50 protein-coding genes (1 of these 50 only partly in view) are annotated in these 57,671 nt (G+C 62.3%); 27 read left to right on the forward strand and 23 right to left on the reverse strand.

From position 1 onward, the window contains the following. From melA to TM49_RS22040, 6 genes are all read left to right on the forward strand, one after another. On the forward strand, positions 1-74 hold the 3' end of the coding sequence (gene melA, locus TM49_RS22015) for an alpha-glucosidase/alpha-galactosidase (protein WP_144409642.1). It extends 1,393 nt beyond the left edge of the window; 74 of the gene's 1,467 nt are visible here — the last part of the coding sequence; its start codon lies beyond the left edge, outside the window; its stop codon occupies positions 72-74. A 131-nt stretch (positions 75-205) separates the two neighbouring features. After that, entirely contained in the window at positions 206-2,317 is a 2,112-nt protein-coding gene (locus TM49_RS22020; protein ID WP_045684387.1) for an ABC transporter substrate-binding protein, read from the forward strand. A 102-nt stretch (positions 2,318-2,419) separates the two neighbouring features. Next, a complete protein-coding gene (locus TM49_RS22025; protein WP_045684389.1) occupies positions 2,420-3,433 on the forward strand; it encodes an ABC transporter permease in 1,014 nt (337 codons plus the stop codon). After that, entirely contained in the window at positions 3,430-4,551 is a 1,122-nt protein-coding gene (locus tag TM49_RS22030; RefSeq protein ID WP_045684391.1) for an ABC transporter permease, read from the forward strand. Before TM49_RS22025 ends, TM49_RS22030 begins: the two co-directional genes overlap by 4 nt. Before the next feature lie 13 nt (positions 4,552-4,564). Continuing rightward, a complete protein-coding gene (locus tag TM49_RS22035) occupies positions 4,565-6,229 on the forward strand; it encodes an ABC transporter ATP-binding protein (RefSeq protein ID WP_045684393.1) in 1,665 nt (554 codons plus the stop codon). A gap of 142 nt (positions 6,230-6,371) precedes the next feature. Further along, a complete protein-coding gene (locus TM49_RS22040; RefSeq protein WP_045684395.1) occupies positions 6,372-7,079 on the forward strand; it encodes an SH3 domain-containing protein in 708 nt (235 codons plus the stop codon). A 110-nt stretch (positions 7,080-7,189) separates the two neighbouring features. Here the strand turns inward: TM49_RS22040 and TM49_RS22045 are convergent, their stop codons facing one another. After that, positions 7,190-7,444, reverse strand: coding sequence for a cysteine rich repeat-containing protein (locus TM49_RS22045; protein WP_052699993.1), 255 nt, complete (start codon positions 7,442-7,444; stop codon positions 7,190-7,192). A gap of 152 nt (positions 7,445-7,596) precedes the next feature. On the opposite strand from TM49_RS22045, the gene TM49_RS22050 reads away from it, so the two are divergent. The 3 genes from TM49_RS22050 (at position 7,597) to TM49_RS22060 (ending at position 10,214) form a co-directional block, all read left to right on the forward strand. Further along, positions 7,597-8,325 carry a response regulator gene (locus tag TM49_RS22050; RefSeq protein ID WP_045685687.1) on the forward strand — a complete coding sequence of 243 codons (729 nt, stop codon included), beginning with the start codon at positions 7,597-7,599 and terminating at the stop codon, positions 8,323-8,325. Next, a complete protein-coding gene (locus TM49_RS22055) occupies positions 8,322-9,641 on the forward strand; it encodes an ATP-binding protein (protein ID WP_045684397.1) in 1,320 nt (439 codons plus the stop codon). Before TM49_RS22050 ends, TM49_RS22055 begins: the two co-directional genes overlap by 4 nt. A 90-nt stretch (positions 9,642-9,731) precedes the next feature. Further along, a complete protein-coding gene (locus TM49_RS22060; protein WP_045684399.1) occupies positions 9,732-10,214 on the forward strand; it encodes a Spy/CpxP family protein refolding chaperone in 483 nt (160 codons plus the stop codon). Between the two features lie 73 nt (positions 10,215-10,287). Here the strand turns inward: TM49_RS22060 and TM49_RS22065 are convergent, their stop codons facing one another. After that, positions 10,288-12,117 (reverse strand): ABC transporter ATP-binding protein, encoded by a 1,830-nt coding sequence (locus tag TM49_RS22065; protein WP_045684401.1) that lies wholly within the window; start codon positions 12,115-12,117, stop codon positions 10,288-10,290. A gap of 21 nt (positions 12,118-12,138) precedes the next feature. Then, positions 12,139-13,335, reverse strand: a complete 1,197-nt coding sequence (locus tag TM49_RS22070; RefSeq protein WP_045684403.1) for an aminotransferase class V-fold PLP-dependent enzyme — start codon at positions 13,333-13,335, stop codon at positions 12,139-12,141. 92 nt (positions 13,336-13,427) lie between these two features. On the opposite strand from TM49_RS22070, the gene TM49_RS22075 reads away from it, so the two are divergent. Then, complete coding sequence (locus TM49_RS22075; protein WP_045684404.1) at positions 13,428-14,228, forward strand: IclR family transcriptional regulator; 801 nt, start codon at positions 13,428-13,430, stop codon at positions 14,226-14,228. Positions 14,229-14,231: 3 nt separating this feature from the next. Here the strand turns inward: TM49_RS22075 and TM49_RS22080 are convergent, their stop codons facing one another. From TM49_RS22080 to TM49_RS22125, 10 genes are all read right to left on the reverse strand, one after another. Then, a complete protein-coding gene (locus tag TM49_RS22080; protein ID WP_082074851.1) occupies positions 14,232-14,789 on the reverse strand; it encodes a RidA family protein in 558 nt (185 codons plus the stop codon). Further along, positions 14,776-15,984, reverse strand: coding sequence for an amidohydrolase/deacetylase family metallohydrolase (locus TM49_RS22085; RefSeq protein ID WP_045684407.1), 1,209 nt, complete (start codon positions 15,982-15,984; stop codon positions 14,776-14,778). The genes TM49_RS22080 and TM49_RS22085 overlap by 14 nt, the downstream gene beginning before the upstream one ends. A gap of 4 nt (positions 15,985-15,988) precedes the next feature. Then, positions 15,989-16,861 (reverse strand): ABC transporter permease, encoded by an 873-nt coding sequence (locus TM49_RS22090; protein ID WP_045684409.1) that lies wholly within the window; start codon positions 16,859-16,861, stop codon positions 15,989-15,991. Further along, positions 16,861-17,802 (reverse strand): ABC transporter permease, encoded by a 942-nt coding sequence (locus tag TM49_RS22095; protein WP_045685689.1) that lies wholly within the window; start codon positions 17,800-17,802, stop codon positions 16,861-16,863. Before TM49_RS22095 ends, TM49_RS22090 begins: the two co-directional genes overlap by 1 nt. A 57-nt stretch (positions 17,803-17,859) precedes the next feature. Further along, positions 17,860-19,188: a GH1 family beta-glucosidase gene (locus TM49_RS22100; RefSeq protein WP_045684411.1), complete on the reverse strand. Its 1,329-nt coding sequence runs from the start codon at positions 19,186-19,188 to the stop codon at positions 17,860-17,862. A gap of 125 nt (positions 19,189-19,313) precedes the next feature. Then, positions 19,314-20,837, reverse strand: coding sequence for an ABC transporter substrate-binding protein (locus TM49_RS22105; RefSeq protein ID WP_045684413.1), 1,524 nt, complete (start codon positions 20,835-20,837; stop codon positions 19,314-19,316). A gap of 446 nt (positions 20,838-21,283) precedes the next feature. Beyond that, positions 21,284-22,186, reverse strand: a complete 903-nt coding sequence (locus TM49_RS22110; protein WP_045684415.1) for an SMP-30/gluconolactonase/LRE family protein — start codon at positions 22,184-22,186, stop codon at positions 21,284-21,286. Between the two features lie 192 nt (positions 22,187-22,378). After that, positions 22,379-23,311 (reverse strand): 4-hydroxyproline epimerase, encoded by a 933-nt coding sequence (locus TM49_RS22115; RefSeq protein WP_045684416.1) that lies wholly within the window; start codon positions 23,309-23,311, stop codon positions 22,379-22,381. A 41-nt stretch (positions 23,312-23,352) separates the two neighbouring features. Next, the gene (locus tag TM49_RS22120) at positions 23,353-24,285 is read right to left on the reverse strand and encodes a dihydrodipicolinate synthase family protein (protein ID WP_045684418.1); all 933 of its coding nucleotides are present in this window, start codon (positions 24,283-24,285) and stop codon (positions 23,353-23,355) included. A gap of 229 nt (positions 24,286-24,514) precedes the next feature. Next, positions 24,515-25,540, reverse strand: a complete 1,026-nt coding sequence (locus TM49_RS22125) for a LacI family DNA-binding transcriptional regulator (RefSeq protein WP_425283300.1) — start codon at positions 25,538-25,540, stop codon at positions 24,515-24,517. Positions 25,541-25,700: 160 nt separating this feature from the next. Here TM49_RS22125 and TM49_RS22130 point away from each other — a divergent pair, with 160 nt between their 5' ends. From TM49_RS22130 to TM49_RS22175, 10 genes are all read left to right on the forward strand, one after another. Continuing rightward, positions 25,701-26,945 (forward strand): ABC transporter substrate-binding protein, encoded by a 1,245-nt coding sequence (locus TM49_RS22130; protein ID WP_045684422.1) that lies wholly within the window; start codon positions 25,701-25,703, stop codon positions 26,943-26,945. Between the two features lie 120 nt (positions 26,946-27,065). Then, complete coding sequence (locus TM49_RS22135) at positions 27,066-27,986, forward strand: carbohydrate ABC transporter permease (protein ID WP_045684424.1); 921 nt, start codon at positions 27,066-27,068, stop codon at positions 27,984-27,986. Between the two features lie 74 nt (positions 27,987-28,060). Continuing rightward, a complete protein-coding gene (locus tag TM49_RS22140) occupies positions 28,061-28,855 on the forward strand; it encodes a carbohydrate ABC transporter permease (RefSeq protein ID WP_425283301.1) in 795 nt (264 codons plus the stop codon). A 23-nt stretch (positions 28,856-28,878) separates the two neighbouring features. Then, positions 28,879-30,822, forward strand: a complete 1,944-nt coding sequence (locus TM49_RS22145; protein WP_045684426.1) for a glycoside hydrolase family 127 protein — start codon at positions 28,879-28,881, stop codon at positions 30,820-30,822. A 9-nt stretch (positions 30,823-30,831) separates the two neighbouring features. Continuing rightward, complete coding sequence (locus tag TM49_RS22150) at positions 30,832-31,932, forward strand: ABC transporter ATP-binding protein (RefSeq protein ID WP_045684428.1); 1,101 nt, start codon at positions 30,832-30,834, stop codon at positions 31,930-31,932. Between the two features lie 344 nt (positions 31,933-32,276). Beyond that, positions 32,277-33,197: a metal ABC transporter substrate-binding protein gene (locus TM49_RS22155; RefSeq protein WP_045684429.1), complete on the forward strand. Its 921-nt coding sequence runs from the start codon at positions 32,277-32,279 to the stop codon at positions 33,195-33,197. Between the two features lie 118 nt (positions 33,198-33,315). Further along, complete coding sequence (locus tag TM49_RS22160) at positions 33,316-34,221, forward strand: manganese/iron ABC transporter ATP-binding protein (protein WP_045684431.1); 906 nt, start codon at positions 33,316-33,318, stop codon at positions 34,219-34,221. Beyond that, complete coding sequence (locus TM49_RS22165; RefSeq protein ID WP_045684433.1) at positions 34,221-35,078, forward strand: metal ABC transporter permease; 858 nt, start codon at positions 34,221-34,223, stop codon at positions 35,076-35,078. Before TM49_RS22160 ends, TM49_RS22165 begins: the two co-directional genes overlap by 1 nt. Further along, positions 35,075-35,923 (forward strand): metal ABC transporter permease, encoded by an 849-nt coding sequence (locus tag TM49_RS22170; RefSeq protein WP_045684434.1) that lies wholly within the window; start codon positions 35,075-35,077, stop codon positions 35,921-35,923. The genes TM49_RS22165 and TM49_RS22170 overlap by 4 nt, the downstream gene beginning before the upstream one ends. Before the next feature lie 109 nt (positions 35,924-36,032). After that, positions 36,033-36,434 (forward strand): Fur family transcriptional regulator, encoded by a 402-nt coding sequence (locus TM49_RS22175; RefSeq protein ID WP_045684436.1) that lies wholly within the window; start codon positions 36,033-36,035, stop codon positions 36,432-36,434. 165 nt (positions 36,435-36,599) lie between these two features. Here TM49_RS22175 and TM49_RS22180 read toward each other — a convergent pair whose 3' ends face one another. From TM49_RS22180 to bcoG, 8 genes are all read right to left on the reverse strand, one after another. Continuing rightward, positions 36,600-37,592 (reverse strand): NADPH:quinone reductase, encoded by a 993-nt coding sequence (locus TM49_RS22180; protein WP_045685692.1) that lies wholly within the window; start codon positions 37,590-37,592, stop codon positions 36,600-36,602. A 10-nt stretch (positions 37,593-37,602) separates the two neighbouring features. Beyond that, the gene (locus TM49_RS22185; protein WP_045684437.1) at positions 37,603-38,385 is read right to left on the reverse strand and encodes an SDR family oxidoreductase; all 783 of its coding nucleotides are present in this window, start codon (positions 38,383-38,385) and stop codon (positions 37,603-37,605) included. 11 nt (positions 38,386-38,396) lie between these two features. Continuing rightward, entirely contained in the window at positions 38,397-40,052 is a 1,656-nt protein-coding gene (locus TM49_RS22190; RefSeq protein WP_045684439.1) for an ABC transporter ATP-binding protein, read from the reverse strand. Then, positions 40,045-40,866, reverse strand: coding sequence for an ABC transporter permease (locus tag TM49_RS22195; RefSeq protein ID WP_201777019.1), 822 nt, complete (start codon positions 40,864-40,866; stop codon positions 40,045-40,047). Before TM49_RS22195 ends, TM49_RS22190 begins: the two co-directional genes overlap by 8 nt. 10 nt (positions 40,867-40,876) lie before the next feature. Continuing rightward, the gene (locus TM49_RS22200) at positions 40,877-41,836 is read right to left on the reverse strand and encodes an ABC transporter permease (protein ID WP_045684441.1); all 960 of its coding nucleotides are present in this window, start codon (positions 41,834-41,836) and stop codon (positions 40,877-40,879) included. Positions 41,837-41,843: 7 nt separating this feature from the next. Beyond that, positions 41,844-43,430 (reverse strand): ABC transporter substrate-binding protein, encoded by a 1,587-nt coding sequence (locus TM49_RS22205; RefSeq protein ID WP_045684448.1) that lies wholly within the window; start codon positions 43,428-43,430, stop codon positions 41,844-41,846. A 106-nt stretch (positions 43,431-43,536) separates the two neighbouring features. After that, a complete protein-coding gene (locus TM49_RS22210; protein ID WP_045684450.1) occupies positions 43,537-44,982 on the reverse strand; it encodes a carnitine 3-dehydrogenase in 1,446 nt (481 codons plus the stop codon). Next, a complete protein-coding gene (gene bcoG / locus TM49_RS22215) occupies positions 44,982-45,902 on the reverse strand; it encodes a 3-dehydrocarnitine:acetyl-CoA trimethylamine transferase BcoG (protein ID WP_045684452.1) in 921 nt (306 codons plus the stop codon). Before bcoG ends, TM49_RS22210 begins: the two co-directional genes overlap by 1 nt. A gap of 424 nt (positions 45,903-46,326) precedes the next feature. On the opposite strand from bcoG, the gene TM49_RS22220 reads away from it, so the two are divergent. After that, on the forward strand, positions 46,327-47,253 hold the full coding sequence (locus TM49_RS22220; protein ID WP_052699995.1) for a GlxA family transcriptional regulator: 927 nt from the start codon (positions 46,327-46,329) through the stop codon (positions 47,251-47,253). Positions 47,254-47,261: 8 nt separating this feature from the next. Here TM49_RS22220 and TM49_RS22225 read toward each other — a convergent pair whose 3' ends face one another. Together TM49_RS22225 and TM49_RS22230 are read right to left on the reverse strand one after the other, a co-directional pair. Continuing rightward, the gene (locus tag TM49_RS22225) at positions 47,262-48,146 is read right to left on the reverse strand and encodes an alpha/beta hydrolase (protein WP_052699996.1); all 885 of its coding nucleotides are present in this window, start codon (positions 48,144-48,146) and stop codon (positions 47,262-47,264) included. 145 nt (positions 48,147-48,291) lie between these two features. Continuing rightward, positions 48,292-49,281 carry a helix-turn-helix transcriptional regulator gene (locus TM49_RS22230; protein ID WP_045685697.1) on the reverse strand — a complete coding sequence of 330 codons (990 nt, stop codon included), beginning with the start codon at positions 49,279-49,281 and terminating at the stop codon, positions 48,292-48,294. A gap of 177 nt (positions 49,282-49,458) precedes the next feature. Here TM49_RS22230 and TM49_RS22235 point away from each other — a divergent pair, with 177 nt between their 5' ends. From TM49_RS22235 to adh, 6 genes are all read left to right on the forward strand, one after another. Then, entirely contained in the window at positions 49,459-51,633 is a 2,175-nt protein-coding gene (locus TM49_RS22235; RefSeq protein WP_045684456.1) for a TonB-dependent siderophore receptor, read from the forward strand. 150 nt (positions 51,634-51,783) lie between these two features. Next, on the forward strand, positions 51,784-52,806 hold the full coding sequence (locus TM49_RS22240; protein ID WP_158498675.1) for an ABC transporter substrate-binding protein: 1,023 nt from the start codon (positions 51,784-51,786) through the stop codon (positions 52,804-52,806). Positions 52,807-52,808: 2 nt separating this feature from the next. After that, complete coding sequence (locus tag TM49_RS22245) at positions 52,809-53,723, forward strand: alpha/beta hydrolase (RefSeq protein WP_158498676.1); 915 nt, start codon at positions 52,809-52,811, stop codon at positions 53,721-53,723. A gap of 169 nt (positions 53,724-53,892) precedes the next feature. Further along, positions 53,893-54,795, forward strand: coding sequence for a YghX family hydrolase (gene yghX, locus TM49_RS22250; RefSeq protein ID WP_045684459.1), 903 nt, complete (start codon positions 53,893-53,895; stop codon positions 54,793-54,795). Between the two features lie 218 nt (positions 54,796-55,013). Beyond that, the gene (locus TM49_RS22255) at positions 55,014-56,003 is read left to right on the forward strand and encodes a GAF domain-containing protein (RefSeq protein WP_045684460.1); all 990 of its coding nucleotides are present in this window, start codon (positions 55,014-55,016) and stop codon (positions 56,001-56,003) included. Between the two features lie 154 nt (positions 56,004-56,157). Continuing rightward, the gene (gene adh, locus TM49_RS22260; RefSeq protein WP_244464885.1) at positions 56,158-57,669 is read left to right on the forward strand and encodes an aldehyde dehydrogenase; all 1,512 of its coding nucleotides are present in this window, start codon (positions 56,158-56,160) and stop codon (positions 57,667-57,669) included. Positions 57,670-57,671: the final 2 nt, after the last annotated feature.

Consider the following 57,671-nt stretch of genomic DNA (forward strand, 5'->3'; position numbering starts at 1 on the left):
GTGCGGCGCGCCGTCCGGTGCGTTCGGTCGAGGAGATGCGCGCGGACAAGGAGCGCGCAACGGCCAACGCCTGAGCTTTTATGCGGGACCGGTCTCATCACCGGTCCCGGCTTCAGCACGTTCCGCCGGGAAGGGGTAGGAGCCTTTTGGGCGGGGCAGACGGGCCGGGGCAGACCGGCCGATCATCCTTGAGGGAGGAAGACAGATGACATCTCACCATGCCTCTTTATTTTCGGGCAGGTCCGAACGGATTGCCGGCCTTCTGGCGGCCGGCATATCGGCGCTGGCACTGACCGCAGGGGCGCATGCCTCTGAAATGACCGTCGTGCCCGAACAGCCGGACTTTCCGGCGCAAACCAAGATCACCTATGTCCCGCGCGATGCGATCGAGGAATTCAAATCGCTGCCATCCTATTCCGAGCCGGAATGGGTGACGGAGAAGTTCGTCGACACCGGCGAGCTGCCGCCGCTTGAAGAGCGCCTGCCGAAGGAGCCTCTGGTGTTCAAGACCGGCAACATGCCGGATGGCATCGGCGTCTATGGTGGCACGCTTCGGCATGTGATCGGCGGCCGTCCCGAGGGCTGGAACTATCCGGCCGGCCAGACCCAGGGCTGGGGCGGCATCGATATCGGCCTCTTCGAGTGCCTGACCCGCACGGCCCCGCTCTACCAGGTCGAGGCCGACGACATGGAGCCGCTGCCGAACCTTGCCAAAAGCTGGGAGTGGTCGGAGGATGGCCACACGCTGACCATGCACCTGATCGAGGGCGCCAAATGGTCCGATGGCGTGCCGTTTACATCCGAGGACGTGATGTTCATGTGGGAAGACAATATCGTCGATCCCAACATCACGCCGCTGAACGGCGCCAGCAAGGAGACCTTCGGTTCGGATACCTCCCTGAAGGCGATCGACGACTACACCGTCGAGTGGACCTTCGCGGAAGCCTTTCCGCGTCAGTACCTGTTCAACATGGCCTACGGCAATTTCTGCCCCGGCCCCGCGCATATCCTGAAGACCAAGCATCCGAAATATGCCGACACCACCTATGAGCAGTACAAGAACGCCTTCCCGCCGGAAATGATGAACTGGCCGGTGATGGGCGCCTGGGTGCCGGTCGAGTACCGGCCGGACGACATCATCGTCATGCGCCGCAACCCCTATTACTGGAAGGTCGACGAAGAAGGCCACCAGCTGCCCTATATCGACGAGCTGCAATACAAGCTTTCGACCTGGGCCGACCGCGACGTGCAGACGATTGCCGGCTCCGCCGACTTCTCCAACCTCGAACAGCCGGAAAACTTCGTCGTGGCGCTCCGGCGCTCCGCCGAGGAGACGGCCCCTGCCCGCCTTGCCTTCGGCCCACGCCTGATCGGTTACAACATGCGGCTGAACCTCTCCGGCAACGGCTGGGGCGATCCGGACGAACGCGCGCAGGCGGTCAGGGAACTCAACCGCAACCCGGACTTCCGCAAGGCCGTGACCATGGCGCTCGACCGGCAGGCGATCGGCGATTCCCTGGTGCGCGGCCCGTTCACCGCGATCTATCCCGGCGGCCTTGCCTCCGGCACCAGCTTCTATGATCGGGAATCGACCTACTACTATCCCTATGACCCGGACGGCGCCAAGGAACTGCTGAAGTCGATCGGGCTCGAGGACACCGACGGCAACGGCTTCGTCAACTGGCCGGCTGACACGCTCGGCGGCGAGGATGTCGACATCGTCCTGCTCGTCGGCTCCAACTACACGACCGACATGAACCTGTCGGAGGCCGTCATCGGCCAGCTGCAGCAGGTCGGCCTCCGGGTGATCCAGAATGCTGTCGAGAACAATCAGCACGATGCCATGCGCTATGCGGGCGATTTCGACTGGATGATCATGCGCAACCCGCCGGCGCTCGCCTCCGTCGTGCAGGGCACGACCAGCCTTGCGCCCGTCGGCCCGCGCACCAGCGATCATCACCGCGCCGGACCGGATGGCACGCTCGATCTGCTGCCCTATGAGGAGCAGATGATCGACATCGTCGACCAGTTCATCGCGACCGATGACAATGCCGAGCGCACCGAGCTGATGAAACAGTATCAGACGGTTGCAACCCAGAATGTCGACACGATCGGCCTTACCGAATATCCGGGCGCGCTGATCATCAACAAGCGCTTCGACAATGTTGCGGCGGGCGCCCCGATCTTCATGTTCAACTGGGCGGAAGACGCGGTGATCCGCGAGCGCATGTTCGTGCCGGCGGATGACCAGCAGAACCATGAGCTGCATCCCGAGACGCTTCCCGGCGAGCCGGGCGGCGACGGTCCCACCGGCTGATCGCCGGACACACTCAGGCGTCGCGACGGCCTTCGGGCCGCCGCCAACCAGTCAAAGCCGGAGCGGAGGCATCCTCCCGCTCCGGCACACAAGGGACGCAAGATGATACGGTTTCTCATTGCGCGGATAATGTCGGGTATCGTGCTGATCTTCCTGCTCAGCATTGTCACCTTCGCGATCATCCAGGCACCGCCGGGTGACTACAGCGACTATATCCGCTCGCAGGCCATCAACCAGGGCGGCGCATCCTACGAGCAGGCGGAAGCGCAGGCGCAGGCCTATCGCAAATCGCATGGCCTCGACGATCCGATGCCGGTCCAGTATTTCAACTGGGTCAGCGGCATCATCCTCCACGGTGATTTCGGCCAGAGCCTCTACTACAACAAGCCGGTCGGCACGGTGGTCGCGGAGAGGCTGCCGCGCACGCTGGCGCTGGCGCTTGTCTGCCACATCCTCGCCTCCATCCTCGGCATCAGTTTCGGCATCCTGGCGGCGACGCGGCAATATTCCTGGGTGGATACGCTGCTCTCCGGCGTGTCCTTCCTCGGGATGACCGTGCCGCGCTTCCTGATGGCGCTGATCATCGTCTACATCCTCGTCTTCCACTTCGAGGTTTCGGAGGTCGGCAGTTTCTTCTCGCCGCAATATGGCGGCGCGCCCTGGTCCTGGGCGAAGTTCGTCAATCTCATCCAGCATGTCTGGCCGGTGATCGCGATCGCCACCTTCGGCGGGCTCGCCTACAACATGCGGGTGATGCGCGGAAACCTGCTCGACACACTCAACATGCAATACGTCGAAACCGCCCGCGCCAAGGGGCTCAGCGAACGCCGGGTGATCATGCGCCATGCCGTGCCCAACGCGCTGCATCCGCTGATCATGTACCAGGGCGTGGTGCTTCCCTACATGCTGACCGGCGAAATCGAGACCGCGATCATCTTCGCGCTGCCGACCGTCGGCCCGGCCATCGTCGGCTCGATGCAGGTCGGCGACGTCTACGTGACGGCAACCTTCATGCTGCTGCTTTCGGCCATGCTGATCATCGGCAACATCATCGCCGACCTGCTTCTGGCCGCCCTTGATCCGCGCGTCCGGCAGGCGGGAGGGGCTGCAGTATGACCAACATTCTCGAAACCGTTGACACCGTCAAGGAACCCGAGGTCAGCAAGAACGAGACCTATCTGGCGCTCGTCTGGCGCCGGTTGAAGCGCTCGCTGAGTGGCATGATCGGCCTCTATTTGGTGATCTTCCTGCTGCTCGTCGCCGTCTTCGCCGATTTCCTGTCGCCCGCCGATCCGCGGGTGACCGGGCAGGCCTATCTGCCCCCACAGGCGATCTCGGTGACCGATCAGGACGGCAATTTCGTGTTTCCGCCGCGGGTCTATCCGCAGGGCGATACCGGCGAGCTCGACCCGATCACCTTCCAGCCGATCGTCGGCCTCGACTACGACAATCCGCAGATCATCGGCCTGTTCGTGAAGGGCTCGACCCACAAGCTTCTCGGGCTGATCCCGACCGACCGGCATCTGATCGGCGCGACGGACGGCACGGTGATCAACTTCCTCGGCACCGACAAGCTTGGCCGCGACGTGCTGTCGCGCATCCTTTACGGATCGCGCATATCGCTGATGATCGCCCTCGTCGTGGTCTCGATCATCACCGTTATCGGCACCTCGGTCGGCATGATCTCCGGCTATATGGGCGGCGCGATCGACACCTGGCTGCAACGCTTCGTCGAGCTGGTACTCGCCTTCCCGCAATTGCCGCTCTACCTGGCGCTTGCGACCCTCATTCCCGTCACCGCCTCGACCAAGCTGTTCCTCGGCTTCGTCATCATCGTCATGTCGGCGCTCGGCTGGGCGCAGATGTCGCGCGAGGTGCGCGGCAAGACGCTGGGTCTCGTGAAGATGGACTATGTGCGCGCGGCCGTTGCCGTCGGTGCCACCGACAAGCGCATCATCTTCCGCCATATCCTGCCCAACGTGATGAGCCACGTGATCGTTGCCGTCACGCTGGCGATCCCGACCGTCGTGCTGCTCGAGGCCTTTCTCGGCTTCCTCGGCTTTGCGGTGAAGCCGCCGATGATCTCCTGGGGGCTGATGCTGCGCGACACCTCCAACTATTCCGTCATCGGCGAATATCCCTGGCTGATGTCGCCCGTTGCCTTCGTGCTGCTCACCGTCTTCGCCTTCAACGCTTTCGGCGACGGCCTGCGCGACGCTATAGACCCCTATTGAGGAGACGCACTCCATGTCCGAGGACATCGAACTGAGAACCGCGCCCCCGGAGCGTCGCGATGCTAAAACCGGCGATCCGATCATCGACGCCCGCAATGTCGCGGTCGACATCGCCGTCGAGGATGGCGTGGTGAATGCCGTCCGCGATGTGTCCTTCCAGCTCTATCGCGGCGAGACCATCGCCATCGTCGGGGAAAGCGGCTCCGGCAAATCCGTCACCGCGCGCACCGTAATGGGACTGTTGCCGAAGCGGGCGACGGTCGGCAAGGATGCGACCATCACCTATGACGGCGAGGATGTGCTGAAATTCTCCGACAAAAGGCGTCGGATGATGCGCGGCGCGCGCATCTCGATGATTTTCCAGGAGCCGATGAGCTCGCTGAACCCGGTCTACACCATCGGCACCCAGATCATCGAGGCGATCCAGACCCACCGGCGGATGAGCCGCAGACAGGCCGAGAAGGAGACGATCGAACTGCTGCGGCAGGTCCATATCCCCGAACCCGAGGCACGGCTCCGGCAGTATCCGCACCAGCTCTCCGGCGGCCAGCGCCAGCGCGTGATGATCGCCATGGCGCTCGCCAACAAGCCGGACGTGCTGATCGCCGACGAACCGACCACCGCGCTCGACGTGACGGTGCAGGCGCAGATCCTGTCGCTGATCCGCGAGCTTCAGACCGAGCTCGGCATGGCAGTGATCCTGATCACCCACGACCTGACCGTGGTGCGCCACTTCTCCGACTATGTTTACGTGATGAGCGAGGGCGTGGTGCGCGAGCACAACGCCACCGAGGCGCTGTTCGAAAACCCGGAACACGCCTACACCCAGAAGCTTCTCGCCTCCGAACCCTCCGGCCACGCCAATCCGATGCCGGAAGGTTCGGCGCCGATCCTGGAAGGCAAGGACGTGAAGGTTGCCTTCACGCTCCGCTCCGGTGGCTTCATGAAGGCCACCTACAGCGAGCTCGTCGCCGTCGACAGCCTCTCGATCCGTCTGCACAAGCAGGAAACGCTCGGCATCGTCGGCGAGAGCGGCTCCGGCAAGACCACCTTTGGCCAGGCGCTGATCCGGCTGATCGACGCCGATGGCGGTGCGGTGCTGTTCGATGACAGAAACATCGAGGAAATGAGCCGCGAGCAGCTCCGGCCGCTGAGATCGCGCATGCAGGTGGTGTTCCAGGACCCGTTCTCGTCGCTGAACCCGCGCATGACCGTCGGCCAGATCATCGAGGAAGGGCTGATCGTCAACGGCATCGGGAAGACAGCGAAGGAGCGGGATGAACGGGTGCGCGACGCCCTCGTCAGTTCGGGCCTACCCGGCAGCATCACCGCCCGCTTCCCGCACGAATTCTCCGGCGGCCAGCGCCAACGGATCGCGATTGCCCGCGCCATCGCGCTGGAGCCGGAGTTCATCCTGCTCGATGAACCGACCTCTGCGCTCGACCTGTCGGTGCAGGCGCAGATCATCGATCTGTTGCGCCGGCTGCAGAGCGAGCGCGGCCTCAGCTACCTGTTCATCTCTCACGACCTGAAGGTGGTGCGCGCGCTCTGCCATCGCGTCTGCGTGATGCAGAGGGGAAAGATCGTGGAACAGGGGCCGGTGGAAGACGTGCTCGAAAACCCGCAGACCGAATATACCCAACGCCTGGTCAAGGCCGCATTCGAGGTTGCAGCCTGAGACCGGTCGCGGGGCGGCCGGTTCCACAATCTGTTACACACTGAAAACTTTCCGCAATAGCAGCATCAACAAGTGCCTCTAGCCTCACAACGGAAAGGCCCGACGATTGTCGGGCCCGAGGTCAGAAGGAGAACACCTGGACATGCTGAAGCGATTGATGACACCTCTTGCCGTTGCGGCGGCCCTGAACGGAATGCAGCCGGCCGCCGCCGACGCGGCGACGATCGTGAACGCTGTGGCGACAGCGAACGTGAACCTGCGCGCCGGCCCCTCGACGGCCTATCCTGTCGTTACGGTCGTGCCGGCGGGCGGCAGCGTGGTCAACCATGGCTGCAATGCCTCCTACAGCTGGTGCGATGTCACATTCGCATCCTATCGGGGCTGGATGTCGGCGCACTACATGCAGGTATTCTACCAGGGCAGCACCGTGGTGCTGACGCCCGCGGTGGCAGCAGCGGCCAGCGTTGCCGTGGTCACGTTCTCGCGCGCCTATTGGGACAGCTACTATCATGCCTATCCCTGGTATGGCCGATGGTCCTACTACGCCCCGCCACCACCGGCCTACGCCCCGCCACCACCCGGCCGCGTGACCTCGCACAGCGTTTACGGCGGATGCAACGGCGAAAGCTGCACCGTCAACCGTTCTACGACCGGGATCTATGGCGGCTCGACGGCGCAGACCCGAACCTGCGCCGATGGGACATGCTCCTCGACCCGCAACACGACCGGCGCCTATGGCGGGACGGCGACGCGGACCCGAAGCTGCACCAATGTCGGCGATCCCGGCTGCACCACCACCCGGACCGGTCCCGCCGGCGGAACGCGCACACGGCATGTGGAGCGCTACTGAGGTTCGCGCTGAAACCAGACCCGGCAGGATCGTCCTGCCGGGTCTGTCGCATCAAGGTATCACAAGGCCGATGCCGGACAGGGCCTGCCCGGCATCGATCGTTGCCGTCGTTACGGATTGCGCTCGGCGCGCGCGGCAAGGATTGCATCCTGGCATGGCTTGCTGAAGTTTTCGAAGTTCTCCTGCACGCATTGCTGCATCGAGCCATCGCCGGGGCTGACCTTGCCGCATGTGGCCTGTATGTCGGCCTTGCAGGCGTTCTTCAGCGCCCTCAGCATCTGCCGGTCGGGCTGCTGGGCCGAAACAATCCCGGCGGTGAGAAGGACAAAGGAAACGCCGAAAGCAAATGTTTTTGCGAAAGTCATCGTAAGATACTCCTTGGGTGTTTTCGAAACGAAGCCACTCTTACCCTCCGCCTTTGCCCGCATGTTGCGATCGGGCTGCGGTGTGTAACAGTTTGTAACAGCTGCCGGAGTTCGCTTGCGCGACAAGGAGACAGGCGGCAATGGTCGAGGCCATGGACAAGACAAGACTGCTGATCGTCGAGGACGACAACGATATCCGCGCACTGCTCGTCGAATTCCTGACGGCGGAAGACTACGCCGTCAGCACCCTGGCCAGCGGCCGGAATATCGATGATGCGCTGAGAACCGAAGCCCCCGATCTCGTCATCCTCGACATCATGCTGCCGGGAGAGGACGGCTTCTCGATCTGCCGCCGCCTGCGCACGAAGAGCGATGTTCCCGTGCTGATGCTGACAGCCAAGCGCGACGACGTCGACCGTATCGTCGGGCTGGAAATCGGTGCGGACGACTATCTGGTGAAGCCGTTCAACCCGCGCGAACTGCTGGCGCGTATCCGCGCCATATTGCGCCGTACCGCCGACCACGTGCCGGATGGCGCTCCCGGCGAGCGCCATATCCTCAGTTTCAGCAATATTCTCATCGATCTCGATGCCCGCTCCGTGCGGGACGCCGATGGCATGCAGATCGAATTGACCACAGCGGAATTCGATCTTCTGGCCTGCTTTGCGGAGCGGCCCCGACGGGTGCTGTCGCGCGATCAGCTGCTTGACTGGACCCGTGGCCGCACGCATGCCGATCCCTTTGATCGGACCATCGACGTGACCGTCTCGAGACTGCGCGCACGGCTCGCCCCTTACCTCCCCGAGGGGCTTGAACCGATCACGACCGTGCGCAACGCCGGCTATCTCTTCGCCCTCGATGTCCGGAAAAGCACGGCATGATGCGGCTCGGAATCCTTGCCCGCGTCGTGCTGATCCTCGGCCTCGCCTTCTTCGTCATCCAGTCGATCGCCTTCGGTGTCTACTACCTGACACGCGACAGTCGGCCGGGCGAACTGATGACGCGGGCGCCAGATCGAATTGTCGCCCTGGTCGAGCTGTTCGACAACGCTCCACCCGATATGCGCGCGCCGGCACTGAACGCGATCAATGCGCCGGACCTGTCGGCACGGATCGTCTCCGGACTGGAGGAACGCGACGCCGAAGGGCGGCCAATGCCCCGCGCCGAAAATCTGATTGCCAGCCGGTTTGAAGCAGCCGGACTTGATGACCGCGCCCTTCAGGTGTTCCTGGTTCCAACCGGCCTGCTCGGAAGCCGAGGCGCCGTGCAGGTCTATGCCGAGCTCGCCTCCGGCGAATTCCTGTCGCTGACGCTGAGCGACCGGATCACCGTGAGGCTGCTCGGCGTACCCGTCGGGTTTCTTTTCGGCCTGGCCGGCCTCATCGTCGCCGGAGCGGCGCTGTTCGCGATCGCCAAGCAGGTTCGTCCGCTGATCGACCTTGCCAACACGGTCGACGAAGTCGGCAGGCGCCAGACCGTCATTCCCCTGAAGGAAAGGGGAGCACGGGAAATCCGGCAACTCATTGCGGCGGTTAATGCCATGCAGCACCGGATCGACCAGTTGATCCGCGGCCGCACGCAGATGCTCGCGGCAATCTCGCACGACCTTGGTACCTATCTGACACGCCTTCGGCTGCGCGTCGAAATGCTACCGGCCGGTCCGGCGCGCGAAAGCGTCGTCGCCGACGTCGAGTCGATGCGGCTCCTGCTCGATGAGACGCTCGATTTTGCGCTGGCGGCAACATCGGTGATTGACGATGCGGGCTGCGACCTCGCCACCGTGCTCGAAGGCTGGCAGAATGCCCCCGACAGTGCCGGCCGCCTGACGATCCGGCAGCCGAAGGCTACGGTGCATGTGGCCCTGTCGCAAACGGCGATGGCGCGCGTCATCGGCAATCTCATCGCCAATGCGCTGCGCTATGCGGACAGCGCCGAAGTGACCATCGAACGCGCCGGCGCGGAAGCGGTGATCCACGTGCGCGACAATGGCCCGGGCATTCCGGCCGATGCGCGGGAACGCGTTTTCGAGCCTTTCTACAGGCTGGAGAACTCGCGCAATCGCGAATCCGGCGGCACAGGGCTGGGTCTCACCATCGTCAAGCAAATTATCGAAGCCGGCAATGGCACGATCGCGCTCGATGACGCCGCCGGCGGCGGGCTATGGGTTACGGTCACCGTTCCTGCGCTGAAACGATGAAAACATCGCTTACAAACTGAAACACAAGGCGCACACCGTCGCAACAAGGTTCGGGCAGTCTTTCGGCAGTTGAAACGAAGGAGTATTTCCATGAAGACTGCCCGCAGATCCGTGCTTTTCGCCGGCGCCGTCATGCTGACCCTGCCCGCCCCTTTCGCGATTGCCGCACCCTATGAACTGGACCCGCACGGTATGACGGTGATGCCGGAGGTGGCACCCCTCTATCCGGATACGCACCGCATGCGCCTGATTGCCGGCGCATTCTTTGCCTCCCAGGCGGCGGCGATCGGCATACGCTCCGACCAGCAGGCCGCCTGGACCGATTTCACCACGGCAGCGATAAAGATGCTTCCGACCGATGAGGACATGGAAAGGCTACGCGCTCTGCAAAAGGGCAATCCGACAAGCTTCGATGTCGCGGAAAAGGTTGCCGAAGCCGTGATCGCCCGGAGCGCGGCTGCGAAGCAGTTGAAGGCGGCGACAGAGGCCTTGCTCGATATCCTGACACCCGAGCAGATCGACCGGGCCGAACTCCCCGAGGGCCGTTTCATGATGGGCTCGGCCTGGGAGTAACGCGCCGGCCCGCGAAAAAGCCAAGGCCACGAAAGCCATGCCGCCTCAGGAAAGGGACGGCATGGTTGCGTCTTCAGTTCAGGCAGAAATGTCCGGGTGAGATCTCGCTGTAGCTCTGGGCGTTCGTGGCATAGTCGAGCGGGCGGATCGGGCTTTTGAGTTCGTCGGCCTGGCCGCCGCGCTTCATGCCGAGCCGCGCCGGATCGGGGATCGGCACGGCCTGCATCAGCTTGCGGGTATAGGGGTGCTGCGGGTTGGAGAACACCGCATCGCGCGGACCGATCTCGACGATTTCGCCGAGATACATCACCGCCACCTGATGGCTGACACGCTCGACCACGGCCATGTCGTGGGAGATGAACAGAAAGGCGATGTTCATCGTTTCCTGCAGGTCCAGCATAAGGTTGATCACCTGCGCCTTGATCGATACGTCAAGCGCGGAGACGCTCTCATCGGCGATGATCACCTTGGGATCGAGTGCGAGCGCCCGTGCAATACAGATGCGCTGGCGCTGACCGCCGGAAAATTCGTGCGGATAGCGCTTCGCCATATCCGGCGTCAGCCCGACCTTTTCGAGAATGTCGGCAACCATGTCGCGCGCCTCGCGCCGGGTGCCGAGCTTGTGCTCGAGATAGGGTTCGGCGATCGCCTCACCGACGCTCATGCGCGGATTGAGGCTGGCGAACGGATCCTGGAAGATCATCTGAACGGACTGGCGCAGCTTGCGCATCGAGCGCCCGTCATAGCCGAGCACGTTTTCGCCATCGATCAGCACCTCGCCGCTATCCGGCTCGATCAGCCGCATCACGGCGCGGCCGGTGGTCGACTTGCCGCAGCCGGATTCCCCGACCAGCGACAGCGTTTCGCCCGCATGCAGCTTGAACGAGACGTTCTCGACGGCATGGACGCGGCCGGTAAGCCGCGACAGCAGGCCGGAATGGACATCAAAGCGCTTGGTAAGGTTTCTGGCTTCCAGCACCGGCTTGTCTGCCCGCGCCACGGTATCTTTCGTCTCTGCGGCGGGCGTGACATCTCCGGTCTGGATATCGGTGATCGGAAAGCGCGCCGGCAGCCCGGTTCCGGACATCGAGCCCAGCACCGGCACGGCCGAAAGCAGGGCGCGCGTATAGGGCTCGCGGCTGTTGGAAAAGATATCGCTGGTCTTGCCGCTTTCCACCTGCTCGCCGCGAAACATCACCACCGTGCGGTCGGCGATCTCTGCGACTACGCCCATGTCGTGGGTGATGAACAGGACGGAGGTGCCCTCCTCCTCCTGCAGCGTCTTGATCAGATCGAGGATCTGCCCCTGAATGGTGACGTCGAGCGCCGTCGTCGGCTCGTCGGCGATGAGAAGCTTCGGCCGGGCCGCAAGCGCCATGGCGATCATCACGCGCTGGCGCATGCCGCCGGAGAAGCGATGCGGATATTCATCGAAGCGGGAGGCGGCGGAGGGAATGCGCACCTTTTCCAGAAGCCTGATGGTTTCGGCCCGCGCTTCCTTCTTGCTGACATCGCCATGGCAGCGGATTGCCTCGGAAATCTGGTCGCCGATGGTGAAGAGCGGGTTGAGGCTCGTCATCGGCTCCTGGAAGATCATCGAGACGTCGGCGCCGCGGATCGCCCGCATTTCCCGGTCGGAGGCCGCAAGCAGGTCGCGGCCATTGAGCAGAACCTGACCTTCGACGCGCGACGTATCGCGCGGCAAAAGCCCCATGATGGACAGCGAAGTGACGCTCTTGCCCGAACCGCTTTCGCCGACGATGGCGAGCGTCTCGCCCGGCATCACGTCGAAGGAGACGTCGCGCACGACACTTCGCCAGTCACCGTCCGCATGAAAGGCGGTGGTCAGGTTCCGAACTGACAGAACCGGCGCGATGTCGTTGTTGATGGGCTGATTGGTCATTTGCTGTCCCTTCGCGATGTCTCAGTCCGGCCACTTCAGCAGGCCGTCGAAACGGTGGCGGCTCAGATCCTCGATCGGCGTGGCGATGATCTCGTTGGAACGACGGGCCTTGTCGAGTTCCTCGCCGAGACGGCGTGCCACAATATGCTCCTGCCCTGGGTGCAGGTTGCAGGGATCGAGGTAGAAATACTGATGCTCGGCCTCATGGTCGCGCACGATGATCGGCGGGTCACCGGCCGCAAGGGCTGCCGAAAGATCCCATGCCGTGATCCGGGCCTCGGCAGGATCAATCATCACCTTGAGACGGTCGAGCGGATTGTTGGTCGGGTCCGGGTCGATGACGGCGGTAATGCCGGGTCGGCCATCCAGCGTCGCCTTCCAGAGATCGAGATAGCTCTGTTCCCTGGCGCGGATGCCTTCATGATCGCGGGTCTCCCAGGCTTCGAGCGCGGCCATGACGCCGAAGATGCTCTCCTTGCCGACCTTCATGCCGCGGCCGATGCCGTAGTTTTGGATATAGGCATTGCGGACCATATCCTTGGCCCCGGCCACGATGCCCGAGGTCGGGCCGCCGAGGAACTTGTGGCCCGAGTAGAGAACCACATCGGCGCCGGTCGCGAGAAAGCCACGGAGGTCATATTCGGACGCCGCATCGACGATCACCGGAACGCCGCGCGCATGCGCGATCTCGACGAATTCGGAAAGATGCAGCAGCCCGTAATCGACGACATGGTGGGAAACGACATAGACGGCAGCCGCCGTGTTCTCGGTAATCGCATTCTCCAGATGGAAGCGATGGGTCGACGTCGCCTGGCCGATGGAAACGACCGTGCCGCCGGCGATGCGGATCGCCTGATCGACCGGGGCGCCGTAATTGACGATGTGGCCGGCCTGAACGATGACTTCCTTCTTCGCGGTCCGTGTCTCCGGCAATTGTTCGACAGCGAGAAGATCAGGACCGGTGATGGCGCCGGCAACGGCAAGGCTGATGCCGGACGCGCAGGAGGCGGTCACAAAACCGGCTTCGGCGCCCGTCAGTCGCGCGATGATCTTGCTTGCCTGGCGCTGCAGGTCATTCATCTCGACGAACTGCGTCATGATCTTCGGCACTGCCGCAACCGCCTCGGGAACGGCAATGGACGCACCAAGGCTCGTCATCGTGCCCGAAACATTGATGACGGGTCGCAGGCCAAGCGACTGCCGGATATCTTCACTCATTGATAGTCTCCGTGGAATTGCCGGGCGCGCCGCGGCGCAACTCGACACATGTAGCATAATAATGTAATAGGGCCCCAGACTGAGGAACAATCATGACCGATACGAACGACGTCGCGACCAAGCCCGAAAAAAAGAAGAGAACGCGTGTCAGCGGTATAGATCGCGTTCTTCAGATCATTGATTATCTTTACGAAACCGGCGAGCCGGCGGGTGGATATGCGATTGCCAAGGCGATCGGCGCACCGCTGTCGACGATCTACACGATCACCGAGGACCTGGTCGAAAAGACCGTTCTGACGCGCGCCCATGACGGTACGCTCTGGCTCGGTCCCCGCCTCTACAACTACGGCATCGCCTATGCCCGTTCCGTCGATTTCATGCGGGTCGCGACGCAGGAGATGCACGATCTCTGCCGCCGTGCCGGAGAGACCGTTCAGGTCTGCGGCCGCGACGGTCATCACATGCTGGTCATGGCGATGGCCGACGGGCCGAGCCATTTCCAGGTCATGTCGCGCGTCGGTTCGCGCATTCCGCTGAACTGGACCGCTTCCGGCCGGCTTCTTGTCGGCCATATGCCCGAAAAGGACCGGATCGAGCTGTTCAAGCGTGGTGCTCGCGCTTCGCCGACCGGACGGGCGACCATCGACCCCAAGGAACTCTCCAAGGCTGCGGCCGAAGCGTTCAAGGACCGGCTCTCGGTGCAGGTCGGCGAATCCGACTATTCGGTCGCCTGTATCGCTTCGCCCATCCGCAACGCCGAAGGCGAGTGCACCGCGACCATATCCATCGTGCTGCCCGAGCAGAAGGCGACCGCGGGCGATGTGCCCTACGGCGACTATGTCCGCAATTCGGCGGAGCATATCGAGCGGTTGATGGGATGGCGCGAACACTAGTCTTCAGTCCTTCAGTGCGACGATCGCTTCGATTTCTACGGTGATGTTGTTCGGCAGCGAGCCGAAGCCAACGGCGGAGCGGGCATGCACGCCGGCTTCGCCGAAGACTTCAATGAACAGGTCCGAACAACCGTTGATGACACTCGGATGCTGGGTGAAGTCGGGCGTGGCATTCACCATGCCAAGGATCTTGATCACATGCTTGACGCGATCGAGATCGCCGAGCGCCTCCTGCAGCACCGCCAGCAGATTGAGGCCGGTCAGTCGTGCGTGGCTGTAGGCGTCCTCGACGCTGACATCGCCGCCAACCTTGCCGTAATGCTGCGACCCGTCCTTCTCGCTCGGGCCCTGACCGGAAAGATAGAGAATATTGCCCTCCTGCTTGTAGGCGGCAAAATTCGCGATCGGCGGCTGAGCGGGCGGGATCTCGATGCCGAGCGCCGCAAGGCGCTCCGCCACCGACTGAGGTCCGTCCTTCTTGATCGCATATGTCTGGGACACGGAAACTCCTATACTTTCGAAATGGGAGGGCTGACCGGCCTTGCGGTCAGCGAAATGCATAGTTCTGGCCGTTGTAGCCGGCCCGCCATGTGCCGGGCACGTGACGCGACGCCTTGACGGCGTTCGTTCCGATGACCGCATAGACGGGATCGAAAAGCCGGGTCATGTGCGCCTTGTCGCCGTTGGAATCGACGACCTCGATCTCTTCGTCGATCAGGTTGAACACGGTGAATTCCGCCCGCGCGCCGGGGGCGAGAAGGTTGTCCATCGGCAGGCCGATGACGGCGGCCGGCGCATGGGTCACGGCGGCGATCACCTTTTCGAACGGCATACCGACCGACAGCAGCTTCGACATGGTGGTCGCCATGTCCCAGACTGCGCCGTTCAGCGAATGGCCGTGAAGGTCGGTGGAGATCGAGAAGGGCATCAGGCCGCGTTCGATCGCCGCTTCGGCGACCTTGAACGAGAAGGAGGCACCGCCATGGCCGATATCGAGCCGCACGCCTTCGCCGGCGCAGCGTTCTGCGAGGTTGAAGAGGTCTTCATCCTCCATGATCGACGAACCGAGCTTGCCGTTGAAGCAATGGGTGATGATGTCGCCGGGGCCGAGAACCTCGAGAACCTCCTCGTAGAGCGAGGGCGGCTCGCCAACATGGACCATCATCGGAACCTTCAGGATCTTGGCGATCTTCTTGCCGAGCTTGACCGGCGTGACGCCCCAGGAGCCGGTGATGACGTGGCTGGCGCGGACCTTGATGCCGACGATGTGCTCGCGGTTCTCCTCATAGCACTGCAGGATACGGTCGAAATCGATGTCCTTGATGTCACGCAGTTCCGGCACCCGGTTGCAGGCTACAAGGCCAATCGAGCCGAGATTGAGGAAGGCTTTCACCCGTTCGATCGAGGGCTCGATGATGTACTCGCGGAAGCCATGGAAATTGGCTTCACCCGCCGATCCGGCATCCACCAGCGTCGTCACGCCACGCTCTGCGCCGCATTGCGACGGGCGGATCGAGATGTCCGTGCCGCCATGCCAGATGTGGACATGCAGATCGGTCCATCCCGGCGAGATCCAGGCACCGGCAGCATCGATGACCTGAACGCCCTCGCCTGCCGGCAACCCCTTGCCGGTAGCTGCAACCTTGCCATCGGCGCCGACGGCAATATCGATGAGGCCATCCGGCGTGCCGGGGCCGAATTCGATCGGCCTGACATTGCGGATCAGCAGGGGTGAACCATTCTGTTCGACGGGCATTTTCTTATAGGTCCTTTTTCAGGCGGGGATCCAGCATGTCGCGCAAACCGTCGCCGACAATCTGGAGAGATAGAACGGCAAGGATGATTGCCAGGCCAGGGAAAAGTGTCATCCAGTCGGCCGAACCGAGATACTGACGGCCCGCGGCAATCATCGTGCCCCAGGTCGGCACTTCGGGGCTGACGCCAAGGCCGAGAAAGGAGAGGCCGGCTTCGGCCAGGATGGCGTTGGCGAACAGGAAGGTCGCCTGCACCAGGATCGGCGAGACCAGATTGCGCAACACATGCCGGGTCATGATGTGCCCGGTGGAAATGCCCATGGACTGCGCCGCCTCGACGAACGGCAGCTCGCGGATGACCAGCGTGGAGGCGCGGACAATACGGGCGAGCCGCGGCGCATAGACGATCGACAGTGCAACGATCACCGTCATCAGTGACGGCCCGAGAGCTGCCACCAGCGCAATCGCCAACAGGATGTCGGGAAACGCCATCATCGCATCGATCAGCCGCGCGATGATCGTATCGAGACTTTTGAAGAAGCCGGCAAGAAGGCCGAGCACGATGCCGATGACGGCTGAAAGCACCACGACCGACGCGCCGACGAGAAGCGACAGGCGCCCGGCAAAAAGCGTGCGGGCGAAGACATCCCGACCGAACTCGTCCGTGCCGAACCAGTATTCGGCACCCGGCGGAGTCAGGCGGTGGGCGATCGAAAGCTTGTAGGCCGAATGCGGCGTGATCCAAGGCGCGAAAGCAGCGAGCAGGACGAAGACCACCAGCACGAAAAGGCCGAAGGCAACGCTCTTGCGCTTCAGAAGCTGCCGGATGAATTTTGCTCCTTCACGCCCGGAGCTGTCGGCGGTTTGCGTATCAGCCATCAGTAGCGGACCCTCGGGTCGACAAGCAGGTAAAGCATGTCGATTGCAAAGTTGATGAGAACATAAAGACCGGCGATCACCAGCAGCGCGCCCTGAATGACCGGATAGTCACGCCGCAGAACGGCCGAGACGACCAGGCTGCCGACGCCGGGAAGCGCGAACACGGTTTCCGTCACCACCGCGCCGGCGACCAGCACGGCGGCGGTCAGGCCAAGAACGGTCAGGATCGGGATCAACGCGTTCTTCAGCGCGTGCTTCAGGACGACGCGTCCCTCCGCCAGCCCCTTGGCGCGGGCGGTGCGGATATAATCGTCATTGAAGACATCCAGCATGGCAGCGCGGGTGAACCGCAGGATGAGCGCGGAGGACACGACACCGAGCGACACCGCCGGCAGCACGAGATGCTGCAGCCGGACCCAGAAGCTCGCGCCGGGCCCGCCATAGCCAGACACCGGAAAGATGCCGAAACGGACGGCAAAGACCTGAATAAGGATGAGGCCAAGCCAGAAACTCGGCACGCTCGCCGCCGTCATGGCCACCACGGTGGAGGCCTGGTCGATGAAGGAGCCGCGCCGATAGGCCGCATAAATGCCGACCGGAAGGGCGATGACGGCCGCCAGAATCAACGAAAACATCGTCAGGAAGAAGGTCGGCTCGGCCCGCTGGGCAAGCGCCGTCGTCACCGGAATGTTCAGGAAGATGGACTGCCCGAGATTGCCCTGCAGCATCTGCCCGATATAGAGCACATATTGCTGGAGGATCGACTGGTCGAGGCCAAGCCTGGACCTCAGATCGGCGATGTCCTGCGGCGTCGCATCCGGTCCGAGCATCACCGCGGCCGGATCGCCAGGGGTCACGCGGACGATCACGAAGACGATCGTGACCACCAGAAACATCACGATGATCATTCCAAACAGGCGTTTGAGAATATACCGGATCATGAATTCGTTTTCCTGTTTCGGCGGCCCGGACATGCCGGGCCAGCGCTCTTGGCAAGCTCAGAGGGCATTCTTGGCGATCACGCCCTTCAGCCAGTGATAGGAGGCCTTCGGAATGCGCTGCAGCGTCGGATAATCGACATAAACGAGGCCGAAGCGCTTGGAATAGCCGCGCCCCCACTCGAAATTGTCCATCAGCGACCAGGCGAAATAGCCGCGGATGTCGTGGCCTTCATCGATCGCGTCGAGGAGCGCGCCGAGATACTGGTTGAAATAGCTGATGCGCTGGGGATCGACGACCGTGCGGTCCGGTCGCAACATGTCGGGATAGGAGGCGCCGTTTTCGGTGATGTAGATGACGGGCTTGCCGTAGCGGTCGCTTGTGTCGCGGATCTGTTCCAGGAAGGCGCCCGGATCGACAAGCCAGTTGACATCCGTGAGCGGCCCCATGCCGGACGGCGGCATGACTTCGGAATAGCCAAGCGTGGCGTTCGGATTGGGCGCGACGAAGACCGGGTTGTAGTGATTGAGACCGAAGAAATCGAGCTTCTGGCTGATCTCCTCCATATCGCCGGGTTGGATCAGCGGTTCGATCTTCTCGGCAATCGGCTCGGGATATTTGCCGAGCCAGAGCGGATCGACCATGACACGCCGCCACATGCAGTCGCCGAAGATGCGCGCCTCTTCATGCGCAGCGTCGTCATAGTGCGGGCGCACAGGTCCGAGCGAAACGATGTTGCCGATCTCGGCATCCGGCGCCTCGGCGCGAACGGCGGTGACCGTCTTGCCATGGGCGAGATTGAGATTGTGGATGGCCTGAAGGCAGGCGTCGTAGCTCTGCTTGCCCGGCGCATGACGGCCGAGATTATAGGCGACCCACGGTATCACGTTTGGCTCGTTGATCGGGGCAAAGCGCTTCACCCGGTCGCCGAAGCGGCGGATGACCTCGGCGACATAATCACCGAAGATCTTGGCGGTTTCGCGCGAACGCCAGCCGCCGGCCTCCTCGATCGGCACGGGCATGTCCCAGTGATGCAGGCAGATCCAGGGCTCAATCCCCTCGTGCAGCATCAGATCGATCAGCCGGTCGTAGAAGTCGACACCGAGCTGGTTCACCTGCCCCTTGCCCTCGGGGAAGATGCGCGGCCAGGCCGTCGACAGCCGGAAGGCCTTGACGCCAAGCCCGCGCATCAGCGCGATGTCTTCGGGATAGCGGTGATAGTGGTCACAGGAGACGTCGGCGGTATCGCCGTTCACGATATTGCCCGGCACCTTCGCATAGGCATCCCAGACGCTCGGACCGCGACCGTCGGTTTCGGTCGCCCCTTCGGTCTGGTAGGCGGAGGCAGCAGCCCCCCAAAGAAAATCGGGTGGAAAGTTACGAGCCATCGATGCGCTTTCAGAAAATGGTACAAGCCGTTTGCGGACGAGATCGCGCGCCAGCTCAGGGCGAGAACTGGGCGAGGTGTTCCCGGCAGCGCTGCCGCCGGAAACACTGTCTTTTCAGCGAAGGATTACTTGCCGTTTTCCGTGCTGACGTTCCAGAAATAAGGCCACGGCGACGGCTGGAAGTCTTCCAGCGTCTTGGCTTCGGCGCTCAGCGAGTTGAAATCGCCGACCTTGAACACCGGAGCCTCTTCATAGAAGGCGGCCTGCACGTCACCGAACAGTTCCTTGCGCTTTTCCGGATCCGCTTCGGCGAGGAAGGGGTCGGTCACGGCATGCTTTTCAGCCGAAGCCCACCAGCCCGGATAGTCATCGGACATCCAGCCATTCAGAGCCGGTTCGGCCGGGAATGGACCGTGGGTGATGAAGATGTCCCAGAGGCCAGGATCCGCACGGCGCTGGGTCAGCGTTGCCCAGTCGTAGACTTCAAGCTCGACCGGGAAGCCCGCCATCTTCAGATATTCGGCGGCGACCTGCGCCATCTTGTAGTGGAACTCATACTGGCGGCTCGTGAGGATGCGCAGCGGGCTGCCGTCATATCCGGCTTCCTCAAGCATCTTCTTGGCCGCTTCCGGATCACCATCGCCGTAGCGCTCGACGCCCTGATCGGTGTGCCAGACATAGCCTTCGGGGTAGAGAGAACCGTCGACGGCAAAGAAGCGCGGATCGCCAAAGGCTGCAAGCAGCATGTCTTCGGGGTTCAGCGCTTCCTGAACGGCGTGGCGGATACCCTTGTTGGTCATCATGCCTTCCTTCGTGTTCATCACGAAGACCGGCGCGCCATAGGGCTCGAGGATCACCGGAAGCGCATTGTCCGAGCTCTCGAGCCGATCATAGCTCTCGGTCGGCAGACTGTCGGCATAATCGAACTGGCCCGAGGCAATGCCTTCGAGGCGGGTATTGGCATCAGCAACCGGAACGAAGCGGATCTCGTCCAGGACCGCTTCGCGCTTACCGCCGAAACCGCTGGCCGCTTCGCTGCGGGCGGCATAATCGTCGAAGCGGACAAGCTGAATATACTGATCGGGCTTATGGTCCTTCAGCATATAGGGACCCGTGCCGATGAACTTGGTCAGAGGCTCGGCCAGGTTTTCCTTCGGCATGACGACGGCGGCTGAATTGTTGAAGGCGAGAAGCGAGAGCAGCGGCGCATAGGGCTTCTCGAGTTCGATGCGGATCGTGTCGTCGCCGGTCGCGGTCACGCTCTTGATGTAGGGCGCGGCCTGCTTGCCGCGCGAGGCGATTTCCATCCAGCGGTCGATGCAGGCAACGACGTCGCTCGAATCCATGATCGAACCATCATGGAACGGCACGTTGTCCCTGAGCTTGATGTCATAGACCGTTCCGTCCTCGGACACGTCCGGCATGGTCTCGGCCAGAAGCGGCACGACGTTCCATTCGTTGTCATAGGTGAACAGCGTTTCGAAAATGTGCTGGGTGGTCATGCCGACGACATCGGCCGTGGACGCCATCGGATCGAGCGTCGGCGGCTCGCCGATGGTGGCGACATCAATGATGCCGTCAGCCAGGGCGGCGACAGGCGCAAGCGGCAGAACAGCACAGGTGGCAGCGAGCAGCATTCGTCTCAACATACGGAAGTTCCCTTCGTTTATTCCGTTATAATATAATAACAGCTATTATTATGATATTAATGGCCAGTTCCGCGAGCCTGTCAAGTGGCGGGTGCGGCTTTCCGCCGGCAATGCCGCCCCGCACCGTGGTGGCTGCGACAAAAAGCCCGACAGAGAAAGCCCTTGAGGGAGCCGGAGACAGCCCGAAGTAGGTCCCTGGCGGATCGAACCGGGAGCCGGTTCTGCGTTGTTTTCGCTCTTAACCTGACGTGCTTCATCCGGCCCGCGCGACAAAGCCGCGGTGGCGATGGAGACAGAATCGTCAATGGGAGCCACTGGAACGGGTTCCAACTGAAGTCAGAAAAAGGGGAGCCGAGGCGGGCTTCACCACGCAGTAATCGTGATCTCGGCTGCACGGCCGGCCAGCGCGAGCCGTGGCCGTGGCGCCGCTGCCGACACTCGCTTGCTCAGCGCCCCGGCAATCCGCTGGTCAGCACGTCGATTGCGTAGAGCGATGTCGATGCTGTGATGAACAGCCTGTTTCGCTGCGGCCCACCGAAGGTGCAGTTCGCGACGATCTCCGGCACCAGTATCCTGCCCAGCCGTTCGCCCTCCGGCGTGTAGACCTGGATGCCGTCATGAGCCGAGGTGAAGATGTGTCCGTGAACATCGAGCCGGAACCCATCCGGCGCGCCGGGCAGAACTTCGGCGAAGATGCGGCCATTTCTGAGGTGCCGTCCGTCCGCCACCTCGAAGACGCGAATATGCGGCGGCCCGTCGGGCGCATCGGATCGCCCGGTATCGGAAATATAGAGAAGGCTCTCGTCCACCGAGAAGGCGAGCCCGTTCGGCCTGTCGAAATCGTCGGCGACGACGGTGAGCTCGCCGGTTTCCGGATCGAAGCGATAGACATAGCAGGCACCGATCTCGCTGTCCGCCTTGACGCCCTCGTGATCGGAGAGGATGCCATAGGGCGGATCCGTGAACCAGATCGTGCCATCGGATTTCACCACCACGTCGTTCGGTGAATTCAGGCGCTTGCCATCGTAGCGGTCGACCAGCGTGACCACCGCGCCATCGGCCTCCGTGCGGCTCACCGCGCGGCCGGAGTGCTCGCAGGAGACGAGCCGCCCCTCGCGGTCGCGCGTGTGGCCATTGGTGTGTCTGGATGGCTGGCGGAACACCGAGCCGCCTTCTTCGGGATGCCAGCGCAGCATCCGGTTGTTGGGAATATCGCTCCAGGTGACGCTGCCGTCCTCCCACCAGACCGGCCCCTCGCTCCAGATCGCCCCGGTCCAGAGTTTCTCGAGCTTCGCATCCGGCGCCACCAGTGCGGCCATACGCGGATCCTCGACAATCACATCACCCATAACAATCTCCTCCCGGTCGCTGCGGATCCAAGCGCCCGCGCGCCTCGCCGGCGCGCAAATCTGAACCCGCGGCATGGTAGGCGGTGTCGCGGGCCACTGTACAGAGAGGAATTGACGGGCGCCTGCCCGGCTGCCGCAATGTCGCGAACTGTCTCGGATTGAAAGCCCGCCCCGCGGACGCCGGCCGATAGATCAGATAACGATGCCGTTGCGGAAGGGGTCGGCGGGATTGAAGATCAGTTCGGCGACCGCCATGACATAGGCTTGTCCCGTGATCGACGGGATCACGCCGCCGGTCGGCCCCGCCTTGTAGGATAATGTGTAGGTGGAGCCGATGATGCTCTCCTGCACGATCTGCTTGCCCTCCCCCATTCGCCCGGAGGCCGCAAGGCAGGCCAGTCGGGCCGAGGAGCCGGTGCCGCAGGGGGAGCGGTCATAGGCATCGTCCGGGCAGAGCACGAAGTTGCGGCTGTGCGCCGCCTCGTCATCGGCAGGGCCGTAGAAGATGACGTGGTCGACCGGCTCGCCATTCTCGCCGCCGATCTTTTCTTCGTTGAGCGCGGTTCGAGTCGCAATGGCGAGATCGGTCAGCGCGCGGATATTGCTCGCCACCACCGGGATCGGGCTCGGATCGACCAGGAAGAACCAGTTGCCGCCATAGGCGACGTCGCCGGTCACGATACCAAAACCCGGCACATCGACCGAGGCGCCAGCCGCGACCCGACGGCTCTCGATATTGGTGACGGTGATCGTGTTTGCGTCCTTGACATCGACGGTGACGACGCCGGCGGGCGTCTCGATGCGGTGCTGCCCGGTGCCGATCAGGCCCATGTGATAGAGCGTGACGGCAAGCCCGATGGTGCCGTGGCCACACATGCCCAGCACGGCGCCGACATCGAAGTAGATGACACCGGTGACGCAGGTCGGATCCACCGGCGGCACCAGCAGCGCGCCGACCATGGCGACCTGGCCGCGCGGCTCGAGCACTACGGCGCGGTAGTCGTCGTAGTGACGGGTCGCAAGCCGTGCCGCGCGCTCAGAAAGCGGGCCGGAACCGAGATCGGGAAAGCCGTCGAGAATGACCCGCGTCGGCTCGCCTGCGGTGTGGCTATCAATCACATGCATCCGCTACTCCCCGGTCTGGCTCGGTTTCGGGTGGCCCGTGTTCAGGCCGCCCAGCTGGCGTACCAGGTCTTGAACTGGTTGTAATGCTCTTCGACGAAGGCCTTCTGCGGCGCCGTCAGGGCGTCGGTTTCGTTGAAGTGCAGGGTATATTCCGTGTCGCCGTTCAGCACCATCAGATATTTGTAGAACAGCACGAGATCGACCCCCTCGTCGAATTTCGACAGCACCATCAGCGCCTCTTCGAGCGCGCGCGCCTTGACGCGGGCTTCGCTGTCGCCACGGGCGGCGGCCTCGCAGAGCGAAACGAGATGCAGCACCTCCTTGGGCAGCGCGTTGCCGATGCCGGTGATCGCCCCGGTGGCGCCGCATTTGACGAAGCCATGGAAGACCTGGGTATCGACGCCGACCATCAGGGTCAGTTCGTCATCGCCGGAAGTGATGTGTTCGGCGGCATAGGAAAGCGAGGCGGCGCCGCCGAATTCCTTGAAGCCGATCAGATTGGGGTGCTCGGCGCGCAGCGCGAAGAACAGGTCGGCGCGGGTCTCGAAGCCGTAATAGGGGCTGTTGTAAATGACCGCGGGCAGGCCGTTCGCAGCCGCGAGAATGGCCGAGAAATGCGCCTTCTGCGCTGAGGCCGACGAGCCGCGCGACAGAACCCGCGGAATGACCATCAGCCCGGCGGCACCGACGCGGGCGGCATGGGCAGTGATCGCCACTGCGGATTTGGTGTTGATCGCACCGGTTCCGACGATCACCGGAACACCAGCCTCGACCAGCGCCTCGACGCCCTTCATCCGCTCCTCGTCGGTGAGAAGCGGCCAGTCCCCCATCGACCCGCAATAGACGACGGCCGACATGCCCGCGTCGACGAGTTCCCGACCCTTGCGCGCAAGTGCTGAAAAGTCCGGCGTGCGGTCGGGCTTGCAGGGTGTCATCAGCGCCGGAATGCAGCCGGTGAAAATCGTGTCGCTCATCTGGGGACCTCTTCTTGGGCAGATGGAAGTGGAGCCGATGCGGAAGACTGCGAGCAGCCCTCGGCCCGCAGATCAAGGCCGCAGCCGACCAAGTTGAAAACTCAGTAACACTCAGAATACAGTTTGTCGACAAATAAAACGATAACCGATCGGACGGGCGGTCCGGCGCGGCCGAACCTGCTCTGCCGACAAAGTGCGCGTCCGAAGACCGGCCGGCTCCTGCCCGAAATCATCGCCGCTGTTCCGCGCCTGGTCGCTTCGCGACGCTCTCGCGGCGAACGAGCGAACATGGCAGGCGGGTTATACCCTTGTCGACCGGCTCGTTCCGGGTCAGCCGCAGCATCGCCAGGCCGGCGCGGTGGCCGATTTCCTTGAGCTCCATATCGATGGTCGTCAGCGGCGGACGGGTCTGGCGCGAGACGACTTCCCAGTTGTCGAAGCCGATCACCGAGATGTCATCCGGCACCGAGATGCCATGATCGCGCAATCCGTCGAGGACCCCGCGCGCAATCTCATCGCTGCCGCAAAAGATGCCGTCGGGCAGCTTTTCGCGCGCGGCCAGCACCTGCTCGATCGCCGCGTGGCCCCACTCTTCCGACCATTCACCGAACATTACCGGAGATGCCGGCCGACATCTGTCGCGATAGGCCGCGGCGCGATTTCGGGCCGCAAGCCAGCCTTCCGGTCCGGTGATGTGGAGAATCTCGCGGCAGCCGGCCGCTTCAAGGCAGGCGATTGCCAGCATCGCACCGTGGGCGTCGTCGGGGACAAAACTGGTGCTGTGCGACGGTCCGGCGGCGAAGGCGTAAACGACGGGAATGTTGAGGGCGGTCAGATCGATGGGCGGGTCGACATCAAGGCGGGTCGCCGTGAAGATGATGCCGTCGACCTGCTTGTCGAGCAGCGCCTGGAGATGGAGCTCGGCGAGCCGCTTGTCGCCGCTCGTGGCGCAAAGAAACGCCGAGACGCCGTGATCGACCAGAACCTCCGAGACGCCGGAGCTGATCGGCAGGGTCAATCGGCCATAGGTGTCGTCGGTAATGATGCCGATGGTGAGGCTTCTGCGGCTCAAAAGGCTTCGGGCCAGCGCGTTCGGCCGGAAGCCGATTTCCTGCGCGATCCGGAGCACGCGTTCGCGGGTTTCCGCGTTCACCCGGCCGACACCGTTCAGTGCATTCGATGCAGTCGACAGGCTGACATCGGCCGCCTTTGCGACATCCCTGAGGGTGCATCGGCGATGCAGAATGGGTTTCACCATGAAGCTCTAATCCTCGTTGATAAAACCTTTTATCAAACAAAACAAAGCTGCAAAAAGGTTTTTGCACATTTGTGAACACAACTTGTCGACAACGATTTTTTTCTCCCATACCGTTATCAAACGTCAAGAAGAAAGACGAAACGAGAAGGGGAATGACATGCTGAAAAACAAACTCATGCTTGCTGCATTGACGCTGGCAGCATCCACCTCATGGGCCCAGGCCGAGGAGGTGAACCTCTGGGTTCGCACCTCATCCGCAGCCGTGCTGCAGGCATTGGCCGAGAAATACAATGCCGCCCACGACGACACCGTGAACGTCACCGCGGTCATCGCCGAACAGATGGTGCCGAAGCTTGGCGCGGCGATCGCCGGCGGCGCCCCGCCAGAGGGTGCAGTGCTCGACCTGATCTACCTTCCGACATTCGCCGCCAACGACACGCTGGAAGACATCACCGATTTCGTCGAGGGCCTGCCCTATGCCGACGCGTTGAGCCCATCCCATATCCGTCTGGCCACCTATGACGACCGGATCTATGGCGTTCCCGCCCTGCCTGACGCCTCGATCATCGCCTACAATACCGATCTTTTCAAAGAAGCCGGACTTGACCCGGACAAGGCCCCGGCCTCGCTCGACGAGATCGTCGACGACGCCGAGAAGATCAGCGCGCTCGGTGACGACACCTACGGCTTCTACTTCGTTGCCAATTCCGGTAGCTGGCTGATCTACGACTTCCTGCCGCATATCTGGGCGGCCGACGCCGATCTCCTGACCGATGACGGTCGCGAAGCCACGATCGACACACCGGCCATGCGTGAAACGCTTGAAGATTACCGCACGATGTGGCAGGCGGGCGCCATTCATCCGACGTCGCGTTCCGGCAATGGCAACAATGCCGTCGAGGCCTTTGCCTCGGGCAAAGTCGGCATCTTGATGACCGGTTCCTACATCGTCAATCTGCTGACCAGCACCTACCCCGACGTCAATTTCGAGGTTGCGCCCATTCCCGGCCCGACCGGCGGCCAGTCGAGCTTTGCCGGCGGCGACACGCTTGCCATGATCAAGGGCATCACGCCTGAAAAGAAGGCCGTGATCGAGGACTTCGTGACCTTCTACATGGAGCCCGAGCAACAGGTATTCATCACCCAGGAATCCGGCATGCCGTCGCGCACCGATCTCGCGGAGGAAGCCTATTCCAATTTCGATCCGCGCAACCTCATCGCCTACGACATCCTGGCAAAGGCGCGCACGCCCTACACCTATGCCTCGGATGAGCTCTTCGTCAGCCGTACCGGACCGTTCCTGAACCTGATCCAGAGCGCGATCTTCGGCGATGATGTGGACGGCGCGATCGAAACCGCGCAGGAGGATTTCACCAAGATCCTCGACCGCACCAATCCGTGACGCTCGGCCGCGGGCGGCCCGCGCCGCCCGCGTCTCTCCCCCGCCGCAAGGGGATAGCAGAGCCTCGGAGAAGCCGCTGCGCGGCCCCGCAGACCTCACCAAACGCAGGGATTTGACGTCTTGTTTTTCAAGCGCGCGCTACAGAAACGCCGACAGGCGAGCGGCGATGAGCCACATGGTTGGCTGGGCCTCGCCTTCATTGCGCCGAGCATGGTGTTCATCATCGGCCTGTTCATCATTCCGCTCATCATGACGGTGTGGATGAGCTTCTTCCGCTGGCCGCTACTCGGCCGCCGCAAGTTCATCGGCATCGACAATTATGCTGAGCTTCTCGGCGATAGCCAGCTCTGGCAGTCTTTCGGTTTCACCCTGCTCTATACGGTGCTGGTCACCACTGCGATCATGGCCGTTGCCCTGCCGCTGGCGCTGCTGGTCGACCGGCCGCTGCGCAGCGTCGGCTTCTTCCGCACGGTGTTCTTCATGCCGGTGGTCATCGGCTTCGGCGCGGCCTCGACGCTGTGGCTCTGGCTGCTCAATCCCGACAGCGGCGTATTCGCGCGACTTCTGACCGGGCTTGGGCTTTTCGATCACGCGCCGCGACCGCTCGAAAGCTTCTGGCCTGCGCTTGCCGTCATCATCCTGATGGTGGTCTGGAAAACCGCCGGTTTCACCATGGTCATTCTGCTCACCGGCCTGCAGAGCATCCCCAATGATGTGATCGAGGCCGCCCGGATCGATGGCGCGAGCCCCTTCAGCCGCTTCCGCCGCATCACCCTGCCGCTGATGCGCAATTCCGTACTCCTGGCGCTGATCCTCAACGTCACCTCCTCCATGCTCGCCTTCGACCAATTCTTCATCATCACCCAGGGCGGACCAAACAACAGCACGATCTCGGCCGTGTTCACCATCTATCTCGCCTCATTCTCGTCCTATCGGTTGGGCTACGGCTCCGCCCTTTCCTTCGCCCTCCTGGTCGTGCTCGTTGCCATCAGCTCGATCCAGCTTTCCTTCATGCGCCAGCGACCGGAGGACGGACGATGAAAGTCAGAGACCTGTTCATGGAAGCCGACGAAGGCTACGGCGCCGTTGCCGGCCGTCTCCTCCTGCTCCTGGCAATGATCATTCTGGCTGTGTTCTTCCTGATGCCGATCGTCTGGTCGTTCGCCAATTCGTTCAAGCCGGCGGCCGAGGCACTGGCCCATCCGGTGGCACTGTTTTCGAAGGCGTTTTCGCTGGAAAACTACCGCCGTCTCGAAAATGTCGGCGCCGGCTGGTATGTCTATGCCACCAATTCCGTGCTGATCGCGCTCGGCACCATCGCCTTCACCGTCGCGGTCGCGGTGCCTGCCGGTTACGGCTTCTCCAAGTTCCGCTTTCCCGGCCAGACCGCGATCTTCGTCCTCGTCATGGCGACGATGATGATCCCGTTCCAGTCGATCCTGACGCCGCTGTTCCTGATCCTGAAATTCCTGCACCTGCAGAACAGCCTTCTGGGGCTGGTGCTGATCTACACCACGTTTCAGCTCCCCTTCTCGATCTTCATGATGCGCAATGCCTTCGATGCGATCCCGAAGGCGCTGGTGGAGGCGGCGCGCATCGATGGCGCGTCACAATGGACGCTGGTGCGGCGCATCCTGATGCCACTGGCGCTGCCCGGCGTCGCCACCGTCGTGATGTTCGCCTTCCTCAATTCCTGGAACGAGTTCCTGGCGGCGCTGATCTTCCTGTCGGACCAGAACAAGTTCACCCTGCCGATCATGCTGGTGAACGTCTCATCCGGCATTTACGGCATCATCGACTGGGGCGCGCTCCAGGCCGGCATTTCGCTCACCATGATCCCCTGCATCGTGATGTTCCTGGCGCTGCAGCGCTACTATGTGCGCGGACTGACCGCCGGGGCCGTCAAATGAATAATGCTTCCCAAGGAGTTTCCATGTCATCGTCCGCGTCGGAAAAGGCGGTTCCCGCGTCTGCGCACAGTTTTGAACGTTATGTGCCTGTCGATCACACCCGGGTCGCCTTTGATGGCGGCTTCTGGAAGAGCTGGCAGCAGACCGTCCGCGACGTCACCATTCCCACCCAGCACCAGCGGTTGGAAGAAGAAGGCTTTCTCGAGGTTCTGGATTTCGACAGCCCGCCCGGCCCGCTAGCCAGGCCGATCCAGCCGAGCGGATTGTCGATGCAGCATTTCTTCGATTCCGATTTCGGCAAGTGGATCGAGGCGGCAAGCTATACGCTGAAGAACCATCCGAACCCGGATATCGAGGCGAAGATCGACGCCATCGTCGAAAAGCTCGAACACGGTCAGATGGAAGACGGCTATCTAAACAGCTGGTTCATCCGCCGCGAGCCGGAAAAGCGCTGGACCAACCTGCGCGATCTCCACGAGATGTATTCGATGGGCCACCTCCTTGAAGGGGCCGTCGCCTATTTCGAGGCGACCGGCAAGCGCCGCTTTCTCGACGTGATGATCCGCGCCGTCGACCACATCATCGAAACCTTCGGCACCGAGCCCGGCAAGCTTCGCGGCTATGACGCGCATGAGGAAATCGAGCTGGCGCTGGTCAAGCTCTATCGAGTGACCGGCGATCCGCGCCACCTGAAGCTCGCGACATTCTTCGTCAATGAGCGCGGACAGATGCCCTCTTATTTCGATGAAGAAGCCCGCCGCCGCGGCGAGGACCCGGCCGACTACGTATTCGAGACCTATGCCTACAGCCAGGCCCACAAGCCCGTGCGCGAGCAGAACGAGGTCGTCGGCCATGCGGTTCGCGCCATGTATCTGCTCTCGGCGATGACCGATCTCGCATTTGAAAACGACGATCCGAGCCTGAAGGACGCCGCCGACCGGCTGTTTGCCGACCTCACCGGCCGCCAGCTCTATGTCACCGGCGGGCTCGGTCCGTCGGGCGCAAACGAAGGCTTCACCCGCGCCTTCGACCTGCCGAACGAGACCGCCTACGCCGAGACCTGCGCGGCGGTTGCGCTCGGCTTCTGGTGTTCGCGCATGGCCGAGATCGACCTCGACGGCAAATATACCGATCAGCTGGAAACCGTTCTGTTCAACGGCGCGCTGTCCGGCATTGCCCGCGACGGCGAGCATTATTTCTATGAGAACGTATTGGAGAGCCACGGCGAGAACCGGCGGTGGAAATGGCACTACTGCCCCTGCTGCCCGACCAATATCGCCCGGTTCATCACCTCGCTCGGCCGGTATTTTTACACCACGAAGGGCAAGGAGATCGCGGTGCATCTCTACGGCGCCAACAGCGCCGAACTCGACGTCGACGGGACGTTCGTACGCCTGCGTCAGGAGACGGCCTATCCGTGGGACGGCGATATCCGCATTACGCTCGGCCTGTTTCAGCCGACCGACCTCACGCTGAAACTGCGCATTCCCGGATGGTGCAGGAACGCGCGGGCAACGCTCGATGGCCGCGATATTCCGCTCGCTCCGGTGAACGGCTATGCCGAGATCAGCGGCAGGTTTGAAGACGGCGTCGAACTGCGCCTGCACTTCGACATGCCGGTGGAGCGGCTCTATGCCCATCCGGCCGTCGGCGAAGATGCCGGGCGGGTGGCGCTGCGCCGCGGCCCGGTGGTCTACTGCGTCGAGGAAGCCGATATCGGCATCGAGCCGCAACGCCTGCGCATTGCGCCCGATGCCCGCCTAGAACCACGCTATGATGCCGATCTCCTTGGCGGCGCGGTGGTGCTGGAGGGCGAAGGCTTCGAGGCGGCAACGGACGGTTTTGAAGGCGGGCTTTACCGCACCGCGCCCCCTCCCCTCAAACCGCGGCCGTTCCGAGCCATTCCCTATCACCTCTGGGCCAATCGGGACGCAGGCGCCATGCAGGTCTGGCTGGCGGAAAAATAGGAGAAGGACATGGCAAGGCTGACACTGAAGAATGTGGTCAAGTCCTACGGCATCTACGAGGCCGTCAGGGGCATCAACCTCGACATCGAGGACCAGGAATTCGTGGTCTTCGTCGGCCCCTCGGGCTGCGGAAAATCGACGACGTTGAGGATGATCGCCGGTCTCGAGCATATTTCCGGCGGCCAGATCATCATCGGCGACCAGGTCGTCAACCGCCTCGGCCCCGGCAAGCGCGATATCGCCATGGTGTTCCAGAACTACGCGCTCTATCCGCATATGAGCGTGCGCGAGAACATCGCCTTCTGCCTCGAGCAGCAGCGGCTGCCGAAGGCCGAGATCGAAAAGCGCATCACCGAGGCGACCAATACGCTGCGGATCTCGGAACTGCTGGAACGCCGCCCCGGCGCGCTTTCCGGCGGCCAGCGCCAGCGCGTTGCCATGGGACGCGCCATCGTGCGCGATCCGAAGGTCTTCCTGTTCGACGAGCCTTTGTCGAACCTCGACGCCAAGCTCAGGGTCAGCATGCGCACGGAAATCAAGCGCCTGCACCAGTTGCTGCCGACGACGACCGTCTACGTCACCCACGATCAGGTGGAGGCCATGACCATGGCTGACCGCGTGGTGGTGATGAACCAGGGGCTGGTCGAGCAGATGGGCGCGCCGCAGGAGCTCTATTCGCGGCCGGCCAGCAAGTTCGTCGCCGGTTTCATCGGCTCGCCGTCGATGAACTTCCTGCCGGTGACGCTCGAGGAGACGGAGGGCAGGCTTTACCTGGTCTTCCAGGACGGCAACCGCATGCCCGTACCAGCCGAGAAGGCCGCACAATTCAGTGCCCATGCCGGCCGCGGCGCCACCTTCGGCATCCGCCCCGAAGCTATCACGCTGAGGCAGGAGCGCAGCGGCTTCGCCCCCTTCGACGCCGAAATCGACCTGGTCGAACCGCTCGGAGCCACCACCATGGCCTATTTCAGCATCGCCGGCGAGGAAATCTGCGCCAGCGTCGAGCCCGACGACAGCCTGCGTGCGGGCACGACCGTGCCGCTTTCATTCGACTTGAACCGCATGCATCTGTTCGATCTCGAAACCGAACAGACGCTCGCCACCCACTGAAGCGGACGGCCCGCCAACAGGAACCGGGCCGCCGGCAGGCGTGCGGCGCTGTCGGCCACGCGGGAGCCGACCTGGCCTTCGTCGGAAAGGCTGAAGGCGCCCTCATTGCCGGTCTCGGGGCATATACCCGAATCCAGTTCCAGCCCGGCGCTCACCGGCATGAGACATGTGGCCTGGTCAAACGGTGCTTCGGCATCGTCAGCAAGCCCCGCCGACACAAGTCAGTCGAGAAAACAGCCAGCACGAAAATTCTGGACCATCCTTATTGCAAGTCATTCTCATTTACATTAGCTTCAAGCGAATAGATCAGCGCTTCCAAGACGCATCTGCAGCAGGAGAGAGGAATGCTTGATACAACGCGGCGGTCATTGCTGACGGCCATGACAGCTTTCGCGGTCACCGCTGCAACAGTCGTGCTGCCGGCGGCAGCGGCCGAGGACGGCAAGTTCAAGGCTGTGACGACCTTTACCGTGATCGCCGATATCGCACAGAACGTTGCCGGCGATGCCGCTATCGTGGAGTCGATCACCAAGCCAGGCGCCGAGATTCACAATTACGCGCCGACGCCGCGCGATATCATCGGCGCACAGGGGGCCGACCTTATACTGTGGAACGGGCTCAATCTGGAGCTCTGGTTCGAAAAGTTCTTCCAGAATCTCGATGATGTGCCGAGCGTCGTGGTTTCGGACGGGATTGAGCCAATGAGTATTGCTGACGGCCCCTATGAAGGAAAACCCAACCCTCATGCCTGGATGTCGCCGACCTCTGCCCTGATCTATGTCGACAATATCCGCGATGCCTTCATGGAATATGATCCGGACAATGCCGAGGCCTATGCCGCCAATGCCGAGGCCTACAAGGAAAAGATCCGAGCGGTCGTCGATCCGATCCAGGCGGAGATCGACACCGTGCCGGAAGAAAAACGCTGGCTGGTCTCCAGCGAGGGTGCTTTCTCCTATCTCGCTCGCGATTTCGGCCTGAAGGAGCTTTATCTGTGGCCGATCAACGCCGACCAGCAGGGCACGCCGCAGCAGGTGCGCCATGTCATCGATGCCGTGCGCGAGAACGATATCCCGGTGGTCTTTTCCGAAAGCACGATCTCGCCGGCGCCGGCACAGCAGGTCGCCCGCGAGACCGGCGCCGAATATGGCGGCGTGCTCTATGTCGATTCCCTGAGCGACCCGGATGGCGAAGTGCCGACCTATATCGATCTTCTGAAAGTGACGTCGGACCGGATCGCAAAGGGGCTTTCGAGCAATTCGTAATCGATGGGGCAATCGGGCCGCGCGATGGCTTTCTACAAGCTCCTGCCCCAGCCTTGATACCAATCGCAGTCCCGCGCCCGGGCTGCCGAGAATTTCAACCCCGAAGGTGTTGCCGGACATGAAACAATATGCGGACAGGCGCCCTGATCAGGCAGAGCAGAGTGCCGGAACCGGCATCGCCGTCCGCGATGCGACCGTGACCTATCGAAACGGGCTGACGGCGCTTCGGGATGCCAGTTTCACCATCCCCGCGGGCTCCATTGCCGCCCTTGTCGGCGTCAATGGCGCGGGCAAGTCCACCATCTTCAAGGCGATCATGGGCTTCGTTCGGCTGGCGAGGGGCGATATTTCCGTGCTCGGCATGCCGGTCAACGCGGCGCTGAAGAAAAACCTCGTTGCCTATGTGCCGCAGGCCGAAGAGGTCGACTGGAACTTTCCGGTTCTGGTCGAGGACGTGGTGATGATGGGACGGTATGGCCATATGGGCCCGCTCCGTCGGGCCAAGAAGGCCGATCACGAGGCCGTCGACAAGGCCCTTGCCCGCGTCAACATGAGCGAATACCGCCACCGCCAGATCGGCGAACTTTCCGGCGGCCAGAAGAAGCGCGTGTTTCTGGCGCGCGCGCTGGCGCAGGATGGCTGGGTCATTCTGCTCGACGAACCCTTCACCGGCGTCGATGTGAAGACCGAAGACCAGATCATCGCGCTCTTGCGAGACCTGCGCGATGAAGGTCGGGTCATGCTGGTTTCGACCCACAATCTCGGCTCCGTGCCGGAATTCTGCGACCAGACGGTGCTGGTCAAGGGCACGGTGCTGGCCTATGGCCCGACGGAAGAGACCTTCACCGAGGCCAATCTCACTCAGGCGTTCGGCGGCGTGCTCCGACACTTCATGCTGAACGGCGCACGGCAGGACCACCCCAACCCTGTCGGCATCTTCTCCGATGACGAGCGCCCGCTGATCTTTCGCGACGGCGTGGCCCAGAAGCGGGACGAGGACGAGACGGCGGAGGGCGAGCGCTGATGGCGATCCTCTTCGAGCCCTTCAGCTACGCCTATATGACCAATGCCATGTGGGTTTCGGCCCTTGTCGGCGGGGTCTGCGCCTTTCTCTCCTGTTTCCTGATGCTGAAAGGCTGGTCGCTGATCGGCGATGCGCTTTCGCATTCGATCGTGCCGGGTGTTGCAGGCGCCTTCATGCTCGGACTGCCCTTTTCCATCGGCGCGTTCTTCTCCGGCGGGTTGGCGGCGGCGGCGATGCTGTTCCTCAACCAGCGCACCAAGCTGAAGGAAGACGCGATCATCGGACTGATCTTCTCCTCCTTCTTCGGTCTCGGCCTGTTCATGGCGTCGATCTCGCCGACATCGGTCAATATCCAGACCATCGTGCTCGGCAATATTCTGGCGATCACGCCGGAAGACACGTTGCAGCTCGCCATTATCGGCTTCGTGTCGCTGGCAATCCTTCTCGTCAAATGGAAGGACATGATGGTCACCTTCTTTGACGAGAACCATGCCCGCTCCATTGGTCTCAGACCGGGGCTGCTGAAGGCGATCTTCTTCACGCTTCTCGCCGCCTCGACCGTGGCGGCGCTTCAGACTGTCGGTGCGTTTCTGGTGATCTGCATGGTCGTCACCCCCGGAGCCACGGCCTATATGCTGACCGACCGTTTCCCGCGGCTTCTGGTCCTCGCCGTCATCATCGGCACGCTGACCAGCTTCTTCGGCGCCTATGCCAGCTATTTCCTTGATGGCGCGACCGGCGGCATCATCGTCGTGCTGCAAACGGTGATCTTCCTGGCCGCCTTCTTGCTTGCGCCCAAACATGGCCTGCGCGCGGCCCGCGCCCGCGCCAGACAGGCGCTGGAGGCGGGCCAATGACACTGATCGACACGCTTCTCATGCCGTTCCAGTTCGAATTCATGATCCGCGCCCTGATCATCTCCACCGTGGTCGCCATTCCCATGGCTTTGCTCTCCTGTTTTCTGGTGCTGAAGGGCTGGTCGCTGATGGGCGATGCGATCTCGCACGCCGTCTTTCCCGGCGTCGTCCTCGCCTACATCATCGGCTTCCCCTATGCGATCGGGGCATTTGCGGCGGGCATGATCTGCGCGCTTCTGACTGGCTATCTGACCGAGAACAGCCGCATCAAGCAGGACACGGTGATGGGCATCGTCTTTGCCGGCATGTTCGGCCTCGGCCTTGTCATGTATGTGAAGATCCAGTCCTCGGTCCATCTCGACCATATTCTCTTCGGTGACATGCTTGGCGTTTCATGGGGAGACATCGCCGAAACGGCTGCGATCTCAGCGCTTGTGGCCGCCGTGCTTGACATCAAGTGGAAGGATTTTCTGCTGCATGCCTTCGACCCCGCACAGGCCCGCGCCGTCGGCCTTCGCGTAAACCTGCTGCACTACGGCCTGCTCTGCATGATCTCGCTGACCGTGGTTGCGGCACTGAAGGCCGTCGGCATCATTCTGGCGATCTCGATGATGATCGCGCCCGGCGCCATTGCCTTCCTGCTGACGCGGAACTTTTCGGCTATGCTGATCCTCTCGGTCATCATCGCGGTCGTCTCGTCCTTCCTCGGCATCTACCTGTCGTTCTTCATCGACAGTTCGCCCGCCCCGACGATCGTGCTTCTGCTCTCAGCAGTCTTCGTCGCTGTCTTCCTCTATTCCACGCAGAAGACGGCGCGCGTCGAAAGCAGGCAGACGAGCGAATGATGACGGCAAGATTGCAATTGCGGCGCGACTGGCTTAGTTGCGAAAACTCACTTCATCGGCCGCACGCTTTCTCAATGGAGCAGATCGGCCGGCAGGAGGAGCATATCGCATGGACATTGAAAGCCTTTGCGCCGAAAACGGCCTTCGCCTGACCAAGCCGCGCCGCGTCATATTGCAGGTCCTTTCCAGCATGGAAGATCACCCCGACGCGCTGGAACTGCACCGGCGCGTGGCCGAGATCGATCCGGGCATTGCGCTGGCCACGATCTACCGCACGCTGAGACTGCTTGAGGAAAAGGGCATTCTGGAAAAGCACAAGTTCGGCGACGGCCCTGCCCGCTTCGAAAGCGCCGATCACCCGCACCACGACCACCTGATCGATGTCGATACCGGCGATGTGATCGAGTTTCGCTCAGACGAGATCGAGCGGCTCCAGGAAGAAATCGCGCGAAAACACGGCTTTTCCATCGTCAGCCACAAGCTCGAGATCTACGTCAAGCGCCGCCAATAGGCTTCACTTCACTGGCGTTTTTCTCTCGGCCGGCATGGCTGATGTGGCGTATTTCATCCAGAGGGGCCGGCTGGAATTGTGTCTTTCGTCGAAAACCTGACGTTTCCGACCCAAGCTGCTGCAGCGCTCCCGCCAAAAAGCCCGCTTGACGCAGGAGGCCGGACGTCAGTCGTCGCTGATCTTCAGCACCACGGAGCCCCGCACCTCGCCCGCTTCGATTTCGCGGTGGGCGGCGGCGCAATCGGAAAGCGGGATCAGGCGAGCAATGCGATGCTGCAGGCGGCCGGCTTCCAGCGCGTCCTGAATATCGGAGACGGCGTGGTCCTTGGCATCGTCCGGCATGGCGTAGACGATGACCATGCGGATGGTGATGTCGAGATACATCATCTTGAGGAAGGGCAGCTTCGGCTCCTTCTCGGCCGTCGATGAATAGGTCGCGATGACGCCGCTTGTGCCGATGACCTTCAGTACATTTTCGAGATTGGCGCCGAACTCGACCTCCACCACGCGGTCCACCTTCTCCCCGTTGGTTGCGGCCAGAAGCGCTTCCGGCCACCCGGCATCGCGGTGATTGACGATGATCGATGCACCGGCGTTGCGGCAGGCATCGGCATCTGCGTCATTGCTGGCGGTCGCGATCACGCGGGCGCCGGAAAGTGCGGCCCACTGGATGGCGTAGAAGCCGACCCGGCCCGCCCCGCCGGTGACAAGCACGGTCTTGCCATTGACCGAACCATCGGCAAAGACGCAGCGATGCGCGGTCATGGCCGGAATGCCGAGGCAGGCGCCAACCTCGAAGCTTGCAGGATCAGGAAGGCACGGCGCATGGGCAGACGGCAGAGCGACATATTCCGCAGCCGTGCCGAAACGGCGGCCATATTGCGCATTGAAGGTGAAGACCCGCTCGCCAATCCGGCTTTCGGAAATGCCCTTACCAACGGCTTCGATCACGCCGGCGCCATCGCTGTGGGGAATGATATAGCCACCATCGAGCAGGTCCGGGAAAGACGCCATCCGTTTCTTGGTATCGGACGGATTGACGGCACTGGTGTGGAGCTTCACCAGCACCTCGCCGGGGCCGGCGACGGGCGTTTCGATATCGCCGTAGATCAGCACCTCATCGGCGGGGCCGAAAGTTTCGAACCGGATGGCTTTCATCATAACGCTCCTAAAAGGGGACTGAGAGGCTTTCGGTGTGCCCATCGACGGCGATCACCTGACCGGAAACCATGCCCGCATCCTTCGACGCCAGAAACACGCACATGCGGGCGATATCGTCGGCGCTGACAAATTTGCGCATGGACGCCTGGCCCTCGTAGATCCTGCGCACATCGCCAGCTTCCATGCCACGGTTTTTTGCATCACGCGCGATGACACCATCGATACGCGGGCCTTCCACCGAGCCGGGGCAGATGGCATTGGCGCGGATGCCGAAGGGGCCAAGCTCCATCGCCAGCGTCTTTGTGAGCCCGATAATAGCCCATTTGGAGGCGGCATAGGAGGTGCGGTTCGGATAACCGAAAAGCGCGGCCGTCGAGGCGATGTTGATGATCGCGCCGCTGCCCCTCGCCTTCATCGCCGGAACCGCTTCCTTGAGGAAATAGAAGGTGCCGTTGACATTGACATCCATGGTGCGGCGGAAGTCTTCGGCGTCGACCGCTTCCACCGGCGCGTTCATGCCGGAAATGCCGGCATTGTTGACCAGAAGATCAAGCCTGCCGCCGGTCGCTGCAAGAACCTCCGCCACCAGAGCGGCGACCGCAGTCTCATCGGCGACATTGCAGACCGTCGCGGTGATACCGGCGGCCTGCATGCTTTCGACGGCGTCAGCGTCGACGTCGCAGATGAACACGCGAAAGCCCTCGGCCTTCAGATTGAGGGCGATCGCCTTGCCGATGCCGGAGCCGGCGCCGGTGACCAGAGCCACAGGGTCATCAGTTTCGGGTCTCATTGCAGACAAGATCAGGCTCCTTCGGGCACAGCGGAAGCCGGCAGATGCTCCTCGAGCAGCTCCAGCGTATCTTCCAGCCAGCCGATCCGCATCTCCGGCACGGAGCGCATCAAAAGCTCGGTGTAATCGTCGAACGGCGGCGACAGCACCTCCTGCTTGCCGCCATAGCGCACCACCTCGCCCTGATACATGACCGCAATCGTGTCGGCGACTTCGCGCACGGCGGCGATATCGTGGGTGATGAAGATGTAGGTCACGCCGTCTTTCAGCTGAAGATCGCGGAGCAGCTTCAGAATGCCCTTGGCCACCAGCGGATCGAGCGCGCTCGTCACCTCGTCGCAGATGATCAGCTTCGGCTTGGCGGCAAGTGCACGGGCAATGCAGACGCGCTGCTTCTGCCCGCCGGAAAGTTCGGCCGGATAGCGGTCGATGAACTCCTCGCCGAGTTCGATACGGTCGAGCAGTTCGATGACGCGTTTGCGTTTTTCCTTGCCCTTCATGCCGAAATAAAATTCCAGCGGGCGGCCGATGATCGTGCCGACGGTCTGGCGCGGGTTCATCGCCACGTCAGCCATCTGATAGATCATCTGCAGTTCCTGCAGGTTCTGCCAGCTGCGGCCCTTCAGCGCTGGCGACAGCACCTCGCCGTCAAACGCGATTTCCCCGGTATGGGGCGGCAGAAGCCCGGTCAGCACCCGGGCAAGCGTCGACTTGCCCGAGCCGCTCTCGCCGACGATTGCGAGCGTCGTGCCCGGCTGAACCTCCATGTTGATGTTCTTCAGCACATCGAAATCGAGCCCGCGATAGCGCGCCGAAATCTCCTTCAGCGTCAGCACCGGCTTTTCATCCGGATCGCGCTCGCGCCGCTCGACATTGATTGCCGAAACGAGGTCCTGGGTATACTCTTCCTGCGGATGGTTGATGATCTGGTCGCAGGTGCCGTATTCGACCGTCTCGCCACCGCGCAGAACCATGATGTCATCGGCAATCTGGGCGACGACGGCAAGATCATGGGTAATGTAAAGCGCGGCCACACCGAAGTCGCGGATCGCCTTCTTGATCGCGGCCAGAACGCCAAGCTGGGTGGTCACGTCCAGCGCCGTCGTCGGCTCATCAAAGACAACAAGGTCCGGCTTCGGGCAGAGCGCCATGGCAGTCATGGCGCGCTGAAGCTGACCGCCGGAGACCTGGTGCGGGTAACGGTTGCCGAAGGTCTCCGGGTCAGGCAGGCCAAGGCGGGTGAAGAGGTCGACGGCGCGTGCCTTTGCCTCCGACCGGCTCATGCGCTTGTGCTTGACGGTCGATTCAATGACCTGATCCATCAGCTTGCGCGCCGGGTTGAAGGCGGCGGCAGCGGATTGCGCCACATAGGTCACCTCTGCCCCGCGCGCGGAGCGCAGCACCTTGCCCGGCGCGCGGCGCATTTCCCGGCCATTGAGCTTGATCGAGCCGCCTGTCAGCCGAACGCCGCCACGGCCATAACCCATGGCGGACAGGCCGATGGTGGACTTGCCGGCGCCCGATTCCCCGATCAGCCCCAGCACCTTGCCCGCTTCGAGCGACAGCGAGACGCCGTTGACGATGGTGATCTTCTGCGGCTTTTCGCCCGGCGGATAGCTGGTTGCCTCGATCTTGAGGTCCTTGATTTCAAGAAGAGCCTCAGCCATTGCGGCCTCCTTTCAGCGAAGTCGTGCGTTCCAGAATCCAGTCGGCGACCAGATTGACGGAGATGGCGAGCGCGGCGATAGCGACAGCCGGAAGCAGGGCTGCGGGAATGCCATAGACGATGCCATCCTTGTTTTCCTTCACGATACCGCCCCAGTCGGCATTCGGCGGCTGGATGCCAAGGCCGAGAAAGGAAAGCGTCGAGATGAACAGCACGACGAAGATGAAACGCATGCCGAGTTCGGCAATCAGCGGCGAAATCGCATTCGGCAGGATTTCCCGGAAGATCACCCAGATCTGACCTTCACCGCGAAGCTTCGCGGCCTCGACGAAGTCCATGACCGCGAGGTCGGCTGCGACAGCGCGCGACAGGCGGAACATCCGCGTTGCCTCCAGAAGACCGATAACGACGATCAGGATCGGCACGGTAACCGGCATCACCGATAGCACGACCAGCGCAAAGATCAGCGATGGAATGGCCATGATGAGGTCGACGAAGCGCGACAGAACCTGATCGAGCCAGCCGCCGACGGTGGCCGCAAAAAGCCCGAGCGTGGTGCCGACGACAAAGGCAACCATGGTTGCCGCGATTGCCACGAAAATCGTGGTGCGGCCGCCATAGATCAGGCGCGACAGCAGATCGCGGCCGATATTGTCGGTGCCAAGCCAGTGCGCGGCGGATGCCGGCTCCCAGACATCGCCGACAACCTGGCTCATGCCATAGGGCGCAAGCCACGGCGCGAAGATGGCCGCGAGGAAGAAGCAGATGGTGACAAACAGGCCGATAAGGGCGGGATAAGGTATTCGTTTTATCATGTTCTTCTCCTCATCGCGGATGCCTGAGGCGCGGATTGGCGAGGATTGAGAAGATATCCGCCAGCATGTTCAAACTGATGTAGACAGCGGCAAAGATGATGCCGCAGGCCTGAACCACCGGCACATCGCGCTTGGCCACATGGTCCACCAGATATTGGCCCATGCCCGGATAGACGAAGACCACTTCGACCACAACGACGCCGACGACCAGATAGGCCATGTTCAGCATCACCACGTTGACGATGGGGGCGATGGCGTTCGGAAACGCATGACGCCAGATCACCTTGAAGCGGGACAGCCCGTTCAGTTCGGCGGTTTCGATATAGGCCGACTGCATGACGTTCAAAAGCGCCGCACGGGTCATGCGCATCATATGCGCCAGCACCACCATCACCAGAACTGTGACCGGCAGCGCAATGGCATGCAGCTTGGCGAAGAACGACATGTTCGAATTGATCATCGCCACCGACGGCGCCCAGCCGAGCTGCACGCCGATATAGAAGATCAGGATGTAGCTCAGCATGAATTCCGGCACGGAAATCGATGCAAGCGTAATGGTCGAGATCAGCTTGTCCGGCCAGCGGTTGCGGTAGAGCACCGAAACGAGGCCGAGAATGATGGCAAGAGGCACCGAGATGATGGCGGCACAACCCGCCAGAAACAGCGTGTTCGACAGCCGGCCCTCGATGGCGGTGGCAATGTTCTGACCGTTGGTCAAGGACGTGCCGAGATCGCCGTGCAGCAGACCGACGAGCCACGACAGGTAGCGTTGATAGACCGGCGCGTTCAGACCGAGTTCGGCGCGCAGGTTTGCCAACGCTTCAGGTGTGGCGGACTGGCCGAGAATGGCCTGGGCGACATCGCCGGGCAGCATCTGGGTGCCGGCGAAAATCAGGATCGATACGAAAAAGATCAGCATGAGGCCCAGCGCTAACCGCTGGGCCACAAGCTTGAGAAGGGAGGCGTTCATGGGCGCCTCAAGCCTTCCAGCATTTTACGGGAGCAAGACCGTTCATCAGCTCGAAGACGCCGTTTTCTTCCCAGCCCTGAACATCGGTGCTGACGGCCTGTACGAACTCGTTGAACATCGGGCAGATGAGACCACCCTCGTCGCGCAGGATCTTCGCCATCTGGCTGTATTCCTGCTTGCGCTTTGCCTGATCCAGCTCACCCTTGGCTTCCAGCAGAAGCTCGTCGAACTCCTCATTGTAGAAGTGGGTGTCGTTCCAGTCGGCGCTGGAAAGATAGGCGGTGGTGTACATCTGGTCCTGAACCGGGCGGCCATCCCAGTAGGAGGCGCAGAACGGCGTATTGTTCCAGACATCCGACCAGTAGCCGTCATCGGGCTCGCGCTGGATCTGCAGCGGAATGCCGGCGGCCTGTGCGCTCTGCTGAAAGAGCTGCGCGGCGTCAACTGCACCCGGGAAGGCGGTTTCGGCAACGCGCAGGATGATCGGGCTGCCGTCATGACCGGACGCCTTGTAGAGCTCGGCGGCCTTCTCCGGATCGTAATGGCGCTGCTCGATACTGTCATCGAACAACGGATAGCTTTCGTTGATCGGGAAGTCGTTACCGACCGAGCCATAGCCACGCAGGATTTTCTCGACCATTTCCTCGCGGTTGATGGCGTATTTCAGGGCGTTGCGCAGTTCCTTGTTGTCGAAGGGCGGCTGGTCGCACTGCATGATGAAGACGTAATGGCCACGACCGGCAACATGGTCGACGGTGATGTTCGGCGCACGGTCAAGAAGGCCTGCGACGCGCGGCGCGACCTGGTTGACGATATCGACCTGGCCGGACTGAAGCGCAGCATTGCGCGCCGTCGCATCATTGATGATGGTCATCTCGATCGTGTCGAAGTGACCACGGCTGTCGTCCCAGTAGTCTGCAAACTTTTCGAAGGTGTACCGAACGCCGGGTTCCGCCTCGACAATCTTGTAGGCGCCGGTACCGATGCCGGCGGTCGGGTCTTCGCGGCCACCGCCCGGCTGGATCGCCAGATGGAAATCGGAAAGGAGATAAGGAAGGTCGGCCGTCGGCACATCAACCTCGACGATCAGGTTTTCGCCATCGACGCGGATATCGGAAATGCCGCGCATGATGCCGAGCGCGCCGGACTTGGAATCCTCATCCGAATGGCGCAGCAGCGTCTGGCGCACATCTTCCGCCGTCATCGTCTCGCCATTGTGGAACTTGACACCCTGGCGGATCTTGAAGGTCCAGGTCTTGGCATCGTCGGAGGCTTCGTAGGATTCCGCCAGACGCGGGTTCAGCGAGCCGTCTGCATTCACTTCGAGAAGCTGTTCGCCATAGGCGCGAACGACGTGAAACGGAACCTGGCTGGCAATCAGCGCCGGGTCGAGCGAGGTGGTGGACGAGCCGCCGCCAAGGCCCATGCGCAGCGTGCCGCCCTTGACCGGCTCCTGCGCCATGGCCATGCGGCCGAACACCGAATTGGCGGCAACAGCACCGACACCGAGCGCCGAGGTGCGGGCGATGAATGCGCGACGCGACATGCCGCTCTTCAACATGCTGGCTGTGAGAGATTTCCGAAATTTTTTCATTTTGCTTCCGTCTTGGTTTGGGTTTGTCCGCAAACGAGGCGGCTCGTATGCCTCTCAGATAGGGCGGAATAAAAGTGTTGGTACGAGCCCGTATGAAACTTGGCAGCTAACGCGTGCCGGGGCGCTCGCCGACAAAACAGCCGGCGCCATCCTTTGGCATATCGGCGTGCTGGCGCTCGAACATGGCGAGCTTTTCGGCGACCTCACCTTCGGGAATGCATGTGCGCCGGGCATTGAGATCCGTGTGCAGCAGCAGCGTCTCGACGGTTGCCGCCAGTTCGCCGTCGCCGCGGAACAGCCGGTGGAAGAGATGCATCTTCTTGCCCTGGCCGGAGAGCAGCTGCGAGGTCGCCGTCAGCCGGTCGCCTTCGTGAACCTCGTTCAGATAGCGCACATGGCTTTCGACGGTGAAATAGCTGAGGCCGCCAGCGATATAGGCGGCATCCGCGCCGATCAGTTCCATGAAGCCATCGGTGGCCTTGGAGCCGGCCTCCAGATAGAAGGTCTCGTTCATGTGGCCGTTATAATCGGTCCATGACGGCGGCACCTGACGGCTGAGCGTGACGGGAAGACCGTCGCGCTCTCCGCTGACAACAAGATCGGCCTCATGCGCCGACACGACCTTGCCGGCGGCATTGTCGCTGACCTTCAGCGCCCGCAGGATGCCAACAAGATTGTCGTCGCGCTCCCGCTCCAGTTCGCGGATGGACTTGTTCCCGGACTGGTCGTCCGACTGCCCGGCGATCAGCTCGACAAGCTCGTCATTAAACTCCGGCACGTCCATCAGCTTGGTCCACGGCCAGGAAAGCGCGGGGCCGAACTGCGCCATGAAATGCTTCATGCCCGCCTCGCCACCGGCGATGCGGTAGGTCTCGAACAGGCCCATCTGGGCAAAGCGCAGGCCGAAGCCCATGCGGATCGCCTCGTCGATATCCTCGGTGGTGGCAACGCCGTCCTTGACCATCCACAGGCTCTCGCGCCAGATCGCTTCGAGAAGCCGGTCGGCGATATGGGCGTCGATTTCCTTCTTAACCGTCAGCGGATACATGCCCATGGAGCGGAGGATCCCGGCGGCCTTTTCGCAGATCGCCTTGTCGCCGACGAGTTCGACCAGCGGCAGCAGATAGACCGGATTGAACGGATGGGCGACGATGGCGCGGGCGCCCTTTTCATTCAGCTCCGACGGTTTGAACCCCGAAGTGGACGAACCGATGATCGTCCCCTGCCCTGCCGCCGCAGAAATGGCGGCGTGGGTTTCATGCTTCAGCGCCAACCGTTCCGGCACGCTTTCCTGCACCCAGATGGCGCCGGCAACGGCCTCTTCCAGCGTAGCGCAGAAGCTGAGTTTTCCCTCGGCAGGCAAAGGCTTATCGTAGACCGCGGGCAGCGAGCGACGGGCGTTGGCGATGACTTCGCCGATCTTGCGTTCGGCTTCCGGATCAGGATCGAACACCGCAACGTCAAAGCCGTTCAGCAGAAACCGCGCGGCCCAGCCGCCGCCAATCACGCCGCCGCCGATAATCGCAGCCTTCGATAGGCCATCCCCGCTCATCACGCAGCACCCTTCGGCGCGCGCTTGACGAGACCGAGCTTTTCGCGCACGGCCTCCGGGCCAATGACGCGGGCGCCCATAGTCTCGGCAATGGTCACGGCTTTTTCGACGAGCTGGGCATTTGTGGCGAGCACGCCCTTCGATAGGTAGATATTGTCCTCAAGACCGACACGGATATTGCCGCCGGCAAGCATGGCCGCTGCGGTATAGGGCATCTGGTCACGGCCGAGCGAGAAGGCCGACCAGTGCCAGTCTTCCGGCACATTGTTGACCATGGCCATGAAGGTGTTGAGGTCGTTCGGCGCGCCCCACGGAACGCCCATGCACAGCTGCACCAGCGCCGGCGACGTCAGGATGCCTTCCTTGACCAGCTGCTTGGCAAACCAGAGATGGCCGGTATCAAACGCCTCGATCTCGGGCTTCACGCCGAGATCGGTCATCATCTGGCCCATGGCGCGCAGCATGCCGGGCGTGTTTGTCATCACATAATCGGCTTCGGCAAAATTCATCGTGCCGCAATCGAGCGTGCAGAGTTCGGGCAGGCATTCGGCGATGTGGACGACACGTTCGGCAGCGCCGATCATGTCGGTTCCAGCCGCGTTGACCGGCAGCGGCGCCTCCGTGGAACCGAAAGTGATGTCGCCGCCCATGCCGGCGGTGAGGTTCAGCACCACATCGACCTCCGCATCGCGGATGCGGTCGGTCACTTCGCGATAGAGGGATGGAAGACGCGAAGGAACACCGGTTTCGGGATCGCGGACATGACAATGGACGATGGCAGCGCCCGCCTTGGCGGCATCGATGGCGCTTTTTGCAATCGCTTCAGGCGAACGGGGAACATGGGGAGAGCGGTCCTGGGTACTGCCCGAACCGGTGACAGCGCACGTGATAAAAACATCCCTGTTCATTGTCAGAGGCATGAATACTCCTGTTACGTCGCTCCCGTCAGCAAAGCCAGAGAGCGAAATGCCATTTCGCGCGCGGAGAGACCTTCGGCCTGTTCACCCGCGTGCAAATTCCAAATTTTCCTCGCGCAGATTGACGCCCTGCGCAGCGTATAGACGTGCAAATCTGAAATCGGACTGCGGATGCGAGATGCATCCCGGCACGCGGCGTGCAGCCATGTGCGTGAGCCGGCGGAAAACAGTCACATGCCGCTTGGGAAAGGCATGCCCCCGTCAGGGTAGACTTCATCACCGGTTCGTCCGATTGTCTCTGCAACAGGCCGCAAGGCAGCCGCCGCGGAAACATGACGGTTTCGATGGGCAGGAGAATAAGGTAGCCAGGCGCACGCGTTTTATCTTATCGTGCCAAATTATTGTCCAATAATGCCGAATGCGCCCCATGAATGTCACATTCCTGCTTTTCGACGGTTTTTCCAACCTGGTCTTCTCCTGCCTTCTCGAGCCGCTTCGCATGGTTCACGAGCTCTATCAGGAGGATGTCAGCTGGAAGGTCATCAGCGCCGACGACGCGCCGGTTGAAAGCTCGTCGCACCTGCTGCTTACCCCCACTGCCAGGCGCGAGGACATCGAAGCCTCCGATCTTCTGGTGATCGTTTCCAGCAACGGCTATCGCCAGCACCCGACGCCCGAAAACCAGCGCCTCGTGATGACGCTCGCCCGCCAGAGCCGCTATGTCATCGGCGCTGACGCAGGCGCATGGATGCTCGCTTCTACCGGCCTCCTGGACGATCTGACGGCAACGCTGCACTGGTCGGTGATCAACGAGTTCGCCGAAACCTTTCCTCAGGTCCACGTCAGCCAGCAGACCTATGTGAAAGAAGGGCGATTGTGGAGTTGCGGCGGCGCCTCGACGGCGCTGGAGCTGATTCTGGCCTTCATCACCGATCAGTTCGGCGCGGCCAGGGCCTTCATGACCTCATCCATGTTCATGCATGATGCCAGCCCTCAGCGCGACGGGACCCACATCCCGACTGCACTCTCCGTGCCCGGCCGCAGCCGGATGGACGCGATCATCAACATCATGGTCGAGACCATCGAAAATCCGCTATCGCTTACCGCCCTGGCCGAGCGCGCCCATATGTCGACCCGCACGCTGAACCGGTTGTTCAAAGCGGAGCTCGGCATGTCGCCGGGACAGTATTATCAGAACATCCGGTTGCTCCACGCCCGGGAGATGGCGGAAAACACCGCACTCGGCCTGCGCGAAATTGCCATCCGCGCCGGCTATTCCAACGCGCCGGCCCTCTCCAAGGCTTTCCAGAAGGCCTATGGCCATTCCGTCCGCAAGGTCGAGAAGAAGTCCTGACGGCGTTCTCAGCCCTCCTGGCAGAGCCACTCCAGCCGCTGCATGATCTGCCGAAACGCGTCCTGCGCCTTCTGGCTTTTATGACGGGCCCGCAGCCAGCCATGCACCAGCCCGCGCCCCGTCTCGACCTCAACGGCGGCGCCGACGGCTTGCGCTGCCGCCTGATAGCGCAGCGCATCATCGTGCAGCGGATCGCATTCGGCGGGATAGATGAAGGTCGGCGGCAGGTGGGCGAGATCGCCGGCCCGCGGCGTGGCGCCTGGATCATCCGGCGTGCCGCCGCGCACATCGCCATAGCCGCGCAACTCGTCGCGGGAAAGCAGCGGCGCATGGGCGTGGGTCTCGAAGCTTCCGCCCTCCGGCGCGAAACCGAGCGAGGGATAGATCAGCACCTGCCCCGCAAGCGCCGGCCCCACCCACGTTCCGGCCACGCAGGCGCAGAGCGACGCGCCGGCGCTATCGCCGCAAAGCACCAGCCGGTGCGCCTCCGCAGCCACGCGCACGACGGCCATCGCATCGTCATAGGCGGCCGGATGGCGGTGCTCCGGCGCCAGCCGGTAGTCGACGGATACCACCTGCACGCCGGTGGCAACGGCAATCTCCGCGCAGACGTCATCGTGGCTTTCAAGCCCGCCCAGCACAAAGCCACCGCCATGGGCATAGACAATGACCGTATCGGTCTCTCCCCCATAGAAGCGGACCGGCACACCGTCGATCGTACCGTCGGCAACCGCGAGGTCCGCCGGCCGCCCAGCATGAAAATGCGCCGCCATGCGATCATAGACCGCCCGCTGCGCAGCCCAGTCGTCCGCCTTGAGCTCGGCCGGATAGAAGGCCAGCGTTTCATCGATAAAATCGAGAATGCCCTGATCGAGATAGGTCGAATAATCCAAAAGATGCTCCCTTTGCGGAAGGGATCGATACTCCATCTTCCTCGCGACGACCACCCTTCCTCCGCAATCGGCCTTGTCCGCGTCTTCTCGTCTGCCCGGTGGGTTCGCTGGCAAATGCGGTTGAAAATCGGTTCTCCGGCGAGGGCTAGCAGACCTTGCCCGGCGGTATGCCGAACTGGCGGCGGAACGCTGTCGAGAAATTCGCCGTCGACCCGTAACCGGCCACAAATGCGGCCTGGGCGATGGAAACCTCGCCGCGGTTCAACAGGGTACGGGCCTGCTCCAGCTTGGTTTTTCGCATGTAGTGAAAGACAGTCATGCCATGGGCCGCATGAAACAGCCTCTGCAGCGTATTGGCGCTGACACCGGCCTGCGCTGCCAGTTCATCGACACCCGGAAGATGCCCGCGCGCCTCGACAATCATTTCTTCGGCGCGTGCCAGTTTCGCGCTTTCAGCGGGGCTGAGGCGCGCACGCGTCAGCGCAGCCCCGGTGTCGCCGCCGATGGCATGGAAAGCCTCGGCGATGATCATCAGCACGCAACTCTCCATCTGCAGCCGGTGGAGATGCGGGGCGGCAACCGGCGCCCGCATCGCCTGTTCGGCAAAGGCAATGGCAGCCGGGCTCGGGCGCCAGTTGGAAAGGGCGAAATGCATGCGACTGAATGCAGCAATTGCGGCCGCGGAGCGGTCGCTGAAGACATCGCCCGATGCGAGCCATTCGGGCAGGATCGATATGTTGAACTTGCGGATCCGGTCGCCCTTCTTCACCCGGCGCCAGAACCTGACCGGTTCGTTCTGCGCGCAGACGACGCCGACAGGCTCCCAGGCCCGCCGGCTGTCAGGGCGTGTCGGCATCGGCAGCGTGTGGTCCGCAAGCTTCGCCTCGATACCACCGGCAAAGAACAGCTTGATGCTGAGGTGCGGCTGCAGCTCGGATTCGGTTTCCATCGCGCACAGGCTGACCGTGTCGGAATGCAGGACGCTCAGGCCATCGCGAAGCCTTTCGTGACCGTAATGCCCGTCCAGCGCCCTGTCGCCCGCAACCGTCCGGTTCAAGAGCCTGAAGGAGCCGTTGGCGCGGCGCATATGCGCGAGAAAGTCCTCGGTCTCAAACGGAACGGCGCGGTCCTGCATGATCTTTCCAAACAGCCGGTTCTGGTCGTTTTGCAAAAGAAATTGGGGCTTTTGCAAAATCACGATCTGTAGATTTCAGGCTACGCCATCCTCTATATAAAATATGAATTTTGCAATCAAGTTTATAGCCATCCCGCTTTCAAGCCGTTATCGGGGTGGTGTTCAACGGGGGTGTTGATGAGTATCTCGGCAACGAAAAATGCCATATTGGCCGCCACGGTGAGCCTTGCAGCGCTTCAGGCCGCCGGCCCTGCATGGGCGCAGAATGGGGACCTGACAGTGCTGAAGCCGGTCACCGTTGCCACCGACGGGACGGATAACGATGACACCGATTTTGTCGCCGCCTCCTCCAGCGCCGCGATGAAGACCAATCGCCCGCTGATCGAAACGCCTCAGTCGGTTTCCGTCGTCACCCGCAAGGAGTTCGAGGAACGCAACGCGACCTCGGTGCAGCAGGCGCTTCTCTACAGCTCCGGCGTGTCGGCCGAGCTCCGGCCCAATGACCGCTACGACATCGTGCCGGTCCGTGGTTTCGGCGGCTACCAGAATTTCGTCCAGTATCTTGACGGACTGCGCATCCTGAAGGGCATCTCCTATGCCGAGCCGACCATCGATCTCTACAATATCGACCGGGTCGAAGTGGTCCGGGGGCCGGCCTCTGTTCTTTATGGCCAGATGACACCCGGTGGCATGGTCAATCTCGTGTCCAAGAAGCCGACCGAAGAGACCCGCGGCGAGGTCTTCACCACCGTCGGCAATGACAGCTACATCAAATCGGGCATCGATCTTTCTGGCCCGATCGACGAGAACGGCATCTACCGCTATCGCTTCGTCGCCTCCGGGCGCTACAACGAAACCAATATCGACGGCGTCGAATCCTCTCGCGTATCGGTTTTGCCGTCGCTCGAGATCGCGCCGGACGATGCGACCAGCCTGACCCTTCAGTTCAGCTATACCGACGACCCGTCGAGCAATTATCCGGGCTATCTGCCGGCAGTCGGAACCGTGCTGCCGAACGGGGACTACCCTTATATTCCGTATGATTTCAATATCGGACAGCCCGACTTCGACAAGTTCACCCGCCAGACGACGACCGCAGGCTATGAATTCGAGCACGAGTTCGATGACGTCTTCACCCTTCGCCAGAACCTGCGCTACACCCATATCGATACCGAGCACCGCGCGCTCTACTATTCGGGCAGCAGCGGCACGACGCTGAGCCGCGGCGTATCGCATCTGAAGGAACAGGCCGATACCGTCGCCGTCGACACCCAACTCGAGGCCGATTTTGCCACCGGAGCGCTCGACCATACCGGCCTGTTCGGATTTGATTACAGCTATATCAACGCAGATCGCCTGTTCGGCAGGGGCAAGGGTCCGTCGATCGACTATCTGAGCCCGGACTATAGCCAGGCTATCACCGACCCCGCCTATACCACTGACACCAACCAGGTCACCAATCAGGCCGGCATCTATCTGCAGGACGAGATCTCCTACGGCGCCCTGGCGGTCGCGCTCGGCGGTCGCTACGATTACTACGACATTACCAACGAGGACACGGTTCTGGCCACCGGTGCGACCTCGTCGACAGAGAACGAAAACCACGCCTTCACCGGGCGCGTCGGCGCGACCTACCTGTTCGAGAACGGCATCGCGCCCTATGCGAGCTACTCCACGTCCTTCGAACCGCCCTCCGGTTTCGGCTACAGCGCCGATGGCGGCACCACGCTCGATCCGGTGGAAGGCGAGCAGTATGAAGTCGGCGTCAAGTATCAGCCGTTCGACGATGCCGAAAGCTACATCATGGCATCGGCCTATCAGCTGACGGAGAAGAATGCGCTCAGCTCCGACCCGACCTACAGCGGCTACTATGTCCAGACCGACGAGATCGAGCTGAAGGGCATAGAGCTGGAAGGCAAGCTGGCGCTCGATGCCGGATGGGACATCACGCTCGCCTACACCTACGCCGACCCGGAAATCACCAAGAGCGCGACGGCCGCCCTCGTCGGCAATGCGCCGGCCGCCGTGCCGGAAAACGCGGCCTCCGCTTGGCTGCACTACAGCGTGATGAGCGGTCCGCTCGAAGGCCTTGGCATCGGCGCAGGCGTCCGTTTCAACGGCGAGACCTGGGGCGACCAGGAAAACACCTTCAAGGTGCCCGCCTACACGCTGTTCGATGCCGGCATCGACTACGATTTCGGCGTCAAATGGCCAAAATACGAGGGCCTGAAGCTCAACGTCACCGCGAGCAATCTCGGCAACAAGGAATATGTGGCATCGTGCACATATACGACCCGCTGCTTCTACGGCACCAGCCGGTCGGTCTATGCGACACTGAAATACCAGTGGTAACAGAGATGGCGGAGCCGGTCTTCGGTTCCGCCATCATCGCTTCGCGGTCACAAGACGGCTCTCTCGGCCTGCGGGAAAATCATGCTCAGAAAATGCGTTCTGTTCTGTCTCTTTCTTTTTGCCGCCTGTCCTCAGGCTTCGGCGGAAATCGTGCTTCATGATCTCGAAGACCGGACCGTGACGCTTGAGGCACCGGCGAAACGACTGCTCATCGATGACGGCCGCATCATCTTCGCCCTGTCCTTCATGGACGAAAACCCGGCCTCGCTGATTGCCGCCTGGCCGCATGACGTCGACAGGCTTGGCCGCCTGCCCCATGCGGCTCTCGCCAGGCAGTTCCCCGAGATTGATAGTCTGCCGAATACCGGCAGCAATGCGAGCGGCATGTCCGCCGAAGCCATGCTCTCGGTCGATCCGGACCTTGTTGTCCTCTCCGTCTACTCGCATTTCGATGCGCCACAGCTACGCCATCTGGAAGACGCCGGCGTTCCGGTCATCTTCGTCGATTTCGTTTCGGATCCGCTTGAAAACGCCGACAAAAGCCTGCTGCTTCTGGGGCAGGCGACCGGCCACGAGGACGCCGCCCGAAAGCTTGTCGCCTTCAGGAAAGACCATCGTGAGGCGGTGGAGCACCGCCTGCAACAGGCCGAGAGGCTGGAACGCCCCTCCCTGTTTCTGGAGGCGCACGCTTCAGCCACGGGCCTTTGTTGCTTTTCACCGGGTCGCGGCGGCATCGGCACGCTGATCGCCTTTGCCGGCGCCAAAAATGTCGGCGATGCGCTGGGGGGCAAGCCCTTCGGCCAGCTCACCATCGAAGCGAGCCTTGCCCGCGACCCGGACATCTATGTCGCCAGTGGCGGCGCCTATATGAAGGATCGGGACGGCCTGTTGATCGGCCCCGGTTTTTCTGCCGAAGAGATGCAGCAGTCGCTTTCGGGCTTGCTGGCACGCCCCGGCTTCAGCGCGCTTTCCGCTGTTCGCAATGGCCGGATCTATGGCATCGACAAGCACCTGTTCGATCCGGTCGTCGATATTCTGGCGCTTGAGCTTCTGGCAAAATGGGCCCATCCGGACCTGTTCGAAGACCTTGATATCGATGCGACGAGGAAAGCGCTCGACGCGATGACACCGCTCGGCGTGCCGCCCGGATACTGGAGCCAAGCGGAGGAATGATGTTGAAAGAGCAGCTACGTTCACTGAACTCCACGCCGGAAGACACAATCGAATTCGAGGCGGCCGAACCAACGCGTCAGCGCCGCTGTCTCCGTTTCGAAATCGCCTCGCAGGCAGGGCTTCCATACGAAATCTTCGTCAGCCTTCCGCGTCAGGCCCCTCCGCCAGAGGGGTTTCCGGTGCTCTACATGCTTGATGCCAATGCCGATTTCACTCTTGCCGATCAGGTGATGGAGCGGCTGACGCGCCGGCCTGCAGCAACCGGTGTGGAACCCGCCATCATCGTCGGCATCGGTTATCCGCAAACGGAAGGCTACAATCAGGAACGGCGGCATCTCGACCTGACCTCCGGTCCGACCGACGATGCCTTCTACGAAGACACCACCTACACCTTCGGCGGTCAGCACGCCTTCATTGCATTCATTTGCGACAGACTGAAACCGGTCATCCGCAACCGTTTCCCGATTCGCGAAGGTCACGAGACCATCCTCGGCCATTCCCTTGGCGGCTATTTCGTCGTCGAGCTGGCGCTGACGAGGCCCGAACTGTTTTCCGGTTACGTCGCGATCAGCCCGTCCATATGGTGGAATCCGGACAGGATTTTCGGCCATATTGCCAGCCGTTCGGCCCCGCCCGAGAAACCGATCCGCTTTTTCCTCGCCGCTGGCGGCTGGGAAACCGAGCCAGCCCCCTGGCAGCGGCAGGACACACCCGAGCGCAACCTGGAGCAGACCAACCTCCGGCTGAGACGCCGGATGAACGACAATATCGATCGTCTGTCAGAATGCTGTCGCAGCACCTATCCCGAGACCGTAACGCTCCGAACGGAACGGATCGCCGACGAAGACCATTCGAGCATATACGTCGCCTCTCTGCCGAGAGCGCTCCGCTTCGTGCTGCCCGCAGGGCAAGGCTGATTGCTGGCGGCGGGCGCTCGACTTCACGCGACGATCAATTCAAGGTGAGTTCAGCGCCCGGCAGTTGTGGCGGGCCGCCCCACATGCCTAAGCTTGGCCAGGTCGCGACAATCGGTGGCGGCAGGATTGGAGCGGGCTCTCAGGGTTCGCAAGCGAGGGAGAGAGTGGCATGAACGAGCATCAACAGCGGTTGACCGCCAAGGACTTCAGCCCGGAACTTCTGGAGCTCTACGACTTTTATGCCCACGGCATGATCACCAAGCGTGAATTTCTCGATCGCGCCGGCAAATATGCCATTGGTGGCCTGACCGCCGCCGCGATCCTGGGGATGATGAGCCCGGACTACGCCAAGGCCGAGCAGGTGAGTTTCAACGATCCCGATATCCTGGCCGAGTGGATCACCTATCCATCGCCGAACGGCCATGGCGAGATGCGGGCCTACTATGTGCGCCCCACCGGCGTCGAGACCGCGCCGGGTGTTGTTGTCGTTCATGAGAACCGCGGCCTCAACCCGTATATCCAGGATGTCGCCCGCCGTCTGGCCAAGGCCGGCTTTATCGCCATGGCGCCGGATGGCCTGACGCCGATGGGCGGCTATCCCGGCAATGACGAAGAGGGACGGGCGCTCCAGCAACAGGTCGACGGCGAGAAGCTGATGAACGATTTCTTCGCAGCCATCGAATTCCTGATGGCGGACGAAGCCGTAACCGGCAAGGTCGGGATCACCGGCTTCTGCTATGGCGGCGGGGTCGCCAATGCAGCAGCCGTCGCCTATCCCGAACTTGGCGCTGCCGTGCCGTTCTACGGCCGGCAGCCGGAGGCAACGGATGTCACCCGGATCGAGGCGCCGCTGCTGCTGCATTATGGCGGCCTCGATGAGCGCGTCAATGCCGGCTGGCCGGCTTATCAGGAGGCGCTTGATGCGGCCGGGAAGACCTACGAGGCCTATATCTATGAAGGCGCCAACCACGGTTTCCACAATGACTCGACGCCGCGCTATGACGAGGCCGCGGCCGAACTCGCCTGGGCGCGCACGATAGACTGGTTCAACCGCTATCTGCCGCAGGATTGAGGCTTGCGTTCTTGGGCTCTGCTGACGCGGGCAGAACGCTGCGGAAACGCCCCGGCAGGATGTGACAAACGTCATGGATGACCACCGGCGCGCAAACCTGTATAGTCTGGTCTCCATCAGGAAGAAGTGAGGAGCTTCCTGGCGGAGGAAACGGCCTTTGCCGACGCCTGCCTGCAGGTGCCCGGACGCAAGGCTGTATGACATGGGAGGAGATACCGATGGTATTCCCGTCAAGGCCGACGGACGAGCATGTTCATGCCGAAACCGTTCTGGCGACGGCACTTTCCGCGCAGGGCCCCGCCTTTTCGCCGGTCGCGGCCTCATGGTGGCGATCGCTCGTCCAGCACAAGCTCGATCCGGCCGGAGCGACAGACACCGAAGACAGGCGGCTCGGCGCCAGCGAACTGAGCGAGCGGCGCGAACGGGCAGACCCGATGCTGTCGATTGCCGGCTCGCGGCTTGACCGCCTGTTCCGCTGTGTTGCCCAATCGGCCTGCGGCGTTTTCCTGAGCGATGCCGACGGCTTCGTTCTCGATCACCGCTACCGGGATGCCGACCGCGAGAGTTTCCAGCTCTGGGGACTGAGAAAGGGGCGAAGCTGGGCGGAGGCTGTCGAGGGGACCAACGGCATCGGCACCTGCCTCGCCGAGGGACGTCCCCTGGTCATCCATCGCGACGAGCACTTCTTCAACCGCAACATCGCCATGAGCTGCATCGACGCGCCGATCTATGGCCCCGACGGAGATCTCATCGGAGCTCTCGACGTATCCTCCGCGCGCTCCGATCAGACGGCTTCGGCCAACCACATGATTGCCGCCCTGGTGCAGCAGACGGCGCGGCAGATCGAGGCCGATTGTTTCCGCGCCGCCCATCCCGGCCACCGCATCCTGATCGCCGATGGCGGCGACAGAGACGACACCGTCACATCCCTCATCGCGGTTGACGGCGACGACCTGGTGGTCGCTGCGACCCGCTCCGCCCGCCAGGCCCTCGGCCTTGCCCTATCCGGCGCCTTCACGCCGGTACCGGCTGCGGATCTCCTCGGCGGCGGCCCCGAAGCGCGCGGCTTCGATCCGGCCGAACGCGCGGTGCTGGTGCAGGCGCTGGCGCGCCAGAGCGGCAATGTCCAGGGTGCAGCGCGCGAACTCGGCGTCAGCCGGGCAACGCTTTATCGGCGCATGAAGAGGCTCGGCATGACGACCAACTGAGGTCTCGCTGCAATTCGCCGCGGCCAACTGTTTCAAAATTGAGACAGGATGCGAGATCCTCTCCCGCGCCGCAGGTGACGAATGCAAAATCCGCAGGCAGGCTTCTTCTCCATCCAACGTTCAGATTGATCTGGGAGGAGAAGACATGAACGAGATGCTGAAACCCGAAGGGCTGCTGAAATCCCCCTTCAAGGACCGCTACGACAACTTCATCGGCGGCAAATTCGTGCCCCCGAAGAACGGTCGCTACTTCACCAATGTGACGCCGATCACCGGAGCAGCGATCAACGAGATCGCAAGATCTGATGCCGACGACATCAACCTCGCGCTCGATGCCGCCCATGCGGCCAAGGCCAAGTGGGGTTCGACGGCGCCTACGGACCGCGCCCGCGCGCTCCTGAAGATCGCCGATACGATCGAGGCCAATCTGGCGCTGCTCGCCACCGCAGAGACCTGGGATAACGGCAAGCCGATCCGCGAAACGATGAATGCCGACATTCCGCTCGCCGCCGACCATTTCCGCTATTTCGCTTCGGTTCTGCGCGCCCAGGAAGGCTCGATGAGCGAGATCGACGACGACACCATCGCCTATCACTTCCATGAGCCGCTCGGCGTTGTCGGCCAGATCATTCCGTGGAACTTCCCGATCCTGATGGCCGCGTGGAAGCTGGCACCGGCGATTGCCGCCGGCAACTGCGTCGTCATCAAGCCGGCCGAGCAGACCCCGGCCTCGATCATGGTGCTCGCCGAGCTGATCGCCGACATCCTGCCGCCCGGCGTGCTCAACATCGTCAACGGCTTCGGGCTCGAAGCCGGCAAACCGCTGGCACAGAGCCCCCGCATCGCCAAGATCGCCTTTACCGGCGAGACGACGACCGGCCGGCTGATCATGCAATATGCCACCGAAAACCTCATTCCGGTGACGCTGGAGCTTGGCGGCAAATCGCCCAACATCTTCTTCAAGGATGTGATGCGGGAAGATGACGGCTTTCTCGACAAGGCGATCGAGGGCTTCGTGTTCTTCGCGCTCAACCAGGGCGAGGTCTGCACCTGCCCGAGCCGCGCGCTGATTCAGGAGGATATCTACGACGCCTTCATGGAAAAGGCGATCGCCCGCACCAAGGCGATCATCCAGGGCGATCCGCGTGCCGACAACACCATGATCGGCGCCCAGGCATCGAGCGAGCAGAAGGAGAAGATCCTCTCCTATTTCGACATCGGCCGTCAGGAAGGTGCTGAAGTGCTGCTCGGCGGCGAGGCGGCGGATCTCGGCGGCGATCTTTCCGGCGGCTACTACATCAAGCCGACCATCCTCAAGGGCCACAACAAGATGCGCGTGTTCCAGGAGGAAATCTTCGGGCCGGTGGTCTCCGTCACCACCTTCAAGGACGAGGCGGAGGCGCTCGAGATCGCCAATGACACGCTTTATGGCCTCGGCGCCGGCGTGTGGTCGCGCGATGCCAACACCTGCTACCGCTTCGGCCGCCACATCCAGGCGGGCCGTGTGTGGGTCAACAACTACCATGCCTATCCGGCGCATGCGGCCTTCGGCGGCTACAAGCAGTCCGGCATCGGTCGCGAGACCCACAAGATGATGCTCGACCACTACCAGCAGACCAAGAACCTGCTGGTCAGCTACTCGACCGACAAGGTCGGCTTCTTCTGAGC

Source organism: Martelella endophytica (assembly GCF_000960975.1).
Taxonomy (GTDB): Bacteria; Pseudomonadota; Alphaproteobacteria; order Rhizobiales; family Rhizobiaceae; genus Martelella; species Martelella endophytica.

What these genes read in the sequence shown, in the direction of transcription:
- TM49_RS22105 (WP_045684413.1), bottom strand. Translation starts at nt 20,837, where the DNA reads ATGTTGAGACGAATGCTGCTCGCTGCCACCTGTGCTGTTCTGCCGCTT.
- bcoG (WP_045684452.1), bottom strand. Translation starts at nt 45,902, where the DNA reads ATGCCTCTGACAATGAACAGGGATGTTTTTATCACGTGCGCTGTCACC.
- TM49_RS22115 (WP_045684416.1), bottom strand. Translation starts at nt 23,311, where the DNA reads ATGCATGTGATTGATAGCCACACCGCAGGCGAGCCGACGCGGGTCATT.
- TM49_RS22175 (WP_045684436.1), top strand. Translation starts at nt 36,033, where the DNA reads ATGGACATTGAAAGCCTTTGCGCCGAAAACGGCCTTCGCCTGACCAAG.
- TM49_RS22205 (WP_045684448.1), bottom strand. Translation starts at nt 43,430, where the DNA reads ATGAAAAAATTTCGGAAATCTCTCACAGCCAGCATGTTGAAGAGCGGC.
- TM49_RS22185 (WP_045684437.1), bottom strand. Translation starts at nt 38,385, where the DNA reads ATGAGACCCGAAACTGATGACCCTGTGGCTCTGGTCACCGGCGCCGGC.
- TM49_RS22145 (WP_045684426.1), top strand. Translation starts at nt 28,879, where the DNA reads ATGTCATCGTCCGCGTCGGAAAAGGCGGTTCCCGCGTCTGCGCACAGT.
- TM49_RS22030 (WP_045684391.1), top strand. Translation starts at nt 3,430, where the DNA reads ATGACCAACATTCTCGAAACCGTTGACACCGTCAAGGAACCCGAGGTC.
- TM49_RS22040 (WP_045684395.1), top strand. Translation starts at nt 6,372, where the DNA reads ATGCTGAAGCGATTGATGACACCTCTTGCCGTTGCGGCGGCCCTGAAC.
- TM49_RS22165 (WP_045684433.1), top strand. Translation starts at nt 34,221, where the DNA reads ATGGCGATCCTCTTCGAGCCCTTCAGCTACGCCTATATGACCAATGCC.
- TM49_RS22190 (WP_045684439.1), bottom strand. Translation starts at nt 40,052, where the DNA reads ATGGCTGAGGCTCTTCTTGAAATCAAGGACCTCAAGATCGAGGCAACC.
- TM49_RS22070 (WP_045684403.1), bottom strand. Translation starts at nt 13,335, where the DNA reads ATGAGTGAAGATATCCGGCAGTCGCTTGGCCTGCGACCCGTCATCAAT.
- TM49_RS22055 (WP_045684397.1), top strand. Translation starts at nt 8,322, where the DNA reads ATGATGCGGCTCGGAATCCTTGCCCGCGTCGTGCTGATCCTCGGCCTC.
- TM49_RS22235 (WP_045684456.1), top strand. Translation starts at nt 49,459, where the DNA reads ATGAGTATCTCGGCAACGAAAAATGCCATATTGGCCGCCACGGTGAGC.
- TM49_RS22095 (WP_045685689.1), bottom strand. Translation starts at nt 17,802, where the DNA reads ATGATCCGGTATATTCTCAAACGCCTGTTTGGAATGATCATCGTGATG.
- TM49_RS22220 (WP_052699995.1), top strand. Translation starts at nt 46,327, where the DNA reads ATGAATGTCACATTCCTGCTTTTCGACGGTTTTTCCAACCTGGTCTTC.
- TM49_RS22160 (WP_045684431.1), top strand. Translation starts at nt 33,316, where the DNA reads ATGAAACAATATGCGGACAGGCGCCCTGATCAGGCAGAGCAGAGTGCC.
- TM49_RS22065 (WP_045684401.1), bottom strand. Translation starts at nt 12,117, where the DNA reads ATGACCAATCAGCCCATCAACAACGACATCGCGCCGGTTCTGTCAGTT.
- TM49_RS22090 (WP_045684409.1), bottom strand. Translation starts at nt 16,861, where the DNA reads ATGGCTGATACGCAAACCGCCGACAGCTCCGGGCGTGAAGGAGCAAAA.
- TM49_RS22150 (WP_045684428.1), top strand. Translation starts at nt 30,832, where the DNA reads ATGGCAAGGCTGACACTGAAGAATGTGGTCAAGTCCTACGGCATCTAC.
- TM49_RS22130 (WP_045684422.1), top strand. Translation starts at nt 25,701, where the DNA reads ATGCTGAAAAACAAACTCATGCTTGCTGCATTGACGCTGGCAGCATCC.
- TM49_RS22080 (WP_082074851.1), bottom strand. Translation starts at nt 14,789, where the DNA reads ATGCATTTCGCTGACCGCAAGGCCGGTCAGCCCTCCCATTTCGAAAGT.
- TM49_RS22155 (WP_045684429.1), top strand. Translation starts at nt 32,277, where the DNA reads ATGCTTGATACAACGCGGCGGTCATTGCTGACGGCCATGACAGCTTTC.
- TM49_RS22195 (WP_201777019.1), bottom strand. Translation starts at nt 40,866, where the DNA reads ATGATAAAACGAATACCTTATCCCGCCCTTATCGGCCTGTTTGTCACC.
- TM49_RS22060 (WP_045684399.1), top strand. Translation starts at nt 9,732, where the DNA reads ATGAAGACTGCCCGCAGATCCGTGCTTTTCGCCGGCGCCGTCATGCTG.
- TM49_RS22140 (WP_425283301.1), top strand. Translation starts at nt 28,061, where the DNA reads ATGATCATTCTGGCTGTGTTCTTCCTGATGCCGATCGTCTGGTCGTTC.
- TM49_RS22210 (WP_045684450.1), bottom strand. Translation starts at nt 44,982, where the DNA reads ATGAGCGGGGATGGCCTATCGAAGGCTGCGATTATCGGCGGCGGCGTG.
- TM49_RS22180 (WP_045685692.1), bottom strand. Translation starts at nt 37,592, where the DNA reads ATGAAAGCCATCCGGTTCGAAACTTTCGGCCCCGCCGATGAGGTGCTG.
- TM49_RS22230 (WP_045685697.1), bottom strand. Translation starts at nt 49,281, where the DNA reads ATGCAGGACCGCGCCGTTCCGTTTGAGACCGAGGACTTTCTCGCGCAT.
- TM49_RS22100 (WP_045684411.1), bottom strand. Translation starts at nt 19,188, where the DNA reads ATGGCTCGTAACTTTCCACCCGATTTTCTTTGGGGGGCTGCTGCCTCC.
- TM49_RS22110 (WP_045684415.1), bottom strand. Translation starts at nt 22,186, where the DNA reads ATGGGTGATGTGATTGTCGAGGATCCGCGTATGGCCGCACTGGTGGCG.
- TM49_RS22120 (WP_045684418.1), bottom strand. Translation starts at nt 24,285, where the DNA reads ATGAGCGACACGATTTTCACCGGCTGCATTCCGGCGCTGATGACACCC.
- adh (WP_244464885.1), top strand. Translation starts at nt 56,158, where the DNA reads ATGCTGAAACCCGAAGGGCTGCTGAAATCCCCCTTCAAGGACCGCTAC.
- TM49_RS22200 (WP_045684441.1), bottom strand. Translation starts at nt 41,836, where the DNA reads ATGAACGCCTCCCTTCTCAAGCTTGTGGCCCAGCGGTTAGCGCTGGGC.
- TM49_RS22050 (WP_045685687.1), top strand. Translation starts at nt 7,597, where the DNA reads ATGGACAAGACAAGACTGCTGATCGTCGAGGACGACAACGATATCCGC.
- yghX (WP_045684459.1), top strand. Translation starts at nt 53,893, where the DNA reads ATGAACGAGCATCAACAGCGGTTGACCGCCAAGGACTTCAGCCCGGAA.
- TM49_RS22170 (WP_045684434.1), top strand. Translation starts at nt 35,075, where the DNA reads ATGACACTGATCGACACGCTTCTCATGCCGTTCCAGTTCGAATTCATG.
- TM49_RS22020 (WP_045684387.1), top strand. Translation starts at nt 206, where the DNA reads ATGACATCTCACCATGCCTCTTTATTTTCGGGCAGGTCCGAACGGATT.
- TM49_RS22255 (WP_045684460.1), top strand. Translation starts at nt 55,014, where the DNA reads ATGGTATTCCCGTCAAGGCCGACGGACGAGCATGTTCATGCCGAAACC.
- TM49_RS22035 (WP_045684393.1), top strand. Translation starts at nt 4,565, where the DNA reads ATGTCCGAGGACATCGAACTGAGAACCGCGCCCCCGGAGCGTCGCGAT.
- TM49_RS22085 (WP_045684407.1), bottom strand. Translation starts at nt 15,984, where the DNA reads ATGCCCGTCGAACAGAATGGTTCACCCCTGCTGATCCGCAATGTCAGG.
- TM49_RS22075 (WP_045684404.1), top strand. Translation starts at nt 13,428, where the DNA reads ATGACCGATACGAACGACGTCGCGACCAAGCCCGAAAAAAAGAAGAGA.
- TM49_RS22045 (WP_052699993.1), bottom strand. Translation starts at nt 7,444, where the DNA reads ATGACTTTCGCAAAAACATTTGCTTTCGGCGTTTCCTTTGTCCTTCTC.
- TM49_RS22025 (WP_045684389.1), top strand. Translation starts at nt 2,420, where the DNA reads ATGATACGGTTTCTCATTGCGCGGATAATGTCGGGTATCGTGCTGATC.